At 56.0% G+C, this 57,671-nt stretch carries 41 protein-coding genes and 1 tRNA gene (1 of these 42 running past the window's edge); 20 read left to right on the top strand and 22 right to left on the bottom strand.

All coding sequences use genetic code 11. The features are described 5' to 3' along the window. On the top strand, positions 1-725 hold the 3' portion of the coding sequence (locus tag PSR63_RS00210; RefSeq protein ID WP_274329703.1) for a hydantoinase/oxoprolinase family protein. The gene continues 286 nt to the left of window position 1, outside the view; 725 of the gene's 1,011 nt are visible here — the last part of the coding sequence; its start codon lies beyond the left edge, outside the window; the stop codon is at positions 723-725. Between the two features lie 4 nt (positions 726-729). Further along, positions 730-1,332 (top strand): amino acid kinase family protein, encoded by a 603-nt coding sequence (locus PSR63_RS00205; RefSeq protein WP_274329701.1) that lies wholly within the window; start codon positions 730-732, stop codon positions 1,330-1,332. Between the two features lie 56 nt (positions 1,333-1,388). On the opposite strand, the gene PSR63_RS00200 is transcribed toward PSR63_RS00205, so the two are convergent. Further along, positions 1,389-2,747, bottom strand: a complete 1,359-nt coding sequence (locus PSR63_RS00200; protein WP_274329699.1) for a DUF1598 domain-containing protein — start codon at positions 2,745-2,747, stop codon at positions 1,389-1,391. Positions 2,748-3,250: 503 nt separating this feature from the next. Here PSR63_RS00200 and PSR63_RS00195 point away from each other — a divergent pair. Then, positions 3,251-5,275: a sigma 54-interacting transcriptional regulator gene (locus tag PSR63_RS00195; protein WP_274329697.1), complete on the top strand. Its 2,025-nt coding sequence runs from the start codon at positions 3,251-3,253 to the stop codon at positions 5,273-5,275. Between the two features lie 187 nt (positions 5,276-5,462). Next, positions 5,463-5,987: a chemotaxis protein CheX gene (locus tag PSR63_RS00190; RefSeq protein WP_274329695.1), complete on the top strand. Its 525-nt coding sequence runs from the start codon at positions 5,463-5,465 to the stop codon at positions 5,985-5,987. Positions 5,988-6,137: 150 nt separating this feature from the next. On the opposite strand, the gene PSR63_RS00185 is transcribed toward PSR63_RS00190, so the two are convergent. Beyond that, the gene (locus tag PSR63_RS00185; RefSeq protein WP_274329693.1) at positions 6,138-6,569 is read right to left on the bottom strand and encodes a thioredoxin family protein; all 432 of its coding nucleotides are present in this window, start codon (positions 6,567-6,569) and stop codon (positions 6,138-6,140) included. A gap of 472 nt (positions 6,570-7,041) precedes the next feature. Here PSR63_RS00185 and PSR63_RS00180 point away from each other — a divergent pair, with 472 nt between their 5' ends. Further along, entirely contained in the window at positions 7,042-8,040 is a 999-nt protein-coding gene (locus PSR63_RS00180) for a Gfo/Idh/MocA family protein (protein WP_274329691.1), read from the top strand. 24 nt (positions 8,041-8,064) lie between these two features. On the opposite strand, the gene PSR63_RS00175 is transcribed toward PSR63_RS00180, so the two are convergent. Together PSR63_RS00175 and PSR63_RS00170 are read right to left on the bottom strand one after the other, a co-directional pair. Next, entirely contained in the window at positions 8,065-9,192 is a 1,128-nt protein-coding gene (locus PSR63_RS00175; RefSeq protein ID WP_274329689.1) for a serine/threonine-protein kinase, read from the bottom strand. 186 nt (positions 9,193-9,378) lie between these two features. After that, entirely contained in the window at positions 9,379-10,347 is a 969-nt protein-coding gene (locus PSR63_RS00170) for a D-2-hydroxyacid dehydrogenase (protein WP_274329688.1), read from the bottom strand. A gap of 193 nt (positions 10,348-10,540) precedes the next feature. Here PSR63_RS00170 and PSR63_RS00165 point away from each other — a divergent pair, with 193 nt between their 5' ends. From PSR63_RS00165 to PSR63_RS00150, 4 genes are all read left to right on the top strand, one after another. Next, entirely contained in the window at positions 10,541-11,959 is a 1,419-nt protein-coding gene (locus PSR63_RS00165) for an MATE family efflux transporter (protein WP_274329686.1), read from the top strand. A gap of 263 nt (positions 11,960-12,222) precedes the next feature. Further along, positions 12,223-13,035 carry a DoxX family protein gene (locus tag PSR63_RS00160; protein WP_274329684.1) on the top strand — a complete coding sequence of 271 codons (813 nt, stop codon included), beginning with the start codon at positions 12,223-12,225 and terminating at the stop codon, positions 13,033-13,035. A gap of 3 nt (positions 13,036-13,038) precedes the next feature. Further along, positions 13,039-14,811: a Gfo/Idh/MocA family oxidoreductase gene (locus tag PSR63_RS00155; protein WP_274329682.1), complete on the top strand. Its 1,773-nt coding sequence runs from the start codon at positions 13,039-13,041 to the stop codon at positions 14,809-14,811. Between the two features lie 164 nt (positions 14,812-14,975). Then, entirely contained in the window at positions 14,976-15,821 is an 846-nt protein-coding gene (locus PSR63_RS00150; RefSeq protein WP_274329680.1) for a sugar phosphate isomerase/epimerase family protein, read from the top strand. Here the strand turns inward: PSR63_RS00150 and PSR63_RS00145 are convergent. The 13 genes from PSR63_RS00145 to PSR63_RS00085 form a co-directional block, all read right to left on the bottom strand. Then, the gene (locus PSR63_RS00145) at positions 15,790-16,134 is read right to left on the bottom strand and encodes a hypothetical protein (protein WP_274329678.1); all 345 of its coding nucleotides are present in this window, start codon (positions 16,132-16,134) and stop codon (positions 15,790-15,792) included. The genes PSR63_RS00150 and PSR63_RS00145 overlap by 32 nt on opposite strands. Positions 16,135-16,194: 60 nt before the next feature. Beyond that, positions 16,195-18,150, bottom strand: coding sequence for a PDZ domain-containing protein (locus tag PSR63_RS00140; RefSeq protein WP_274329676.1), 1,956 nt, complete (start codon positions 18,148-18,150; stop codon positions 16,195-16,197). Continuing rightward, on the bottom strand, positions 18,151-19,176 hold the full coding sequence (locus PSR63_RS00135) for a S1C family serine protease (RefSeq protein WP_274329674.1): 1,026 nt from the start codon (positions 19,174-19,176) through the stop codon (positions 18,151-18,153). Position 19,177: 1 nt separating this feature from the next. After that, the gene (locus PSR63_RS00130) at positions 19,178-20,968 is read right to left on the bottom strand and encodes a S1C family serine protease (protein WP_274329672.1); all 1,791 of its coding nucleotides are present in this window, start codon (positions 20,966-20,968) and stop codon (positions 19,178-19,180) included. Positions 20,969-20,985: 17 nt separating this feature from the next. Next, positions 20,986-22,212, bottom strand: a complete 1,227-nt coding sequence (locus PSR63_RS00125; protein ID WP_274329670.1) for an NPCBM/NEW2 domain-containing protein — start codon at positions 22,210-22,212, stop codon at positions 20,986-20,988. Positions 22,213-22,248: 36 nt separating this feature from the next. Then, positions 22,249-23,313, bottom strand: coding sequence for a hypothetical protein (locus PSR63_RS00120; protein WP_274329668.1), 1,065 nt, complete (start codon positions 23,311-23,313; stop codon positions 22,249-22,251). Beyond that, entirely contained in the window at positions 23,310-25,280 is a 1,971-nt protein-coding gene (locus PSR63_RS00115) for a hypothetical protein (RefSeq protein WP_274329666.1), read from the bottom strand. The genes PSR63_RS00120 and PSR63_RS00115 overlap by 4 nt, the downstream gene beginning before the upstream one ends. 60 nt (positions 25,281-25,340) lie before the next feature. Then, positions 25,341-27,665, bottom strand: coding sequence for a hypothetical protein (locus PSR63_RS00110; RefSeq protein ID WP_274329664.1), 2,325 nt, complete (start codon positions 27,663-27,665; stop codon positions 25,341-25,343). Then, complete coding sequence (locus PSR63_RS00105) at positions 27,662-30,424, bottom strand: hypothetical protein (protein WP_274329663.1); 2,763 nt, start codon at positions 30,422-30,424, stop codon at positions 27,662-27,664. The genes PSR63_RS00110 and PSR63_RS00105 overlap by 4 nt, the downstream gene beginning before the upstream one ends. Further along, positions 30,421-32,736: a vWA domain-containing protein gene (locus PSR63_RS00100; RefSeq protein ID WP_274329661.1), complete on the bottom strand. Its 2,316-nt coding sequence runs from the start codon at positions 32,734-32,736 to the stop codon at positions 30,421-30,423. Before PSR63_RS00100 ends, PSR63_RS00105 begins: the two co-directional genes overlap by 4 nt. Positions 32,737-32,752: 16 nt before the next feature. Then, the gene (locus PSR63_RS00095; protein ID WP_274329659.1) at positions 32,753-33,655 is read right to left on the bottom strand and encodes a DUF58 domain-containing protein; all 903 of its coding nucleotides are present in this window, start codon (positions 33,653-33,655) and stop codon (positions 32,753-32,755) included. Continuing rightward, on the bottom strand, positions 33,624-34,670 hold the full coding sequence (locus PSR63_RS00090; RefSeq protein ID WP_274329658.1) for an AAA family ATPase: 1,047 nt from the start codon (positions 34,668-34,670) through the stop codon (positions 33,624-33,626). The genes PSR63_RS00095 and PSR63_RS00090 overlap by 32 nt, the downstream gene beginning before the upstream one ends. A 160-nt stretch (positions 34,671-34,830) precedes the next feature. Then, on the bottom strand, positions 34,831-39,519 hold the full coding sequence (locus tag PSR63_RS00085; RefSeq protein ID WP_274329657.1) for an outer membrane protein assembly factor BamB family protein: 4,689 nt from the start codon (positions 39,517-39,519) through the stop codon (positions 34,831-34,833). A gap of 479 nt (positions 39,520-39,998) precedes the next feature. Here PSR63_RS00085 and PSR63_RS00080 point away from each other — a divergent pair, with 479 nt between their 5' ends. Next, positions 39,999-40,337: an HU family DNA-binding protein gene (locus PSR63_RS00080; RefSeq protein WP_105357292.1), complete on the top strand. Its 339-nt coding sequence runs from the start codon at positions 39,999-40,001 to the stop codon at positions 40,335-40,337. A 118-nt stretch (positions 40,338-40,455) separates the two neighbouring features. Here PSR63_RS00080 and PSR63_RS00075 read toward each other — a convergent pair. Continuing rightward, positions 40,456-40,528 (bottom strand) — tRNA-Phe (locus tag PSR63_RS00075). A 455-nt stretch (positions 40,529-40,983) separates the two neighbouring features. Here PSR63_RS00075 and PSR63_RS00070 point away from each other — a divergent pair. Genes PSR63_RS00070 through PSR63_RS00035 form a run of 8 tightly spaced genes read left to right on the top strand, consistent with a single transcriptional unit; the run spans position 40,984 to position 52,859 of the window. Next, complete coding sequence (locus PSR63_RS00070) at positions 40,984-42,609, top strand: prenyltransferase/squalene oxidase repeat-containing protein (protein ID WP_274329656.1); 1,626 nt, start codon at positions 40,984-40,986, stop codon at positions 42,607-42,609. A 47-nt stretch (positions 42,610-42,656) separates the two neighbouring features. Then, on the top strand, positions 42,657-43,547 hold the full coding sequence (locus tag PSR63_RS00065; protein WP_274329655.1) for a hypothetical protein: 891 nt from the start codon (positions 42,657-42,659) through the stop codon (positions 43,545-43,547). 27 nt (positions 43,548-43,574) lie between these two features. Then, entirely contained in the window at positions 43,575-44,258 is a 684-nt protein-coding gene (locus PSR63_RS00060; RefSeq protein ID WP_274329654.1) for a MotA/TolQ/ExbB proton channel family protein, read from the top strand. 16 nt (positions 44,259-44,274) lie between these two features. Next, on the top strand, positions 44,275-44,787 hold the full coding sequence (locus PSR63_RS00055; RefSeq protein ID WP_274329653.1) for an ExbD/TolR family protein: 513 nt from the start codon (positions 44,275-44,277) through the stop codon (positions 44,785-44,787). Beyond that, positions 44,784-45,488: an ExbD/TolR family protein gene (locus tag PSR63_RS00050; RefSeq protein ID WP_274329652.1), complete on the top strand. Its 705-nt coding sequence runs from the start codon at positions 44,784-44,786 to the stop codon at positions 45,486-45,488. The genes PSR63_RS00055 and PSR63_RS00050 overlap by 4 nt, the downstream gene beginning before the upstream one ends. Positions 45,489-45,548: 60 nt before the next feature. Further along, positions 45,549-48,962 carry an outer membrane protein assembly factor BamB family protein gene (locus PSR63_RS00045; RefSeq protein WP_274329651.1) on the top strand — a complete coding sequence of 1,138 codons (3,414 nt, stop codon included), beginning with the start codon at positions 45,549-45,551 and terminating at the stop codon, positions 48,960-48,962. Next, positions 48,959-51,304, top strand: coding sequence for an ABC transporter substrate-binding protein (locus PSR63_RS00040; protein WP_274329650.1), 2,346 nt, complete (start codon positions 48,959-48,961; stop codon positions 51,302-51,304). The genes PSR63_RS00045 and PSR63_RS00040 overlap by 4 nt, the downstream gene beginning before the upstream one ends. Positions 51,305-51,311: 7 nt before the next feature. After that, positions 51,312-52,859 (top strand): hypothetical protein, encoded by a 1,548-nt coding sequence (locus tag PSR63_RS00035; RefSeq protein WP_274329649.1) that lies wholly within the window; start codon positions 51,312-51,314, stop codon positions 52,857-52,859. Between the two features lie 12 nt (positions 52,860-52,871). On the opposite strand, the gene PSR63_RS00030 is transcribed toward PSR63_RS00035, so the two are convergent. Together PSR63_RS00030 and PSR63_RS00025 are read right to left on the bottom strand one after the other, a co-directional pair. Then, complete coding sequence (locus PSR63_RS00030) at positions 52,872-54,188, bottom strand: serine/threonine protein kinase (protein WP_274329648.1); 1,317 nt, start codon at positions 54,186-54,188, stop codon at positions 52,872-52,874. A gap of 226 nt (positions 54,189-54,414) precedes the next feature. After that, positions 54,415-55,131: an RluA family pseudouridine synthase gene (locus PSR63_RS00025; protein WP_274329647.1), complete on the bottom strand. Its 717-nt coding sequence runs from the start codon at positions 55,129-55,131 to the stop codon at positions 54,415-54,417. Here PSR63_RS00025 and PSR63_RS00020 point away from each other — a divergent pair. Both PSR63_RS00020 and PSR63_RS00015 read left to right on the top strand, forming a co-directional pair. Continuing rightward, on the top strand, positions 55,103-55,687 hold the full coding sequence (locus PSR63_RS00020) for a Maf family protein (protein WP_274329646.1): 585 nt from the start codon (positions 55,103-55,105) through the stop codon (positions 55,685-55,687). The two genes, PSR63_RS00025 and PSR63_RS00020, sit on opposite strands and share 29 nt — an antisense overlap. A 30-nt stretch (positions 55,688-55,717) precedes the next feature. Next, positions 55,718-55,975 (top strand): hypothetical protein, encoded by a 258-nt coding sequence (locus tag PSR63_RS00015; RefSeq protein WP_274329645.1) that lies wholly within the window; start codon positions 55,718-55,720, stop codon positions 55,973-55,975. Here PSR63_RS00015 and PSR63_RS00010 read toward each other — a convergent pair. Together PSR63_RS00010 and PSR63_RS00005 are read right to left on the bottom strand one after the other, a co-directional pair. Then, positions 55,972-56,919 (bottom strand): class I SAM-dependent methyltransferase, encoded by a 948-nt coding sequence (locus PSR63_RS00010; RefSeq protein WP_274329644.1) that lies wholly within the window; start codon positions 56,917-56,919, stop codon positions 55,972-55,974. The two genes, PSR63_RS00015 and PSR63_RS00010, sit on opposite strands and share 4 nt — an antisense overlap. Before the next feature lie 127 nt (positions 56,920-57,046). Beyond that, complete coding sequence (locus PSR63_RS00005; RefSeq protein ID WP_274329643.1) at positions 57,047-57,610, bottom strand: hypothetical protein; 564 nt, start codon at positions 57,608-57,610, stop codon at positions 57,047-57,049. Positions 57,611-57,671: the final 61 nt, after the last annotated feature.

Genomic DNA, 57,671 nt, shown 5'->3' with positions numbered 1-57,671 from the left:
AGATGGTTTCGCTGGAAGACGGCATCATGGATCCCCTTTCAGTCGCAGCTGCCAACTGGCATGCATTGGGTCGCTTTGGTGGCCAGTGGTTTCAAGGCAAGAGCGGGCTGGTCGTCGACGTCGGCTCGACAACTACCGACATCATTCCTCTGATCGACGGCCAGGTGGCCAGCAAATCGAAGTCCGACCTATGCCGACTCCTGGCCGGCGAGTTGGTCTACCTTGGCGTCGAACGCACGCCAATCTGCGGCATCACCGATTACGTCCACTTCCGTGGTAAACGCGTTCCAGTCGCGAATGAATGGTTTGCTACGTCGATCGATATCTTGCTGGCGCTAGGGCTGTTCGACGAAGAGCCAGAGAACCATGGCACCGCCGACGGACGCCCTGCCACGCGCGAGTTCGCCAAGACACGCCTGGCTCGGATGATTTGTGCCGACGGCGACGAGGTGACCTGGACCGAGATCAACGAGATGGCTCGCGAGCTGAACTCGATCATGGTCAAGAAGATTGCCACCGGCATTCGCCAGGTAGTGGAAGAGCTGAATATGAACGTCGAGCTGACCGTGATTAGCGGTCACGGTGACTTCCTGGCCGAAGCTGCTCTCGATTCGGCTGGCGTGGTGACTCACCGCGAATATCTGACCGACCTGATCGGTGCCAACGCCGCACGATGTGCCCCGGCGTATGCCTTGGCCATTCTGGCGGAAGAAGCCTGGGACTAGGGGGATGGGCTTCGCCGTTTGGAAGTTGGGCGGAAGTCTGTTTGATCTGCCTGACCTGGCCGAGCGAATTCGCCGTCTACATGACGCACTGTCCCCTGCTCTGCCGGTGGTGATCATTCCTGGCGGAGGAGCCTTCGCCGATGCCGTGCGGAAGATGGATCAAGTACATCGCCTCGATCCGCTCGACAGTCATCATCTTGCCCTCGATGCGATGCGACTATCGGCTTCGCTGGTGGCTGGTCTATTGAAGCAGAATGCGGTGACCGATCTAAAGACGCAGCGGGAGTCGATCGAGGCCTGGGCGCGTGCCCAGCGCGAGCCGGCGCTTCAGGTATGGGATGTCATCGACAGCTGGAATACGCTGCTGCCGGAAGTCGAAGAGGCCTATGGTCCGACCCCTGCCGACTGGCGACTCACCAGCGATTCAATTGCCGCGACGCTGGCTGCTCATTGGGGTGCGGAGGAACTGGTGTTGGTGAAATCGATCGATCGACCGATGGAGTCCTCCTGGGAGCTGCGGGCAAAGGTCGGGGCGGTGGATAAGGTCTTTCCCCAGATCGCTCCGCACGTCCAACGCATCGAGTGGGTGAACCTAAGGGCGCAATAAAAAACGGCCTCCACTTGGGAGGCCGTTTCTGTCTCATTCAAGCGAAAGTCGCGAGACTAGTTCCACCACCAGATATTGTTGGTGTTGGCAGCCAGCTGCTCGGTTCGCAGCGTGTCCATACCTTCGACGTTTTCGGTGTGGCTGGCAACTTCCCACGAGTTGATGTCGACGCCGCCGGAAGCAGTGATGACCCACTGGCGACCCTTCTTCATGGCACTGAAGAAGGTTGGCACGGTATCAGGCGTGGCGAACTTTTCCAACTGAACTGGGCTCGCTGGGCTCTTGATCATGTCCAGCTCGAGGTCCGCCTTGCCCAGGAGGTTTTCCTTTTCCAGCAGAGCCGCGATCACACACATGTCCATCACGTTTCGCAATTCCCCGAAGATCTTATCTTCTACGGAAAGCTCTTCGTAATTCTTGGTCATCGCATCGGCCCACTTCTGAGGAATGGCACTGACCTTACCGGTCTGAGCGACGGAACCGTCTTCGGCAATGATCTCGTCTTCGGTCATGGCCTTCACGCCAGGACCACGCAGCTGCCAGGCCAGGCCGTCTTCGCTTTGGGCCAGTGGCTGATAGTTACAAGCCAACCACCAACGCGGCATGGCGTTCTGCACGGCACGGGCCGAAGGAAGCATATCGAGGTAGCTAGGCAAACCGCGAACAGGGCTTGGGTCCAAGTGCATGGCGATACGCTTCATACGGAAGTCAGCGGCGACCAGCACGCGGGCAAAGTGGCTATCCTTAGGCACACCAGTGATGGTGATGACCTGGGCACCCATGGCTCGTTCGACGCCGGCTTTCACGCTGGCGTCCATGCGAGTCAGGCTGGCCAGGTAGTTGTCCAGGTTTTGACGACCTTCCGCGGTTGGGTCGATCGAGCAGGTGATTCCACCGCGGCGAGCTTCTTCGGTCGAACGCATGGCGACGATGAAGTCTTCCAGAAGCAGAACCGGACGACCGGTCGTGACACCGACCACGTTGCCCGACTCGTCAATCGTCCAACCTTCGGCGGGACCAGCGAGGATGACGTCGTTGTTGGCTTCGTCCACGAAGACGTATTCGATACGCTGCAGACCGGCCATGTACTTCACGGCGTCAGGCAGCTTACCGCCGTTGTTTTCTTGCGAGGCTTTGATCGCCGCGTTCAATCCGCGAAGCGAGACCTTACGCATCTTCACCGGTGTGGCCAGATCGCCGGGCACCTTTTCCAATGCGTTCATCATTTCCTGTCGAAGCTGACGCTTCACTTCCGGACGAGCGGAAGTCAGCTGCCCTTGGGCATCGATGGAAACACCACCGACAGCATTTTGTCTGAAGCCGACTTGCCCTGCGTAAACAGAAGCAGCAGCGAGACTCATGCCAAGTACCATAAGCAGAGCAAAGCGAACGCGCGGGAGCACAAAGGCTTTCATTCGAAAGATCTCCGGTTTTATCGCGATAGATCACATCGAGCGTCACCGGATGGGTGAAAACGTCGACCGATCTAAAAAGAGCCGTTATATAGCTCAGTCAGTGAAAGGATCCCGTGCAGGCCTTATTTGCCCACATCGGCTAGTCCGACAAGGTAAGAAAATCCGCGCAAGTTGGGATTTCCATTCAATCTACAATAGTTCGGCCCGAAATCGGTTGCAAGGATTCGGTCCAAATCCCATTTTCCGAATCTTCATGTTCAGGCTGTACGTTTTTTGGGGATTGGTGGCCCATATGGCACCTTCCTATTCTACCTAGTTAGCCCATAGGAAGGGAACACCAACCCGCTAGGGCATTTGCGGATAACTGGCGCAAAATTCACCACTAACGATTTTGCCTCGAACAATTTCGTGCCTATAAGTGTATTATTACGATACATATGTTGGGGAGCATATGGTTACTCGGGGTGGCAAGTTCTGGATAGTAAGGTCAGCAAAAAAACAGAATGATCGCGTATTTGATTATTCGTGAAGGTTCCAAATGGACGGATGTTTTTCGACTCGTCGAAGGGCAAAACGTCACGATCGGTCGCGCGCCGACCAATCAGATTGTCATCAAGGACGATCGCTGTAGCCGCTATCACGCCGAAATCTTCCTCTCCCAAGGTGTCTGGACCATACGCGATCTCGACTCGCGTAATGGCACGACCGTCGAAGATTCCCCTATTCGTGGGGACCAAGCCCTGACGCCTGGTAACATCATCCGCGTGGCCAATACCCAGTTGGCGTTCGTGAACGATCTGTCGACGGCGTTTCCCGATGGTTCGTCCAGCAGTAACCATCTGTTCGATTCCAATGCTGAAATCGACCAGACGATTGCCGGCTACGACAGCGAACACGTGCTCGACATCGCCGAGCCGACCAACATCACGCATCGACGGCAACAGACACGTTTCCTTAAGCCGGAGATACAAGACGCGAAAGAGAGCTCGGTCGTACCACGTGTCGGTCGGGCAGCAGCTCGGTTGTGTCAGTTGGCGTTTGAGTTGGCCCAACAGGCCGACATCATCGCGGTGGCAAACCTGGCCCTGGAAGGTTTGTTCGAGAGCACCCAAGTCGATTCCGGCGCAGTGCTGCTGATCCCTCGCACGTTTAAGGGACCAGCGACTGAGAAGGACCTGGAACTTATTAGTTCTCGGACCGATAAGTTGCCGGTCTATCATCGCATCTCGCGGTTCCTGGCCAACACGGTCCTGCGTGAAGGGGAAGCGGTCTTAGCCCGCAACGTGACCGACGACAGTCGCTTCGGAAGCCGCGATAGCAAAGGCGATATCCATGCAACCAGTGTGCTCGCTGCTCCGATCCGACAGAACGGAAAAGTGATCGGCCTGATTCATCTTTACTCGACCGATACGGGGCGAATTCCCGATCCGGAAGATCTCGAGTTCACGCTGGCCGTCGCCGAAAATGTCGCGCTTGCGCTGAAGAATCTCGAGCGGCAACAAGAACTGACCGAAACCATTTCGCAGTCGATGGTCGAAATCGACGAACTGCGTCAGCGGTTAGGAGCCGAAAGCAATATCGTCGGAAGCAGTCCGCTGATTCTCGACGTGCAAAAGCAAATCGCCCGAGTCGCCCCCAGTCGAGCGACCATCTTGATCACCGGTGAAAGTGGTGTCGGTAAGGAACTGGTTGCCCGTGCGGTTCACTTTGCCAGCACGCGCAAGAAAGGCCCGTTCGTTTGTTTGAACTGCGCCGCGCTGAGCGAGTCGCTGCTCGAAAGCGAACTGTTTGGTCACGAGAAAGGTGCGTTCACCGGTGCGACTGATCGCAAGGTCGGTAAGTTTGAAGCAGCCCATCGCGGTACGCTCATGCTCGATGAAATCGGTGAGATGAGCGAAGCGATTCAGGCGAAGTTTCTCCGCGTTCTTGAAGGGCATCCGTTCGAGCGTGTCGGTGGCAATGAAGCGGTTCAGGTCGACGTGCGGGTGATCGCGGCCACCAACCGCGACCTGGAGAAAGAAGTGGAACGCGGTCGTTTCCGACGCGACTTGTTCTTCCGCTTGCGTGTGGTGGAAGTCAACGTTCCCCCGCTTCGTAAGCGTCCTGAAGATATCCTCGAACTGGCGTCTTACTTCGTGCAGAAGTACAACGCCGAGACCGGTCGGAAGATCCTCGGCTTCTCGCAGTCGGCAATCGACGACCTGCAGAAATACCGCTGGCCTGGAAACGTCCGCGAATTAAAGAACGTCATTGAGCGGGCCGTCGTCTTGGCTCAATCGGAACGGATCAGCTCCGATGACCTCGCGTTGTCTAACCTGACCGCTAGTGGCGATACGGCCGAGCTGAATGCTACCAAGAGTGGCTATGAACCTCTCTCGCTCGCTGATCTCGAAAAGCGTCATATTGGCGCCACCTTGCGGGCGACCGGTTGGAATAAGAGCCGCACCGCAGGAATCTTGGGGATCGAACGGTCGACGCTCGATCGGAAGATCCGCCGTTATCAAATTCAGCCCCCTGCCGAAGCCTAAGCTTTTTGCCAGAGCGTTGGGATTGTGTAGCGGCTGTAGCGATCGTACGGCTTGGGGCTATTGAGGCTCCTGACCAAGGTTGACCATCTTGCCCCCCAGTCAGGATTCGTAACGAAAACTGACCAATACTTTCTTGGCTGTTCAACACCGAAGAGTCATTTACAGAATTCCCGTAGTGGGGGCAATTATGGCAACCGTGGCTGAAAATGTGACCGGTCTGGCAGGAACCAACAATGTTCTTGCTGAAGCAGTAGTTTCTTCCGTTGAGAACGCTCTGACGATGTGCGGTACGTCCGCACGCTGCGTGGGTGTGGCTCGCGTGCCACTTCGCGAGAATGGCCTGGTAACAGGCATCATCGGCGTTCACGGACGCGTTTCCGGTTTCATCACGGTAAACATGTCGGAAATGTTGGCCATCAACGTGGTGGAAGGCCTGCTACAAGAAGAGTTTGGCAAGCTTACCAGCCAGGTTGTAGACGGTGCCGGCGAAGTCACCAACATGATTTGTGGTGGCATCAAGTCGCAGTTGTCCAAGACAGCGTTCTCGTTCCAGGGAATCACCGTTCCGTCCGTGATTGTAGGCGAGGGCTACCAAATGGCATTCGCACGCGGACTCGAATTCGTGAGCGCGACCTTCGAGCACGATAATTCAGAAGCCATCATGTTGGACGACCGCTTGCTTTCGGTCAGCATGTGCTTCCTGAAGCTGTAAACAGAGAACTGTCTTGCGGCAGAGATAAATAATAGAGAAACGTTGGAACGAATTGTCCGTCCCAACGCATACCGGGCGGTCCTAATCGACCGCCCATTTTTTTTGGATATGGCGCGATGCTGCGGGACATCGTGCACTGGGCAGTAGAAACTACTGCGAGATCGGCAGGACTTCCAGCTTGTCGCTATCTGCTTCTTGAGCGGCGACAGCGCGGTCTACCAGGGTCTGGATGGTCGATTCGGATTGAACACCAATCAGAACCTGACGACGCCAGCCATCTTTCGTCTTGCGGTAGAGAGCCAGTTGCGGGTAGCCTCCGCCCGACATGATGCGGTGAGCGATTCGAGGTTGGGCATCAGCATCCACTTCTGTGTAGACGACACCGCTCAAACGGCCAGCGCGTTGCAGGCGTGGGATGATCGATTGCTTCATCGTCACGCATGCTGGGCACCAATCTGTTCCGACGAGGACGAGCATCGGCTTGCCGGTTTCCGAGGCGTCTTTGAATGCCGAGCTGTAATCGGCTGTCGTGTCGCCAACTGCGGAAACTTGCAACAGAATGGCCATGGTAATACCGAGCATAAAAATCGTTCCTTACTTAATTCTGCCCGTTAGCTTGAATTGGGCCTGCACCTTGGGTCACAGGTGAACAAACAGACCACGTAGTCCAGAAAACTTGGGTGGGGTGTGGTTGTCGTTTGGGATCCAGTCAGTCGTATTGCGTGAGAGCCGCAGCGGAGTGCGACTCGGGTGAACGAGATGGACTCGTTACTTTGACCACCCAACGCTGCACAATGGGTTTTGTGCGCTGACCGGTCCTGAGGTTTGGGCCAAGTTTAACGATTCAGAAGTCGGTGACAAGTGTCCAATATGAGAAGTTCCCAAAGACTTTTCGGGTAGTCGCATCAACTTGATTGCTGACCGCACGTTGGAGGAGCGAAAAAGAAATTCCATTTCCGACTAGAGTTGTGCTAGCAGAAATGCTTCAATAGCCAATAGTTACGGCAAGCCTGCTGGGGCAATTGCCTGCAAGATTTCAAGGACGTATGCCTGTATGGTGTTACACATTGGTGTGGTCGGATTAGGGTGCGATTGGGAATCGCGTCACCGCCCTGCCCTTCACTCTCTGCAAGATCGCTTTAAGGTCGAATTCATCTGCGATGAGGTCGCCCTACGGGCCAAAAGTGCCGCATCGCAGTTCAATGCGCTATCCCCGCATGGATTCCGCAAGCCAATTTCGTCCGAACATATCGATGCGATTTTTTTGCTCGATCAGCAGTGGTCTGGCCTATTGCCGCTTCAATCGGCGTGCTCCGCGGGGAAGGCTGTCTATCTGAATACGGCGCTCGAACTCGATTCAGAGGCCCAGGCCGAGGTTGTGCGGCTCGTTGAATCGACCAAAGTTCCTTTCATGATCGAGTTTCCGCGGCGATTTGCCCCGGCCACGATTCGACTGAAGGAATTGATCGCCACGCAACTTGGTCGACCCAAGCTGATTTTCTGTCACCACCGCATTACACCGGCTCAAGGAGCGAACAGTCCTCGCTGGCTCATCATTCAACGCTACCTGGCCGAAATCTTCGACTGGTGCCGCTACATTGTCGACGGAAAGCCAGAGTCGCTGATGAGTGTCAGTTACCCGCGTGCCGAAGATCCGACCGACATGGAATACCAGATGCTCAGCGTCGATTTCCAGTCGAAGGAAGATCCCGGTCAGCGCGTCGTCGCTCAGATTAGTGCCGGGACTTACCTGCGGAATGACTGGCCCGAAGCGGTCTCGTTTCGACCACCAGCTGCAATGCAGGTTTGCTGTGAGAATGGGATCGCGTTTATCGATCTGCCCAACACGCTGATCTGGTTCAACGGTGCTGGTCGTCACATGGAATCGCTGGAAGGGGAACGCCCTGTCGGAGAACGGCTCTTCTCGGCATTCCATCGCTTGCTAGAGAACGGCAACAATCATTTCGATTGCTTGACCGAATTCCGCGAATCGACCCGCGTAATCCAGGCGGCTCGGCAAAGCATTGCCGAAAACCGCCGCGTTACCTTTTAGCCCTTGGCCTACATGCCACAGGGCTTAAGCAAGGTCTTCTTCGGTCTGCTGAAGCTCTTCGATCCATAGACGGATCTCGTTGTCGTATTCGACGGCGAGATCCCCTTTGACCAGTTGGCGATGGAACGAAGCTGCCCCGCCGGATCGCAAGTCGGCATCTTCCGCGGAAGGAAAACGCCGCGATGGATCAGGCGCGATCAAGCGTCGGCAGAAGTTCATCAGCAGTTCGTTGCAGGTCACCTCTTCCGGGAGGATATCTAACAGACGCTGTGCCAGGAAACGCTTCGTTTCAAGCAGTTCACGGAAGTTCTTAATGTGGCCGAAGAGGGAACGTCCCGAGAGCATCTCGATTAAGACGTATCCCAAGCTGGCCAAATCGCTACGCGGCGTGGCCTCGGCTCCCTCCAGCACCTCTGGTGCTGCGTAGGCTGGCGTGCACGTTCGCGTATCCGGTGCATGGTCGATCTCGAAAGCCGAGCCGATATCAATCAGCTTCGCCGCACCGGTACGTTTGAGCATGATGTTCGACGGCTTCACGTCCGAGTGAACAACGCCATCTCGGTGAAGCGCCGCCAAAGCGGCCAAACAGTCCCGCGCGATCGCCACCGCCACGCCTGGTTTGAAGCGAGGCTGTTGCGGTCCCTTGGTGACCACGACTTGATTGATGTACTCCCAACGCTGGTCGGTGACCTGGGGGCGAATACGTTCGACCATCCCAGGCGTCGAAAGCTTCTGCAGGTCGTAGCCGTCTACCCATTCCATTACCATCACGCGGATTGTGCTGGAATCGAGAAAGTTATGGATCTCGAGTAGATTGTGCTGCTGAATCTGGGCAACCCGCGAAGCCACCCGAGCACTTCGCGCCATCGCGTCGTTGTAGTGCGTAGCACTCTCAAAGCGTTCAGGCGAGAAGATCTTGATGGCTAGAGGAAGCGTGAAGCCGTTGGCACCGCGGCGCTCGGTGAGAAACACCAAGCCTTGTCCGCCAGAGCCGAGCAATCGTCGGAGCGCGTAGTGCTCGGTCCAACTCGATCTTTTCGAGTGAATAAGCTGTTCGTAACGCTGCATCAGCTCGACGGGGCACTTCCGCTCGGGGGCATCGCCATCCAAGGAAAGGGTCGGCTGAAGGTTTTGTTGCGTTGTGGTGAGCATGAGTGGCGACTTCCTGTCGGCGTCATTGGGGTTCAAAACGCAAAATGTCCTTGTGCATGATGTGCATGATAGGAGGGAGTGAATCTGTGGGTAAAGATTCTTTCCCGCAAAATCGTGAATTTCTAGTGAATGGTGATATCTTCCATCTTAGGGGTGTGTAAAGGCTGATTGAGTTGGCTTGTGCCGCTACGGCGTGGGTTTCCGCACCGGAAAGCCGAGTTGCTTATCAACCAAATTGATGGGAGTTTCGCCATTCAAATACCGTCGCAGATTCGTGCAGAACAACTGCGTTGCATCCGCGTTGCGGGTCGCTCCTTGGGCCCCAACATGTGGGGAAATGATTACATTGTCCATTGTCCATAGGGGGCTATCCGCCGGCAGGGGTTCGATTTCGGCCACGTCGACCCCAGCTCCCAAGAGCTTTTTGTTCTGGAGAGCCTCGATCAACGCCGCCTCTTTGACGACCTGGCCACGTGCCACGTTGATGAACCAGGCATCCTGCTTCATCGCTGCAAAGCGGCCCTCGTCGATGATGTGGTAGGTGCTCGAATTCAGTGGCAAGGTCAGGATCACCACGTCCGATTCGGCCAGTAGGTCATCAAGGCGGTCAGCCGGCCACAACTGCTCAACATGAGGCGGGCAGTCATAGGGAAAGAGGTCCGTCGCCACGATCCGGGTTCGGAACGCCGACAGGATTTCTGCAATTCGGCGTCCATTTCCCCCCAGACCCACGATGCCAACCGTTTTGCCGTGCAGGTCATGGGTAGGTCGTCTAGTATAATCTTTTACAGCTTGTGCGCGAAAGAAAACCGGTAAACTGCGAATCAGGCCCAATAAGAGGGAAAAAGTTTGCTCTGCGACTTGATTGGCAAACAGCCCCGAGGCACTGGAGACGATAATATCGGAGGCAATGACCTCCGGGACCAGGCAGTGGTCCATGCCGGCCGCCGAGGACTGGATCCACTTCAGCTTCCCCTTTTGGACCACTTCGGCCCAAGGCATGGGGACTTTGGCGTGTCCACAGAAGATATCCGCGTCGAGGATGGCTTCGGCGATCCCCTCCTGGCCTGCGTCGATCACTTCGACATCGGGCGCAACTTGTTGGATGGCCTCAACAAACTCAGGCTGGGTCTGGTAGCAAAGCGCAATTTTCATGAGCCTGGTATCTCCACGGTATCGAATGCGAAATGAAAGCGATGCGCTATCGTAATTCAACCTACCGGTGTCGACTATTGGGTTAAGTTCGCCTGTCGGATTTCCGAACCTTGACTGTTTGCGATTGTCTGGATGGTGCCTTCACGAATAATGGAAGCTCGCTTCGTATCGCCCCAACTCTCCCTAAGGCCCCATGGCAGAACCATCACAGCACGTTGATTCGATTGCCGAACTCGGCGACGACGAGAACTGGTGGAGCCGCCCATGCGGGATTCGCGAACTGCTGCTAATTGCGCTGCCGCTGATTGCCTCAACGGCCTCGTGGTCGATGACGAATTTCGTCGATCGGATGTTTCTTTTCTGGTATTCGCCGGAAGCGATGGCCGCCGCATTGCCCGCTGGCATGCTGCATTTCACGCTGCTTTGTTTTCCGATCGGCCTGGCTTCGTACTTAAATACCTTCGTTGCCCAGTACGACGGAGCTGGGCGTCCCGAGCAGATCGGAGCGGTCATCCGCAAAGGCGTGAAGTTTGGCTCGTTGATGATCCCGGCCTACTTTCTAACCATTCCCCTGGCAGCGTGGGCGTTCTCGCTGGTGGGGCATTCGGCGGAAGTCCAACAGCTGGAAGTACGCTATTTTCAAATTCTTACCTTCGGTGCGGGAGCCTCGGTTGTTTCGGCCGCCATGTCGACCTTCTTCACCGGACGCGGCAAAACGACGATCGTGATGTTCGTTGAAATTGGCTCGTGCGTGCTGAACGTGGCGCTCGATGGCTTGTTCATCTTTGGCTACTGCGGCGAGTGGCTCGAAGGGATCACCGGGGCGGCAATCGCTACCTCGTTGAGCCAGTGGTTTAAGGTTGTGGCCTACCTGATTCTGCTGTGGCGCCCGGCGAAAAGTGGTCAGTTTGGCTTTCTCGACTGGTCCAACGACGAGCCGGGCCTTTTGCGTCGGATCTTTCAATATGGCTCGGCCAGCGGTTTTCAGGTGCTCTTGGAAGTCGGAACTTTCACCGGCTTTACCTTTTTGATGGGGCGAATGGGCATTACAGCGATGACCGCCTCGACGCTGGCCGTGGATATCAACGCCCTGACCTTTGTGCCGCTGATTGGCTTGGGGATCGCGATCAGTACGCTGGTTGGCCGCGAGATTGGCCATGCCGACCCCGCCCGAGCCGCTGTGGCAACCTGGTCAGGGCTGCTGATTGCCCTGATCTACGCCGGCGGGATGGGGCTGACTTACTTCCTCTTGCCCGACTTTTTTCTATCGGCCCATGCCATGGGGATGGAGCCGACCGAATTCGAAGAGATCCGCGTGCTCACAATTGTCCTGTTACGGTTTGTCGCGTTCTTTTGCGTGTTTGATGCGGTAAACCTGGTGTTTGTCAGTGCGCTGAAAGGGGCTGGCGATGTGCGGTTTATCCTGACCGTCGGTTTGATCTTTTCGTCGGTGCTGTTGCTTCTGGCGGCGACCTGCTTGTGGCTGGACCGAATTCACGTCCAGGGACTGTGGGTAGCGATGACCAGTTGGGTAATCTTGCTTTCGCTGACGCACTGGGCCCGTTTCTTCACGGGACATTGGCGGAACAAGAAGGTCATCGACCCCGCCTAAATTGGCGTATTGGGGCGTAGTTTCGGGGAATTACGACGCCACTTCTTGGCGAAATGTCCATTTCTGGCAATAATTAACATTGGATGCATATCCGTATACCCCCGGCACGTAGCTATTCTAAAGTGCCACCCCTCCAAGATCCGCACACCCCGAAATATATCTTTTGAGGAGCTAGTTCCCTGTCTACCTCGAAATACCAACTTGGCTGGATTGCCATTGTGATTTTAGTCCTCCTCCGGTGCGTCACCGGCTGGCATTTCTTTATGGAAGGTTCCAAGAAGGTACAGTCTGGCGATTTTTCGTCGGCCGGCTTCCTGCGAAACGCCAAAGGCCCGTTCGCCGAAAACTTCCGTGGAATGGTTTTTGACCTCTATGGAACGCAGCGGCTCGATAAGAACCTGATTAAAGGACGTGCCGATGGGTACCGTGGCTGGGCGCTGGATAAGTTCGGCGATGAGCCAGCGAACCAGTTCCAGAAGGCACTCAGCCGCTACAACAGCCGGATCGACTACTACTTCGACGAAAACGCTGAAGACATCGAGAAGTACTTCAACGAGCTTCAGGTCTACGAAGAGAAACGCCAGGACCAGCGTTATCGTGGTGTGGCCCACTACGAAGATCGCTTGGAAGAGAAAGATAAAGAGCTCTACGGTAACCTAAGTAAGTGGACCAACGATATTGCCAAATTCGAGGCGGACTATATTGACGACCTCAATACAATTGGACAGTCGGTAACGCAGTCGGATGCTCGGGTGAACCAGGTGAATCCTAACCAGGGACCTGTCGATTTGATCGTGACCTGGGTCCTTTTCATCTGCGGTATTTTGTTGATCTTGGGGCTGTTTACACGGTTAGCGGCCTTAGGTGTCGCCGGATTTTTGCTCCAAGTGATGCTGGCTCAGTGGCCATTTGCCCACGGAGCGGACCTTACCTACGTCTACTATCAGTCGGTCGAGTTTGTCTCGCTGTTGTTGATCGCCGCGATTGGCGCCGGCAGATTCGCTGGACTGGATTACATTCTTTGGAACTCATTTAGCAAGTGCTGCAGCCGCGGTGCATCCAATAAAGGGGAGTAAATCATGAATTTGAAACCAGAAGAGCTCGCCGTCGGCAAGGAAAACTTCAACGAAGCACTCGGTGTGAATCGTCGTGACTTCCTGAAGGGTGTTGTCGCTGCAGGTGCCGTTTCCGGTGCCGGTTTGGGTGCCATGTACTTTGGCTACTCGAAGGTTAAAGATCCGGTCCGCGTCGGTGTCATCGGTACTGGTGACGAAGGTAGCGTGCTGATCGGTGCCCTCAACCCGGAATACGTCGACGTCGTCGCTATCTCCGACATTCGCCCTTACAACGTGCATCGCGCGTTTCACGGCGACCATTCCAGCCCTGCCGCTTTGGACGCCCGCCAGGGTCTGATGTCGGTCTACGACTGGAAGACCGAAGACGAAGCTAAGAAGCACGTCAAGGTTTACACCGACTATAAAGAACTGCTGGCCGACCCCAATGTCGAAGCCGTCATCTGTGCGTTGCCGCTGTTTATCCATAAAGAAGTGGCCATGGAAGCCATGAAAGCGGGTAAGCACGTGCTGACCGAAAAGCTGATGGCCCACACGGTCATGCAGTGTAAGGAGATGGCTCGTATGGCCGAGGAGCAAAACCTCTACCTCGCTACGGGTCACCAACGGCACTACAGCGTGCTGTACGACAACGCCGTGAACCTGATCCAGTGGGGCGTGTTGGGCGAAATCCACCACATCCGTGCTCAGTGGCACCGCGGTAACTTGCCAGGTGGCGACAGTTGGCAGCAGCCAATCCCCGGTGGCGAGAAGTTGGCCGACGGTTCGATCGAAGACAAGATCAAGAGCGGCATGAACGCCTTCAAGAAGCGTGCCGACAGCGAAAGCGATCCGACGCGTCGGGCTCACTACAAGGCCATGTACGCTCAGTACGCCGCCTGGAACGAAGATCAAAACATCGACGCCACCAAGTATGGCTACAACGACTTCACTATCCGCAACCGTCAGGGTGGCGAACGTCCGATCTCGGCATTGGAAGAACTCTGCCGCTGGCGTCTGTGGGACCGCACCGGTGGCGGTCTGATGGCCGAACTGGGTAGCCACCAGTTGGACGCCGCTTCGATCTTTATCAGCGCCCTGCGTAAGGACGGCAAGAAGGCTCATCCTCTGGCCGTTCATGCAACCGGTGGACGTCACATCTTCGGTTACGACCGAGATGCCGACGATCACGTTTACTGCATGTTCGAGTTCCCAGGCAGCGGCTACGATCCGTCGTTCGACGTTGGCTACTACGACGACGTCACCAACTGGCCGCCAGAGAAGAAGGGTGTGCCTTCCTACCAGGAAGATCCTCATAAGAAGGTCGTCGTGACCTACTCGTCCATCAACGGCAACGGCTTTGGTGGTTACGGGGAAGTCGTGATGGGTACCAAGGGTTCGCTCGTTCTGCACAACGAGAAGGACGTCGCCCTGTACAAGAACGGTGTCTCGGCCGATACCAAGCTGAGCGTCAAGAAGGACTCGGATGGCCCGACGATGGATACCCAAGCCAGCGGCGGTCAGACGAAAGCGGCTTCGCTTGCCAACGCAGCCAGCCAAGGCCCTGTCAGCCGTGGTTATACCGAAGAGATCGAACACTGGGCCTACTGCATCCGCAACCCAGCACCAGAAAACAAGCCGAAGTGTCACCCAGAAGTCGCCATGGGCGATGCGGTGATCGCACTAACAGCTCGCCTGGCGATCCAACGCTCGAATCAAGGCAAAGGTGGTTACATTCCATTCAAAGAAGAATGGTTCGACGTCCACAGCGACGCCACCCCAGAGAACGACCTGGCGTAGGTTCTCACCTCGCTCAAGCGTAAAAATTGAGAAAAGGCCCAGTGATTCATTTACTGGGCCTTTTTTTTGGACGTATACCAATGCGCATGGTTGCGATCCCCGAAGAGGTCCTTTACATTCCGCTAAAGCGCTTCCTATTGAAACCTGCCTAGAAGGAGATGACTGTGGAAAAGTGGGCGATTGGTGTCTTCACCAGCATTGATGCCGGACTCGGCGTGGACTTAGATGTGGCCCAAGAGTTGGGTATCAAGACGATTCAAATTCACGCTCCCCATCAGTCCTCTCGCAACCAAGAGGGTGCCGACAAAATTTTGGCGAAGCTGAAAGAGTACGGCATCGAAGTGACCTGCGTCTTTGGCGGCTTCGAAGACGAAAGCTACGCCGACATCCCAACCACGCAGAAGACGGTTGGCTTGGTTCCGCCAGAAACGCGTGCTGCCCGAACGGCCGAAATGAAAGAGATCGCCGACTTCGCTAACCAGCTTGGCTGCAAGTGCATTGGCCTGCACATCGGCTTCATTCCTCACGATACTAGCGATCCGCAGTACTCGCAGGTTGTGGCCGTCGCCCAAGAGCTCTGTGATCACTGTGGTGCGATGGGGCAAGCCGTGCACCTGGAAACGGGACAAGAGACGGCTGATGGCCTGTTGCAGTTCATCGGAGACGTCGCTCGCGAGAACTTGAAGGTCAACTTCGACCCGGCGAACATGATCCTGTACGGGACCGGCGAACCGATCGAAGCCGTCAAGAAAGTGGGCAAGCATCTGGGCAGCGTCCATTGCAAAGATGCCAAGTGGGCAGCCAACCCAGGCCAGGAATGGGGCCAGGAAGTGCCGCTGGGCGAAGGGGATGTCAACATAGAAGCCTACCTGCGAACGCTACAGGAAGTTGGCTACGAAGGTCCGCTGACCATCGAACGCGAAATCCCGCAGGAACCAGAACGCCAGAAGGCCGAGGTGGGACACGCCGTGACGCTGCTTAGCGATTTGAAGACGAAGATTCTCGGTTAGTCGAGTTTTGCTTCTTCGACGGCCTGGGCCGTAACAACCAGATCAAGATTAAAAGCGGGATCACAATGATCGCCGCTTTTTTAAATAGCAGAACCGACAGGACGGAACCGATGCCGATCGTGGCCAACCAGACCGGCAGCTTCGAGATCTGCGGATACCCAATCCACACCGCTCCCAGGACCAGGCCAATTCGTAGCAAGACGGCCTGAACCGGTCCGTAGTACGCCTGATCATCGGCAAACAGCCAGATACCTCCAGCGACTGCTAATGTCGTCAGCGAGATCAGTCCGATTTGCGAGCGTTTCGAGAGCATCGTCCTCGCCGGGGGGAAATGGGGCAGGCAGCAAAGGAAGGCGGCATCAGGGCGAGACGATCAAATACGATCGAGCGAGTTGAGCCAGTTGGAAAGAGTTTCGATGTCGGCCTCCGAAAGCTCGCTTCCCCCGCCATTTCCCGTTGTTTCCGCAGGAATGACGGCGAACTTCATCTTTTCGAGTGCCTCGATCTGCGGGGCAACCGAAACGGCCGTATCGGAATCCTTAGGATTCAGGAACACGATTTCCAGACGCTCGAGTGGCTCGTTGTCGGGGATGTTGGTTCCGCGAGGAATACCTGCTTCAATCGTCACCGCACCGGTTTGAACGTCGCGGTTTTCAAAGCCGTGCAGTAGAGCCATTGCCCCGCCTGACTTGCCGCCCACGGCAGCCGTTCGGGTCGCGTCGATGTTGTAGTTGTCACGAACGCGGTCGATCATCTTCCGCACGACCGAGATCTCAGGGCGGGTCCAACGCGACTCGCTTGCCGGCTGAATCTCTAGGACGGCGTAGCCGAAGTCTTCGGCATGCTTCTTCCACGATTCCCACTGCGGCTCGATCTTGAATTCGGCGTCTCCCAAGAGCACAACCAAGCCGAGCGAAGGCAGTTTCTTCGCGGCCTCTGGGACAAACAGCTTAGCACTGTTCTTCTCTTCGGCCAGTTGGAAATCACTTTCGCCGGTGACGATGCCTTCGCGGTCCTCAGCGCCTTCTGGGGCGGCTGGCTTGGCCGTGGCGGCGAGAAACTGGTTGGGCATGCTTTCTGGGGTAACGTCCAGCGTTTGTTCCACGTCGCCGCGCAGGACGACCAGCTTATGGGCGACGTCTGGTTCGGCTGTGGCGACGGCCTCACGAAGCGTTTGCGGAGCATCGATCTCGGTGTCGTCGTACTTCACGATCTTGTCGCCCGGCTGAACGCCAGACGTCTTGGCGGCGGTGTCGTCGAACACGTGCGTTACGACCGCCGCGTCGAGCGTATTTCGATCCAGCTGAATCCCCAGGAAGGGACGCTCATAAGGAATCAGCTCGGCCGCTAAGGTAACACTAAACGTCAGCTCTTCGTCGCCCCGCTTTACCTTGAACTCAAGCGTGTCGCCGGCGTAGGCTTCGCCCAGGATGTGTTTCAGTTGTGCTTGTCGCTCGATCGGCCGGCCATTGGCGCCGATCAGGATGTCCTTCTCTTGAATACCGGCAACCTGGGCGGGACTGTTGTAGCGAACGGCGGCGATTTCAGCCGGGTCGGCGACGATGTCCTTCCCTTTGAGGTTGATGCCCAGCAGGCCTGGCTTGAGATCTTCGCCTTCCTTCAGCGTATCGAGCCGCTGCTGGATTTCTGTCAAAGGAACGGCAAACCCGATGCCGGAGTCGTACCACTCAAACCCGCCGGTGGCACCAGGGTCTTGAGGAGACAACGGCGTAAGGATACCGATCACGCGTCCCTGAATGTCGATCAGTGGACCGCCATAGTTATTGGGCGAGATCTTCGCATCGGTTTGTACGGCCTTGCCCCACACCCGGTGCGTTGCGCTGACGATACCCACGGAGACCGACGGTACGTCCTTGGCAAACGTCTTGCCCAAGGCGATCGCCCATTGGCCTGGCTGAAGTTGCTCACGGGCAACGCCTTCGGGCACAGCCAGTTCGGTGTCGGTTTCGACTTTCAGCAGAATCAGGTTCCGCTGGGTGTCTTTGGCAATAATCTTGCCGGCGACGCGTTTGCCGCTGGGCATAGTGACCAAGATCCCCGAGGGCTCTTGGATGAAGCCATAGAGAGTCGAAAGAATGAAACCGTCGGGCGAAACGATGGTTCCAGTAGTGCGACTGGCTCCTTCGATGGGACCGCCTCCTTCGATCAAACCACCAACCGTTTCAATTTGCACGACGCTGGCGGCGACACGATCGACGGCCGCTTGAATGGCTTCTTGTTCAGCGACATTCAATTGCTGAGCTTGCCCAGGTGAAGCGAGCAGCAACAGACCCAGCAAGCAAGACAGGATGGATAACGGTTTCGACATTTATTTCAGTTCGTTCAGAGTGAGTTCGACCAGTTGTCCGTCGCGCAGCACCGTTAACGAGACGATATCGTCTCGATCCTTGTAGCTAAACGTTTCGATCAGCGCCTTTTGCGAAGAGATCAGCGTTCCATCCGCGTACAGAATCAAATCATCCGGTTGCAGCTTTGCCGCCGCAGCCAAGGAATCGCGTTCAACGCGTTCCACGTAGGGTGGTGTTTTATCCAGCACGTTCGGCACCAGCACCAGGCCCAGGTGAGTCAAGGTAAGTGGCGAGAGTGGTTTCTCTTTCTCCGGATCGATCGCAGGTCGCGAACGGCCGGCTAGAAGGTCCTCGATCGGTTCTCGTAACTGGGCGATCGGGATCGCGTAGTTCAGCCAGATGTCATTCCGCGAGCTACGCAGTTCTTTGCCCAGCAGGCCGGCGAAGTTGCCGTCCTGGTCGGTCAGCACGCCACCAGCGGCACCGGGATTGTTCACGATCGCGTCAACGATCAGAACAGGGCCTTGGTAGGCAGACGGGAACGTGCTGCGTCGAGCTTCCAAAGGCGTGATGGCGGAAACGTAGCCGCTTAGCACGCTGGCGGGCTCGTCCCCTGCGGCAATGCCGAACAAGTTGCTGAACGACAAGATGCGATCGCCCACTTTGGGGGAGACGCCTTTGTCTAAGCTGAAGTGCGGTGTGTTTTCGGCGTCGATCTTAAGCAGTGCGATCCCGAAGCGAGGGTCGGCTGCGGCAAGCTCTGCCACGAAATGACGGCCATCGTCCAGTACGACGGTGATCACGCTCGAGTCAAGGACGTAGCTCCACGCCGTCAGGACATGTCCCTTATCGGAAATGAGACTGCCGGACTGGTACGACTCGAGACCACGCAGGCCCCCTGCCCCGTAGATCTTCACGACTTTACGTTGAACGTCGCGGGTCACTTCACGAAGGGTGGCTTCGGCGTTGGCCGTTTGACCAGGCAGTAGCACGCATAGGGCAACTGCAGCGGCCAGCAGCGTCTGAGTAATGTGCTTACGACTCATTTTACGCTCCTTCGCCGGCTGGTTTCACCGACCACTTTTTCACCGTGATGATATCGAACGGATCGTCGCCGTAGCGAACGACCATCCGATGCGGAAGCGTATAGCCATCGGTCTCGCGGTATTCGCTGAATTCAATTTCGCACGGATCAGAATCGGTCTCCGGGAACATTTCCAGGACCATCAACTGCCCGGTCTTTTGATCGAAGTAGGCTCGGATTTCCAGGGCATCGTACAGGCCGACAAGTACGTCGTACTGTACTTCGAAATCGCGTCGAGGTGCGGTGCCCAGGTAATAGACTTCACCAAAGGTGTCGAATTTCTCGCGGAGCAGACGCTTCCAGCTGTAAAGCGCCAGGAACAGACCGCCGCTGCCTGAGGGCTCTAGCTTTTCGGTCAGGTCGCCGGCGATTTCAATATTGTGATTGACACCGGCCATCTTACCTTCGACGGTCATCGGCCCGATGTGAATCGTGCCGTTATCGTTATCGACTAGCGAGTACTGCAGCTCCCAGTTGTCCGAGGTCTGCGACCAGTCTCCCATCGCGTCGAGGGCCTGGCGGAGGCGGTTCTGATGCTCTTGGTTGAACTGATAGTTGGCGTAGCCTGTCTTTTCCTGGTAAAGGTGCTTCCACTCTTCCGGCGGCTTGGCCTCTTCCTTCGGTGGGTGTCCGGGGACAGGGATTGGCTTCTTCGGCTTTTCTTCGCCCTCTTCCTTGGGAGATTCCTCGCCATCTTCCGGCTGCGGGGCTTCTTCGGGACTTGGTGGAATAGGAGCGTTCCCGGTTTTCTCGAGCAGCTCTCGACGCGAGTGGACACCGGCCAGGCGAACGACCGTATCGTAGCGTTTCCCTTCACGGCGATATGAAAGCGGGATGCTCCAGCCGCGCGGGTAAATGCCGAGGATGTTCTTGAAGCCGTTGACGGTCGTGATCTCGCGATTGCCGAAGCTGACGATCTCGTCGCCATAACGCAGGCCACGTCGGTAGGCGTCGGAGGAACTCAGAATGTTGGTCACGACGACGCGTCCTTCGGTGTCGGTAGTGACCGTGGCACCCAAGGTAGCGTGGTCGATGATGCGACCACTTTTCAGGTAACCCAGGAAGTTCATGACCTGGTTGATGGAAATCGCGTAGCCGACGCCGACGTTGACGCGGCCACGCTTCTCGAACGAGCCGCGACCGTTGATACCGATGAGTTGACCCTTGTCGTTGAACAAAGGACCGCCTGAGTTGCCCGGGTTAATGGCTGCATTGGTCTGCAGGCAGTCGGTGTATTCCAACAGCGTTCCGGCTGGGTACTGATAGCGATGTACGCCGGAGACGATGCCCCAGGTAACGGTCGGTTGCAAGTCGGTTGCCAAGAGAAACGGGTTGCCCACGGCAAAGCACCAGTCGCCAGCCTGAACCGAGTTGCTATCGACGATTTCGGCCGCCGGGAAGTCATCTCGTCCGAGCATCTTAATGACCGCGACGTCCCCCACTGGGTCGACGCCAACGATGACCGCATCGTAAACCTTGCCACCGTCCTCAGGCATGCTGCACTTCATGAAGTTGCCAGCAGGATCGGCCACGTGGAAGTTGGTGACGGCGTAGCCATCGGGGCTGATGATGACCCCGCTACCACCTCCGGCTGCGCCGGCGAAGACCGAGATCGTCGATGCCGAAGCCTTGGCGACGGCTGCGATCCGTTCCTGTTCTGCTTTGAGAACCAGATCCATCTCCACTGCATTTGCCTGGTAGGCAAACAGGAGGGAAAGTGCGATCAGTGGGGCAATGTGAACAGTGCGAAACATGCGGGTTTCTTCTCGAATTACTTGAGCAAGCGTGCCTGGCAGAGGTGCAGCACGTCGCCGAAATCTTCGCCGTCATTTGCGTCGACTACAATTTTGAGTCGGCTGACGCCTGAGATGTTCAAGGCGATATCTTCGGGCGGGGTTTCGTCGTTAAATTCTTTTTCAAACAAGATCTTCTGATCGCCAATAATCTGCAGTTTCGCCGTGCAGGTACCCAAGCTTTCTGGGGCGATCCCGACACGCATCTGCAGTTGGCGGAAGCCTGATGGTAGTTGGTAAAGCAGTTCCGAGGTCGCATGGACCGCGATGCCGCGGGAGTAAACCTGGGGCTGCTGATCTTCTTCGAGTTGAATCGCATCTCCCTGGAACGATTGGTTCATGCGTGGGGCATACACCAAGGATAGGTCATCCACCGCGATGGCCGACTTAAGAACCGGTGTCCAGGTAATGCGAGCCGGTTTCAGCTCGTCTAAAAACTGGATGTTTCCGGCGGCGAAGTCGAGCTTTGTGATGCGGTCGAATGGAATCGGTATTTCGGTGCCCGTCAGGACGGTCACCCGCGTTTGGCCATTGTTCATCTTGATCGAGCGCGCGACGAGTGTCGAATTGTCATTCAAGTGCACGACACAGAGGGGCGCAGGAAACTCTCTTGCGGCACGCTGATAGAAGAGAAGCCCGTATAGCTTCGATGGATTGACGGTTGTTGTGATGTCGTCGAGCTGGATCTTCACGCCATCGGCAGTCACTCCATGAATGACAACCTCTTGTACGGTCAGCATGCCTTCGCGGTTGAGAACAATGGCATCGCCGCCGGTGTGCTCTTTGGCAAGTTCATCCCACTTTTCTTTCAGCGGGTCGTCGTCCGATTGTGGATCGGTCGGAAGCAGTCGCACCCCTTTGAGGGCACTTCTGCCAATTTCGACGCGGGCTCCCCTGGGAAGCATCAACTCGGCATTGCGTGACGAGACGAGCATGTCTGCCGTTAGCAATCGCGAACCATCGGCAAAGAACAGCTCTTTGGTGACCGGTTGCTTTTCAGCGATGTCCGAAGGTTGGACCGGGCGGACGCTGATGATGTCTTTGGCAGGAAAGACGGAAGACTTGCCATCGGCAAGCTGAATTTCCAGGGAGTCGGCCGACAACTCGATCAGGTCGCCGCTAGTTTTGGATCCGTCCAATTGCTGCACCTCGACCGCTGGACCAGCGGCGAGGAGCGAAAGCATGATGAGGGAAAGCGTCTTCATGAGGCGTCATGTCTCAGAGCGACAAAAGTCGTGTGGTTAGTTGTTGGCTGAGGATGGGTCGCGGGCAATCTTGCGGAAGTACTCTTCAATCGCCCGGCGATAATGCGAAGGGTATTCGTTTGAGATTTGCTGCAACGCTTCCTGGCGTTCTTTTGGAGGTAGGTTGCCCCACTCTCCCTTGCTCTTGATTTCTTTCGTGTCGACATTGCCAGGACCGCTTTCGCTGCCAGGCATACTGTCTTGCTGCGGCTGCGATCCCTGGCCGCTACCCTGTTGGGATTGCTGTTGCTGCTGCTGTTGTTGACGTTGCTTCTCGAGTTCTTCGATCATCTTGTCGAGCTTGGCGACGACATCTTCTTCGGTCTTGCGGACCTTCTTGCCGGCACGGCCCATATCGAGGCGACGCTCGATGTCCCGCATCAGGCGGGCAACTTCGTCCAAGGAATCGGTCTCGAGTGGTTCAATGTCTTTAAGCATCATCTGCGACAACGCGAGGTACCGGGCCGGAAGTCCTTCCGAACGGGCCAGCAGCTGTTTGAGCGTGCCCACACACTCTTCCTTCTGCAGAAGATAGTGTTGGCAAGCCGCTTCAAAGAACAACAGAGCGGCTGGGTCGACAACCTGATCCGGCGTCGGTTCGCTCAGTTCTTTGAGGGCTTCATCGTAGAACCCTTTTTCCGCAAGCCATTTGCCATAGACGAATTTGGCATGGTTCACCAGGAAACCTGGCGGCCAGGCGTCAGGGTTGCTTGGGTCGAGTTCGATCGGACCTTGGTAGATGCTGGTGTCTTGGAAGGCTTGAAGCTGTTGCCAAATATCGACCGAGCTGATTTCAAGCGATTGGTCGAGCAGATCTCGCAGGCTGAGCGTCGTCTCGCTATCTTCACCCCAGAGGGTCAGCAGCTTTTGCTTGGTGTCAGACGGAGCATTGGTGATCTGGCTCCAGGCGGTGAGTTCTTCCGCCAGTTGTTCACGTGTGGGAGGGGCCCAATGGTCGGCAACGGCGAGACCCGATTCCGCGTGAGCAAATCCTGCGGAAACATGTAGTCCCCCGAGAGCGACGATACTGCAAACGCAGCAGGCAATTCGGCGAAAACTCATTGGTTCTTCCCCTGAACATTGTCCCGAGTGATGTCGTAAATGCGGCTTTGACGCTCGGCCAAGTCCCGCAACAGATTCTTCAAATCTTCGCTGGTCGCTTGACCGACATCGTCGTCGGCGTCGTCCAGCATTTGAGCGTATCGATTGGTTCGTTGATTCACGCGAACTTGCATCGACTTGATCAGCCGGAGCTCGGCAATCTTGTCGACCAGCGGTTCTTCACCCTGTTGCTGCTGCTGTTGTTGCTGTTGCTGCTGTTGTTGTTTGCGTTCTTCCTGATCCTTCTGAGCTTGCTTGAGGGCTTCGAGCAGTTCCTCGAGCCCCATGACGATGTCTTCTTCAATGGTGATGGTCAAACTGTCGAGCTTGGCTTGTCCCAGCCGATTGGCAACTTCGGCCATGTCTTCGCGAACCATCATCATCGATTCGGGAAACGCGATCGAAGAGCCTTCCTCTTTGAGCAATTCCAGGCACTTGTCGGCTTCGACAATGATTTGCTTTTCGGCGAAGCTGAGCTTGCCCGCTTCGGCGTCTTCAGCCGATCCGCGCTGGTCGAGCGGAATCTGCGAGAGTCGTTCGGTATCGTCATTCACGCGAAGCTGCATTTCGAGCATCTTCGTGAAACGTGCTTCCAGGCGAGCCAAAACTCGCTCGATTTCTTCTTCGCGAAGCTGACGCAGGATTTCTTCCAACTCGGCAATGGCCTGGGCCAACTCATCGCGAGCCGCTTGTTGCTCTTGAACAGCACCATCCTTGTCGGCTTCGTCGAGCTTCTTCTGGGCCTCTTCCATTCGCCGCTGAGCTTCTTCAATTCGCTTGCGGGGCGAGAATTCTTGTTGTTGCTGTTGTTGTTGCTGCTGATTTTGCTCGCCTTGTTCGCCCTGCTGACCTTGTTGCCCCTGTTGGCCTTGCTGCTGGTTTTGCTGACCTTGTTGGCTCTGCTGGCTTTGTTCGCCGGACTCGCCCTCTTGGCTTTCCTGCGATTGGCCATCCATGGGGGACTCACCCATTTGGCCTTCTTGCTTCTGGGAATCCCCTTCCTTTTTCTCGGAGTCACCCTCTTTGGGTTCGCCTTCCTTCATTTCCTGGTCGGATGATTCCCCTTCTTTGGGTTCCCCTTCGGAATCGGAAGACTGTCCTTCTTTGGACTCACCTTCTTTCGACTGTCCCTCCTTCGATTGCCCTTCTTTGCTTTGGCCCTCTTGGGATTCGCCAGATTGGTTCATGTCGCCAGACTTGTTCTCGCCTGACTCCCCTTCCTGGTTGTCGCCTTCTTTGGAATCGTCGGATTGTCCCTTTTTGTCATCCGAATCACCAGACTTGCCATCCTTCGACTTGGCATCGCCATCTTTGGAAGCGTCTTCAGGGCGGCCCCCTTCTTCCTGCTCGGCGATTTCATCGGAAAGGGATTTGGCGTCATCCGCCAAGCGAGCTTGTTCGTCGGAAAGCGGCTGCGTCTTAGCACCCCCTTCGGTTCGACCTTGGATACTTCGCTGACGATTTAGTAGCTTTTGGGCCGACTTGATATAGGACTTGATGCGGGCTTCTTCGTCTTTGATCTGCTCGTCGCGGTTTTCACTTTGTAGAAGCTTGAGGAGCGTCCGAAGATCGTTCTCAATCATGGTTTGCTGATCGGTTGCCCGCTTAAGTTGTCCCTCCGTGAGCGAGCCGGTCGTCTCTTCCATTCGCGACAAGACACGCAGGTTGCGACTGTTGCGAACGGCTTCGCGGAGCAAGTTGGCTCGCTGGGGATTATTGGCCTCGTCGATATCAGCCATCTTGAGCATCAGCTTTTCGAGCACGTCGAAATTGGCACTGAGCTGTTGTTGACGTTCGGCCAGGTTGTCCTTCGAGGAGACTTCAGGAGCCTGGGCCTGAGCAAGGCCCGCGGTGACCGCGATGCAAGTAAGGAGAATCAGCCCTCGCAGTCCAAACAGCGCACTTCGAATCGAAGGACTAGTAGGCATCGTGTTCTCCCTAGGATGAGAAAAGGGGTGGGTGATCACATTGTAACCACCTGAGGACATTTACTTTAACAGATCTAGGATCTGCTTCTTCCGCAAATCTTCCGTTTCTTCGCGAAGATCAGTCTGTGCGTCGATCAGTTGACGCATCTTTTCCATAAGTTCGTTGAAGTTCTCCAAATCAAACATCTTCTCTAGGATACGTTCCATTTCGAGAATGATTGCGTCCGTTTGCTCCAGGGCAACCTCTACAACCGGCATAAATGGCTCGGGCTGATCGTAGAGTGCCTCCAATTCTTGCGTTGTGCTCTGTAATTGGGCATGCATTGGGTCCGAAAGCTTGGCAATCGGCTCGATAATCATTTTCTCGAGTCGTTCCTTTCGAGCGGTCGTATCCATCCGGTTAGACGTGAGTTCTACCCGAATTTCTTCGAAACCGACCCGAATTCCCACGAGTTCTCCGTCGGCCTTCTTACTAGCCTGCTGAGCTCGTTGGATTCGTAATCTCTGCAGATCGAGTGCCTTACGGAACAATTCTTGTGGATCTTGCGGTTCCCCGCCCTCCTGGAGGGTGGTTTCCGAGGCAGCAAACTTCTCGGCACCGAGGGCAAACCGCTTTGCGTCGATCTGGATGCGGGCGTATTCCTCGCGCAGCCGCATGGTCTCGTCGCGGATCTGCTCGAAGCGGCGACGCAGGTCAAGTTCACGTCCTTCCAGCAGGGATAGCAGCTTGTCCGCCGTGACGACATCTAATTGAAGCCGGTCAGCCGTACCGATATTCCCTTCCCCATCCAGATCGCATTTGTCCTGGGCGAAGACAGCAATGGTCAGTTTGTCGTCCGGGATGACACGGAGAACACCGTCGGGCGTCTGCTGATTCTTCAGGTCGATGGTCGTGGTGAACGCTCCATCGGCGTCGGTCGTGATAGGAAGCTCCATCTTAGCTCCGCCGATGACCTGGATTTCGACCCACGAGCGAGCGACTCCGAAGTCATCCTGGATGCGGCCTTCCAGCCGAATCTGAGCGTTCTGGGTGATCGCCGTGCCGATGCCCACCGGCCGCATTTCGACCGCCGGCGGCGAGTCAGGTACGGCAGCGATCTTCAATCGGTAAGGTATCTCGTTGGTAACGCCGTCGATATCGTGCAGCGAAACCTCTAACGGCAAGTCCCGCGAGATGCTGGTGTATTCCTGGCGAATGGTGGTAACCGGTGGATCGAAGGTCAGCTCTTGCGACTCTTGGGTCGAAAGATCGAACAGCGTTGCCGAGACGACCGGCTTGCTGGTCGTCATGCTCAACGTGACTTGTGAGCCAACCGGCAACTGGGTAGCGCCGGAGACGACTTCCTTACGTGGCAAGAGCCCGGTGTACTCAGGTAGCACAGCGTCGACTTCGCTGCTGGTGATGAATGGTCGATCGACGACCTCGATCCGATAGTCGGCCATCTTGTGGTCGTAGCCAATGACATCAAACGTAAGCGAGGTAGTCATCCCGGTCAGGGGCTTACGATCGAAGACGAATGGCATCTTGCCATCTTCACTGGTCGCACCTACGCGCTGCATGCGGACCGAGTCCGAGATGCCATCGCTGGTGCGATAAACGAACGTGCAGTAACGCGGCGTGTACGAGGCATTGGTGTCGGCGGCGACCAACAATCGAACGGAACTGCCTCGGGCGATTTTCACCGTCTTGTCGGTGAATGGAATGACGACCGTCGTTGATCCTTCCTGACCGCCGGTTTCGTTGCGCTGAAGAATCTCGAGGCCGACGACTTCAATCCGGGCCAACCTCGGCCAGGTTTCTTCGCTGAGGGCCAGACGGCTGACCCAGGTCTGAAACGCAGGAAACGCGATCAGGGCGAACACGCCTATACTGAGCACGGCGGCGACGGCCGCGGTCCCCTTGCGCCACAGGGGCGTAGGATCGAAGAGGTCGGTAAGTTTCGCTTCCGGCAAAGCGGCCAACGCATCGTGCCGTGTCTTGGAGAGCATCTCCTGCTCGTACTCGTCGGCGACTGCCTGCGATTCGGCAGCTTCGACCGTGGTCAGCAAGCTTTCGCCAAACTGCGGGAAACGACGTTCGATCAACAGGGCCAAACTGCGGTTGGGCATGCTGACGGCGAGTCGACGGAAGATGAATTGAATGGCTATCCAAAGGGTGCCAATGCCGGCAATCGCCAAAAGCACGGTGCGTGCTTCGACCGGCATTTCGCTGGCACCGAACGTTACCGGCAGGTAATCGATGCCCAGGCCGACCCAGAAGACGATACCCAGCCACACGACAATGGCGGCGATGCCTTCGAGGATGACATAGCGGCGGATGCGGCTGCGAAGCGTGGAAAGCAGCTGAATAATCGAATCAGGAAGTGGCTCGCGCGGAGTGCTCATGCCAGTTTTGCAAACCTCCGTTGAATCCATTCCACGCTCAAAGCCAGAACAATGAATGCCATCAGCCAGCCTCTCAGGCTTTCCTGGAAGCTGCGGTCGGTCAAATCAGGAAGTGCCGTGTACATGTCGCGCGGCGGAAGAACTTCCGGGCCGATGTAAGACGGCAGGTTATCACTTTTCATCAGGTCATTAATTCCAACAATCGACTTGCCGCCGGTTTCACTGGTGAGGGCCGTCAGCACGGCGTCATCACGGCGTGGGTTAGCGATTTCGCGATCGGGGATTCGAGCTCTTACTTCACGCGTCAGCAAGCTGTCGTCGCCCCCGCCGGGAAGCATGACTTCAATGCGGTACTCTCCGTCTTGCAGCGGTGTGAATTGTCCGGCGTACTGCCCCTGTTCAAACTCCGGCAGTTGGCGGAGGATCAGTGGCTGTTCGGAACCATCCGGCAAGATCAGACTGGCTTCGATTTGCGGATCGGAAAGTGGATTGTGTTGCGAGTCGGTGAGGAACGCACGAACGTCGACCGTTTCGCCCAGCGAGACACGTTCGGCACTGACTAGCAGTAGCCCTCGGCTGGAGTCGCGAGCCAGTCGCCCTTGCGAGGCATAACGGATCAGCTTGGTGTAGAACGCTTCAAAGTAGCCGACGTCCATCGAACGGATACGCCACATTTCGCCACTTCCCAGGAAGATCACGCGGCCGGCACCGTAGAAGTGCGAGGCCATGTAAACAGGCGACTTATTGTCTCCGAGCCCGCCTTGGGCGTCGACTTCGGCCCAGACCGAGGCCCCAGGCTTGACCCCGCTGACGGTGAAGTAACCGTACACGCCGGGGAACTGTTGCCAAATGCGGCTGCTGACGTCGGCCGAGCTATCGACTCGCAGGGCTTCCGCCTTCTGGCCTTCTGGTGTCATGACAATCTTGCGGGCAGTCTCTGACCCGAAGCGTCCGAGCCCAATCGAAGTACCGCGGCTGAAGAACGTGACCGGGTGGAGGTCCTTGATGATATCGATCGCGTCGTTACCACGTCGCAAGCTGGCCCATTCGGGCGTGTAGATCGGACCGGCCACGACAATCAGGCCGCCGGCCTTTTCACCGACCCAGCGTTCGAGCAGTTGGATCTGATCGAGCGACAGTTTCGACCAGTCCGGATCGAAGGCAATTATGCAGTCGTAGTTTTCAAAAAGTTCGGTTGGATCGTCGGGGAAGTCAAACAAGAGTTCATCCGATTCCTGCGAGATCCCCTGCTCTCCCGTTTGCAAAAGGACGTGCAGTTCGACGTCTTTGTCACGGTACAGTTGGTTGCGAAGGAAGCGGTATTCACGCGTCGGCCCGCCAGCGAGTAGCAGCACGCGATTCCGCTGCTGCACGATCTGGACCTTAACCATCTTTTGGTTGTCGGACTGATCGATGTCAGTTTCCGAGGTGGAAACGATCCGCAGCTGATAGGCCTGCGTGCCGATGTTTTCTGGCGTGATCTGGAAGTCGACAGGAATCACTTCGCCATCTTTGCCCAACTGGATCGGCTCAGAGGCCATGTCGATCGCTTCTTCTTTGAAGTTGCCTTCTTCGTCGACGACGCCGGAGGCAACTTGCAGCGTGACAAACTTGTTGGGCATGCCGAAGCCTTGGATGTAGCCACGGAGCTGGAACTGATCGCCGGGATAGGCTTTGGCCGGGGCTTCCAGGTCGACAATTCGAACGCTTTGCGGCTGCTGATCGGAACCGAGTCCGACCGTCATGATCCGGGCTCCAATTTCCCTGGCCATGCGAGCCGCTTCGATCGGTGGCGTTCCTTCGTTGTTGGCCCCATCAGTCACCATCAAGATGCCGGCGAATGGGCCACCCCGTTCCTGATTGACCAGTTGAATCACGGCATCGCCGATGCGGGTTTCCAGGCCGGTGGGCTGCAGCGACTTGGCCCAGTCGACGTCGGCGATTTGCATGGTATCGTCCTGGCTAGGATCGACCGGTGCGGTTTCGTCCGTTTCTTCTGCTTCGGCCTGCGGTTCACCCAGGACGATATCCCAGGGGCGAACTTCATCGTTCTTTAGATCGCCGAATGCAACCAGTACCACGGCAGAGAGTAAGCAGATTGCGCTAATAAAGTTGAGCGGAGCCGCACCCTTGGACGCCGCGGCAAGTCCGCCGGTCACCAGGGTAATGAGCCCAACAAGTACCAGCCCGATCCCAGTCCAGGTGATCCACGTCATTTGCGACCACTGTTGATCGAACGTGGCCGAGTGTTGTTGTTCCAGCTCGACTTCATCTTGGCCGGTGCGTGGGAAGAACGCGACACTTCTCGGAGGGGACGAGTCGTCGAAGGTCAACACGCTGACATCGTGGGAGTCGCGAAGCTTGTCAAGTAATTCGCTCTGCGAGAGGAGCGTAATCGCTTGATCGGCGCGGGATGTTGTGTCGGACCCAGCACCTGGTGTTGCGTCGGAAAGCCCCATGCTTTGACTGGTATCGACCATCACGGCCACACGTGAGTTCTCGCGGACTTCACGCTGTGTTTTCTTTTCCAGGTTGAAGAAGAAAAACAACAGTCCGAGTAACGCGGCCGTGCGCAAGCCGAACAGAACCAGTCGGCTGAGCGATGGCAAGGCATGCGAATCACGACGAGACCACCACCACACGAAAGTGACAATGGCGGCTACGACAGCGACCAGCGTTGCCCACTGCGACCAGTATGGCAGTTCCGAAAGTCGACTGAACTGATAAGCGGTGACGGTATTGGTGGCGGCCTGATTCACGCGGCAGATGCTCCTGGAGCCACGGGGTGGTAGCTCGCGTAAAAGGCCAGAACTTGTTCCAGTAGTAGCGCCCCGATTACCAGGACCAGCAAGATGGTCTGCCAATTGGTGCCCTGCTGGGCAGCGTTATCGTATTGCCATGCATCGGCGGCGACGTAGTTGAAAGTCACCGAAGGATACAACTGGCGAAGATTGGTCTCGTTCATGCTCAGCAGATCGCTCTCGGTTATCTCAGGAGCTAACGAATAGCGTCGTACTTCGTTGGAACCGTCGAGCTTGGTCAGCCAGGCTTCATACACGCCTGCCTGGCCGGTCAGAAAGCGTCCGGTGACCGAATCGACTCCGCCTAGTTCTGCGCTGCCATCCAAAGTGCCGGCGACCGGCTCCATCTCCAAGCGTTCGCTACGATCGGTTGGAAGCCGTGTCGCTCCCGGGCTGTAAAACTGAACGTCCGAGCGATAGTCAGACGTCGGAACCGTTACTGAGATGGGTGAGCCAACCGGGAAAGTCGACTCGCTATTCTTCGCGTTGCTGGCGTAGTTGCGTAGCTCGAGGATCGCGACGATAAAGCTTGGGTTCGTGGCCCAGCTGTTCCACTGCGGACCAAGCGAGGTGAGGAAGGTGACGACCTTGCCTCTGCCCAATCCATGTTCCAGCACGAGCGGGTCACCGTTTCTCAGGCTACCCAGCACGCGGACGTTCTCAGGCTTCTCGGTATTGAACTCAGGGACAACTGGGAAGTAGTTGCCGACGACCAATCGCCGCAAGAATGGGTTCTTTTCGCCAGCGAAGACTTTGAACACCGGGTTGTCGCCAGGATCAAAATCAGGCGGTCCATCCGGTGTATTCTGCGAAAGCTCGGCCGGACCTTGAAGCGTGGTGGGCAAGAGGTTCGCTTTGGAGAGTTCGGCAAGTCCGAGTTCGTTGCTGCCAGGACCACAGTACCAAACGATCCCTCCACCAGCTTCCACATACTGTTTGAGCGTTGTGATAATCCGTTCATCCAGCATCGGGGGATCGATGATGAAAACGGTTTCAAACTTCGCCAGGTCCTTCAGCTCAGCGGTCGTTAGGAAACTGCTGCTGGTGGTGGTAGGGCTAATCCCTGTCGAGACATTCGGGCCGGGATTGAAGACCGACTGCAGGTAAAATGCGTTGGTCAACTTGGGGTCGCCATCGACGATCAGTACAGGGATCGTCGACTCGACTCTTGTGGTGGCGAAGCGGAGGTTATCCAGCGGAAGCGGATCTTCCGGCAGGCGGAACGATAGAACGCTTGAGCCTTCGGCCGGGAAAATGATCTGCGTTTGCCGCGTAACCTGGTCCCCCGGCGGGATCTCGTCGAAGGTGATCGGCAATTGATCGTACAAACGCTGAAGAGCGTTGCCGGCTTGCGAGATGTCGGCGACGCCAGAGCTCGATCCAAAGAGCTCGATGTTGACCGGGACGTCGATGGCCGTTTGCTGTCCGAAATTACGGACGGAAACCTTCACGATGGTTGGAATGCCGGCGACGACCGTGCCGTTGCCAATCGAAACGTCGGTGATGGCCAGGTTGTCTTGAGGCAGCCGTGCGCAGTTGATCCAATTGAGTTCGATCGCCCGCTGTTCGATGCGGGAAATCGGATCACGCAGGGTCGCTTCCGAGCCCCAGTCCTTCTCGCGGAAGTCGGAGACGATGTAAACCTGGGCGACCTCCGATTGGTCGAACTCGGTCACGATTTCGCCTGCTCGTTGGAGGACCTCGGCCAGCGGAATCGTTTGCTCGGTGGGTGATGTGTTGGCGAGAATCTCTTGAAGCTTGGTGATGCTGGTCGAATCCATGTCGACTCGCATGCGGGCTTCCAGATTCGGCGCTTTCGCATCGGCATCACCACGCAGGATGTCCGAATAAAACACGACGGAAATCCGCTGAGGGCGGTCTTGATTGGCCAGGTTCTCGATGATGCGATTGGCGGTCTTCGTGGCCGACTCGAAAGCCGTGTTGCCACCCAGGCGTTCTCGCATCGAGAAGGTGTCATCCAGAAGGATCAGGTGATGCGTCACCCGGTCGCCGATCATGCTCGACCAGCTTTGGGTGGTGATCAGGCCGGCCAGCATGGCGACAATCAAGGCAATGGCGGCCATACGCGTGAGCAGCAGCAGAAGCTGGCGGAGCATGACCCAGTGCTTCATCCGCCGATGGCTTTGAAGCAGGAAGTCCATTGCCGCCCATTTGACGCGCCGATGCCGCATCATGTTGATCAGGTGGATCAACACGGGAAGCGATACAAGGGCAAACGCCCAAGCCAGGGCTGGATAGACGAAAAGCATTACGCCTCAAACTTACTTAATTGCGGTGGTGCATTCCCAGTCGATTGGAAAGGTACGTGGTCAGGACAGTCGCCAGGGAATCCCGCGTACGAACCAGTGCATAGTCGATGGTGTTCTTGGTGCATTCTCGACGCATGGAAGCAGTGAACTCGTTGACCGCTTCCAGGTACCCTTCGCGAAGTGCTCGCGGGTTACAGGTCAAATGTTCGGGTAGCTCCAGACCCTCGAAACGGGTTGAGCCACTAAAGGGGAAGTCTAGCTCGTCGTCATCCATCACGTGGAAGACCATCACGTCATGGCCACGTTGACGCAAGATGCGGAGCCCCTTGGCCGTGGCGGCGACATCGCCGAACAAGTCGGAAATGACGATCACCAGACCGCGGCTGGTGTACCCTTCGGCAAACTGTTTGCAGATGGTCTGCATGTCGGTTTTGTCGCGCGGCGATTGGTTGGCCAGTGCCTCGACAACCGTATTGAGATGCGTCCTTTTGCTGAGCACCGGCACGCGATACCGAATGGCATCGTCATATACGGCACAGCCAACGGCATCTTGCTGTTTCAGAATCAAGTACGCCAGCGACGCGGCAATCGTGCAGGCATAGTCGTACTTGGTCATCGGGCCATCGCCGTAGCTCATGCTCGCCGAGGCGTCGACCATCAGCATGCAGCGAAGATTGGTGTATTCTTCGTACTGCTTGATGAAGTACTTGTCGTGCTTGCCGAGAACTTTCCAGTCGATATGGCGCAGATCGTCCCCGGTCGCATACTCGCGATGCTGGAGAAACTCGATCGACTGCCCGAAATAGGGGCTGCGATGAGTACCGGAGAGAAATCCTTCCACGACGTGCCGGGCTCTGAGTTCCAGTTTGGAAATCCGCCCGAGCGTCTCAGGATGCAAATATTTTTTGGAATCGGGCATCGCTGGTCAGCTGATCCTCTTTGGCGGGCGTTTCCTGCAGAATCCGATCGATCACGTCGTCGGCCGATACTCCTTCGCTTTCCGCACCGTAATTCAGCACAATGCGGTGCCGCAAAACAGGTTTGGCCAAAGCTTGGATGTCCTCGGTCGTGACGTGCGTGCGGCCATGCAGCAGAGCCCGAGCCTTACCGCCGAGAATAAGAAACTGAACACTACGCGGGCCAGCACCCCAAGAGAGCATCTCGCTCACAAATTCGGGAATGCCCGGCTCACCGACGCGAGTCTGGCGAACCAACGTGATCGCATAGCGAATGACATGATCGGAAGCGGGAACGTCGCGAACCAGACTTTGCAGTTCGATCAGTTCCTCCGCGGTGAGCACTGGCTCAAGCTTGACGGACTGCTTAGCCGTGGTGCGGCGAGCAATTTCAAATTCGTCGTCGAAGCTGGGGTACTTCACAAACACCTTGAACATGAAGCGGTCCTGCTGCGCTTCCGGCAGCGGGTAAGTACCTTCCTGTTCAATCGGGTTTTGCGTGGCCAGCACAAAGAATGGATCGGCAAGTTCGTGACGCACGCGGCCGACGGTCACGGTGCGTTCCTGCATCGCTTCCAGCAGTGCGGCTTGGGTTTTGGGCGGGGTTCGGTTGATTTCGTCCGCCAGAATCACGTGCGAAAAGAGCGGGCCTTGCAAGAAGCGGAATTCGCGAGCACCGGTCGACTTGTTCTCTTCGATGATTTCCGTACCGGTGATATCCGCCGGCATGAGGTCAGGCGTGAACTGGATGCGGCTAAAGCTCAGTTCCAGCACTTTCGACAGCGTGCTGATCATGAGGGTTTTGGCCAGACCCGGCGCCCCTTCGAGGAGACAGTGGCCTCGACTCATCAGACAGATGAGAAGCTCTTCGATAACGTCGGATTGCCCGACGATGACTTGGCCTAATTGATCAAGGATTCGCGCTCGCGCGACAGATATTTTCTCGATCGCCGATTCGGCGAACTCTGATTCAGACATCCAGGATCTTTCTGTTTGCTAAGAAAATCAGGGAGGAGCAAGTAAAGTTTCGACAGCCAAAATGGTTAACCGATCCGTTAAACCTTACCTCGCTTATCGTAACTTGTTATGCGCGATTTCACAACATAAATCGCGGCAGTCCGAAGTTGTACGGCAAGACTTAGGGAGCTGCCTTTGCTGACGATGGGGGGTAAGAAAAGTCGATTTCTGTCGCTGCCGGTGGGGCCGGAACTGGGGGGTGGTCGGGATCAAACTTCAGTTTTACTTCTAAGGCGGCCAGTTGAAGCTGAATGGTCTTGTCGCTCGGATCGCCTGACAAGGAAAAAGTCACACTCAATTCACTGAATTCTTGGCGGAAGAGGACACGTCCGTCTCGCTTATCCAGCAGCAAGACTTCCAAGGCCGAGTTCATTTGTGGCGTACGGGCATCCGGACGATGCAGTCGGGCCACCAAGGCAACCACGGGTAGCCCACTCGATTGGAAGTCTTCTAGAAGGTAGTTATCGTGCACCAGGGCTGGACTTTCCCAAGCCATTTCGCCCGTTTCGAAGTTGATCGCATAGATTTCCCCGCGAAGAAGCGTTTCGCTGTTGTCGTACGGAATACTCCGGAAGTGTGGGCGTGGGTTGATGTCACGGTAGACAGCCAACAGGAACTGGTCATCGGACTCAACGACTTTCAACTGAATCGCTTCTCCATCGCGAGGAAGCGTCTTCTGATGAACCACATTGCCATCGGGGATGTTAATGATCTGTAGTTGGCCGAACTTGTCGAGGGTTGCCAGCCATGGCTTGCGGCTGATCAACACACCCTTGGTAACACTCGTGGCTTCATAGTCATGCGTCCAGAGTCGTTCTCCGGTGACCGCATCGTAACCCGAGAGGCTAGGTGCTTGATCCATCTCCTTGGTATGCCAGGCAACGACCACCCCATCGCGGACGGTCCAGATTCGATCGGAACTGGGAAGCTCGACCGTATCGAGCAGTTCGCCATTATCGGCGGATAAAACCATGGCGTTGACCGTCGTACCGAGCTCGCCCCGTTCATGGTCTTCGTCTTCTGGAATGGCGACGACGTGCTTGCCGGTCACAACCAATTCGCAGCCCAGCTCGGCGCCGTCTCGCTCCCAGTAGATGCCACCGGAAATCGGATCGCGGCAAATGATTCGCGAGCCAATCTGGTAGCAGATAAGTTCGTGATTTCCAGAGAACTGGCCGATTGGTTTGTGCGTGGTGACATCGCGTGCCGTACGCTCCATTTCGGCGAAGGGATTCGACTTCTTCGTGTACACGTCGAACTCACGTGTCCGGCGGTTCGAGCCGGCCACGCCGTTTTGCAAATCGGTACTCCAGATCAGCCGCGATGAATCTTCGCTCGGCAGATTGGGCATCATGTTGAATGCTTGAAGTTCGCTGCCGAGCGAGAGCATCAGCAGGTGACCGAACTGTTGTGCGTGCAGAGCACCGATTTGAGGTTGGTACAGTTTTCGGCCACTTTGCGTGGTAAACGGAATCCGCACGATCGGGCTGCCGAACGAATCGCGGACGATGACCAGGTTGGCGTCGCTATCCAAAAGCAGTGAATAGTCGGTCGGAGCGACCTCGTTGGCCTCTTTCAGGCGGATCGGATAGTCGACACGACTGAAGCCTTGGCTGGGACGCTGCTCGATCTCAGCGGTTGCCTCGGTGTAGGGCCAGATGCTTTTCTCACGCACGATCGCTGCCGCAACGGGATCCCATTGCTCAAGAGCCGCTACCTGACGACCGGTTCGTTTTCCGTCGACGGCCACGTTGCTGTAGTTGCTCGAAATTTCCTTGAACCACTGGGCGGATTCATTGGCCAAGCCTGACTTCTTCAGCCCTGTGGCGAGTTGAAAGACCAGCGGTCCCATTTGCTCGGCCGGGACGTCTTCGGTCATCAAACTGCGGAGGACGCTCTCGCCCTGCAGGATGAGTCCTTTGTCCAGCAGGATGGTGGCAAGTTCGACGCGTGCCTGCTGAGCGGCCGGAAAGCGTGGGAAACGGTTCACGAAGCGAGCGAGCTCCTTGCTGTCCGTATTCTCGGCAGCAAGGATCATGTCGAGTCGTTCCTGAACGGCCTTGTCGGCTTGTTCTCGTTCGTCAGCCGTCATCGCATCATGCAATTGGCTGATCTTGCCACGCGCCCAGCGGTCGGCACTGACCTCGACATCGGGATCGAAGTCGTGAATCAACATTTCACTGGGAACGACCTGCGACGACAGGTATTCGTCGGATAGATCGAGGAAGGCGAAGTAACGCTGTAGCGCCTCGTCGTGTTTACCTTCGGCATGCAGTCCCCTGGCGGTCAGACGTGCCAAGGCCATCTTCTCTTCGAGTGAGTCGGCCAAACGCTCCATCTCCTCGACAACATCGCGGAACTTGGAGAAGTCTTGTCCCAGTGCGGCGAGGCCTGTGGCTACCAGTTGCGTCCGCGTTTCCTCGCTGGATTCGATATCCATCGAACGCTGCAGCGAGGCAAGTGCTCCGGCCAGGTCCCCGTCGTGTTTCTGCAATTTGCCAAGCATGCGAAGCGCTTCGGCATCGTTGGCATCTTTCGCAAGACGAGCAGTGACCTCACGGCGAAGGGCATCGATTTGCTTGTACGCGGTCACGAATTCCGGGCTGACCGAGATGACGTAATCTTTGTAGCAGACCAGGTTGCCCAGTTCGCCGACGGCATCAATCGGAGTATCGAGTTTGCCGTCGGCCAGATGAATCGGGATGATCTCGTTCTTGGTCGTCGGCAGATAGTACTTACCGTTCAGGCGGAAACCATAGCCGCTAGGTAGTGACTGTTCGGGAAGTTCCCTGGATTCCGGTTTCCAGGCAGGCTCGCCGTTTTCGATATTCACGCCTGTCACGGAAGACTTGCCGATGACGAGGGCCAGATCTCCTTCGACACTCGCCAGCGCGACGTTATCGCGGCGGGGTCGTTCCCATAGCTTTTCGCCAGTCAGAAGATCGAGGCAGTAGAGGAAATCGGAATCGGTCGGAGTGACGAGAACTTTTCCCTGATGCAGTAGCGGTGTGCCATCGTTCCAACGATCGGCCAGGGCCATGAAGTCCCCTCCTTGATCGCGGCTGGAAATGCGTCGGCCAGGGCGGTTGCGGTCAGGCTCTTTGTACTGAAACCCCCAGAGCAGTGCCTGGTTGGAAAGGTCGACCGCGACGATCGAGCCGGAATTGGTCGGACAAACCAGGATGCCCCCTTTGTGCGAAGGGGTGGCGGATTGAAGGTACGACTCGAGTAACTCGGTTGGGCTGGCACTTGTTTGGCGGGCCAGTTGCTGCGACCAATTGATGCGGCCGGTTTCGGCATCGATACAAAGCAGGCGAATCTCGTCAATGATACCCGCCATTACGAACAGGTCTTTGCCGATTGGCAGTGGCGGACCCAGGAAACGGGCCTCGGAAAGCTGGTTCTTCGCTTGATCTTCGTCGGACGACGCGCCCCCTAACTGCCAGAGGATGGCACCTTCGCGAGCGATATCGAAGCAATAAAGGTGATTCTCCTGTCCGGAGAAAAGCCCACCAGTGCTACGCAGGCCACCACTGGCCAAGAGGGACCCCAGGTCGTCGCCTGGCGGTCGATCGTCGTGGACGTAGTACAAGCGTTTTCCATCGGAGGACAAATGACCCGAGCGTGCATCTGCCCAAATGGCTCGTTCAAATTCTCGCCCCAGTGCTGGGAAGATATTGCTCATCAGATCGGATTCTTGTTCCGACAAATCGAGATCGAGGTTATCCCACGGAAACTTCCATAAGACTTTGCCGCTCTTGATGTCGGTCGCCAGCAAACCGGCCGGCGTTCGGAAGATCACCTGGTTCGAGACGATCACGGGATGAATCGCGGGAAACACGGGGATGCGATTATCTTGGAATCGCTGCATCGATCCGCGAATGTCATCTTGCTGTTGGCGACTTTGAGCCATGCGAGCATTCCACTGTACCTCCTGCAGCGGTTCACTACCGCGCGAGGGAGCCGTGCGAGTCTCCGACCCCTGGAACATCTTCCAGGCGTAGGGTGGGTGCTCGTTGTTCGTCTCGGCTTGGGCAAGCTGGGCGAGGATCTTTTCCGGCGGAGTGCTGCCGACAATTTTCATGCTGGGAAGCAAACGCTCGAGGGCCTTGTCGTCCTTCAGCCGGGCAATGATTGTCTTGGCTTCGGAATCCTGGCCGACTTCCACCAGGCAGATCGCACGCATCAGGTCAGTTTCGTCCTGGTATTTGCGAGACTGCTGCGGTTTGTAGTCGAGTCGCCGCAAGTCCAGGAGTGCCCCTTCCCATTGGCGCGCATCCATCGATTTGCGGGCCAGGATGATGGCGGCCTTCTCGCCGGCGTTGGTAAACAGAAATCGCCGAGCAACTTCCGACAGTTTCCGCTGGTCGTTCTCGGCCAGGGCTTCCTGAAGCAGTGCTTCTGGTTCGGTACCGACCAGCAATTGATACGCTTCCAAAACGCTCGGTGGAAGTTTTTGAACGAGTTGCAGCGTGGTCGACTTCACGCTGTCGGAGGTGGTCTCTTTGCCATCATCAAGTGGAACGAGGAAGTCCTCTGCGTTCTCTCCGGCCAGTAGTGCAATCAGGTCTTGAGCGGCATCGGTCCAACGTTCGTCGTTGGAGGCCTCTTCGATGCGATCGAGGCGTAGTCTTGCTTCGCGTGGAATGGGCAGGAAGAACGACGATTCCAGGTCGGACTGTTCATCTTGAGCGATCGCGACACAGGGAATCAGGCAGCCAGCGATCAAGAGGGCGATTGCTGTGCAACGAAAGAAGACTCGGGAGCGGCTTGCACCACCAGGGAGGAGAGAAATTGAGTTCCGAATCATGAACGTGCCCTGCATTTCCGTTGAAGGGGTGATATCACCAAGTGGCGGCCATCCAGCCGAGCCATCTTTAGCTCTGCCCAATAGTACTCTATTCCAGTTTCACTCAGGAAAACAAGTTTTGGCGATCTTGGACAGAGAAATTGCCGCCAGGGAAGCCAGATTTTCATCGTTGCCGCACCCCTGTGACAACCATGGTGACGACGCACGAGCATCCAACGTTTCCGAAAACCCCGAAGAAACCGGATCGAATCGCCTGTCGCAGAGCCCAAACGAGGGGAAAAAAAGGGCTGAAATTGGCCCAAAACCGGGGTCAGCGGGCTTTTTTCCGGCAAATTTCCTACTATTTCCCGGGAAAAAGGGGGTTTTAGCGTTTGGCTGTCTTGAAAAACCGTGGCAAACTTCTTTAATCGACGCGTTCCGGAAATCGGACTTTTGTGACCCATTTTTACATTGGATAGCCTTTCTAGTAGGGAAACCCCATGGCAAAGAAAGCTGCAGCTGCAACCGTCAAGAAACCCCTCACCAAGACCCAACTGCTGACCAACATCGCAGAATCGACGGGCATTGCGAAGAAGGACGTCAGTGCGGTCATGGACGCGCTGTCCTCGGAAATCGGCAAGGCCCTGGGTCGTAGCGGCGCTGGTGCGATCGCCATTCCAGGCATCGTTAAGATCGAAAAGAAGAAGGTCCCGGCTCGTCCCGCCAAGAAGGGCGTGCCAAATCCTTTCAAGCCAGGTGAGCTGATGGACGTTCCGGCCAAGCCGGCCTCGACCAAGGTCAAGGTTCGTCCTCTCAAGAACCTCAAGGAAATGGTCTAAGCCATTACCCTGTAGGGTCTTGCGGTTTACGCAAGAAACGCAAAAGGCTCTCGGAATCGATGATTCCGAGAGCCTTTTTTTTGTACTCAAAAGCAATCGATGAAGCATTGCTCGAAAGTGGTCAGAGCCGGGATCGAACCGGCGACACATGGATTTTCAGTCCATTGCTCTACCAACTGAGCTATCTGACCTCGTTGGGAAGGAGCTAAGTCTAGATATCAGGCCAAGTGTTGTCAACTGGGGGCCGCGCCGACGCAAGTCAGAGGCACCTGAACGCGGCTGGGTTCGTTTGCGTTAAGAATTAATTCTCAAGCGCGAAGATATTTAATACTCCGTTCATGGGGCGTCGCGAGTACCTGTAATTCGGTACCAAAACAGCTTGGCCGAGTGTCTCAATTTGCCCATTTGTTGTGAATATTGTCCACTTGCTTGACAAGTCGAATCAACATTTCTAGCCTTAACAACCATGCTGATTAAGAGTTACGTACAATTTGCGACGACTCTTGAGAGGGGGTATTAGATCCCCTGTGTAGCCTCTCGTCTCGGCTTTTCGATTGGTAACCGACGTCGCGGACACGGTTCAATATGCCAATGGTTCCGGGCAGAATCTACGCGCAACTCTTCTCAGGAACAGAACAACAATCAGATGTCCCAGCGAACGAAACCAACGCGGTCGGTATTCGTGTGCTGCTTCGTAGCTTTAGGGCTCGGTGTGGGTGCGGTTCAGCCTGTTTATGCGCTGACACCGGAATCGCCAGAGGTCCAAAAGGTGGTGAAGGCAGCCAATGCGTACCTTGCTGCTTCGGGCACTCACAATCGCATTGGCGGAAAGTCTGTCATCGCCCTGGCCCTCATGAAGTCAGGCACGCCAAAAGATCATCCCAAGATCACCGAAGCGATTAACGCGTGTAAGAAGTTTGCCGAGAACGTACCGGAGTTCAAGCACGACGTAGTCTACGATGCCGGTCTGGCACTGATCTTCCTCTGTGAACTGGATCCGGATGCCTACAACCGCGAGATCCAGAATCTTGTTACGTTCTTCCTCAAAGCCCAACGTCCTCATGGTGGATTTGGATATTCGGAGCGACCGTCCGGCGATAACTCCATGACCCAGTACGCGGCGCTTGGCTTGTGGCTGGCCCACGAGAATCGCTTTGAAGTGCCGCTGGAAAACATCGCCGGCCTGACCAACTTCATCATGTCGGTGCAGGATCCTTCCGGTGGTTTTGGTTACCAGGGGAATATCTCGCCACGAGGAAAGCCCCGCGTGCAACAGAGTGAGATACGTCCGAGTTTGACGACGGCCGGGCTTTGTACCTTATACGTTTCTGCCGACGCGCTCGATTTGAGTAATCGTCGAAGACAAGCAGCGGAAGACCTGCCGACGGAGTTTATCGAAGTCACGCAAGACCCACGCCGTGCGTCGGCGAGGAAAGCCCAAGGGCTGGTTGATAAAGACGCGTTACGGTCGGTTAAACAACTTGGCGATCAATGGATGGACAAGAACGCCAAGGTCGAGGGGACGCGTTGGCCCTTCTACTTCCTTTACGCCTTGGAAAGATTCAAAGCCTTTCAGGAATTGGACCAGGGACGCCCCGATCCCAACCCCAAATGGTACGCCGCCGGATACGACTACATTAAGAAGAAGCAGGGCAACGATGGCAGTGTCGAAGCCAACGATGAAGGAAAGCCGGTTGGTACCGCGTTCGCCGTTTTGTTCCTCGTGCGGGGAACGCAGGAAACAATTAAGAAGACCGTCAAGACATTCGACAATGGGTTGTTGGCCGGCGGACGTGGACTGCCGGACGATTTGGCTGAGGCCGAACTTCGAGACGGCAAGGTTATTAACGTGAAGGAAGTTCCCGAAACGGATCGGTTTCTCGAACTTCTCAAGTCCGACGATGGCTCACTGGATGAGCTGGTCGATTCGGACGCCACTTTCGATATGAACTTAACAGGTTCGGAACGCGAAATCGCGCTGCAAGCCGTTCGGGGAAAGCTTCGCCGTGGTAGTTACGCGGCGCGCCACATGGCTATTCGCGCGATTCGCGATACCAAGGATTTTGACAGTGTGCCGTATCTGATCTTCGCCCTGTCCGACCCCGATCCTCGCATCGTCGTCGAGGCCCGCGATACGTTGCGATTCATCAGTCGTAAAATCGATGGCTTCCAGATGCCCTCCAATCCAACCCCACCCGAGCGAGAATTGGCCGTCAAGAAATGGAAAGAGTGGTTTCGCTCGCTCCGCCCTGATGCCCGGTTTGTGGATTAAACGGAATTCCCCGAGAGCTGAACCCCTGAAGAAGTAATTGCCGGCCCATGGCGTCGATCGCACCTCACAACAAGAGCAAGCAGAAACCGGTTCATGCCAACCTGGCTAAGGTTTCCGCGTACGATCAGGTTGCGGGTTTGTTAGTTGCTGTGTTGATCATCGTCGGCGCTGGTGTCGGCGTTTTGTTTGTCATCTATTTGACGACCCAAAACTGGGAAACCAATGTTTCGATTCCGGTGATCATCGAGCCATCGCCTGGCCGCGGCGATCACGCGATGGGGGTCGCCCAGGATCTGGAAGCTCCCGGTTTGGAGGAACTCGAAGAAGTCCTCGAGCCCCAGATCGAAGCCAACTACGAGGCCGTCACCGATGCCGTGACGTCGCAACAAGCGGCCCTAGAGAATGTCGATGGAGCGGCTCAAACGACCGATGGTGGAACTGGCCAAGGAGACAGTCGTCCGCTGGGCCCCGAAGGAAACGGCCCCGATATCATCCCACGCTGGGAACGTTGGCAGATCGAGTTCGCCGGTTCCGATTTGCAGACCTACGCCAAGCAGCTTGATCATTTCGGTATTGAACTGGGAACCGCTGGCGGTGGCGTGCAGACGATTGACTACGCATCGAACTTTTCTGGTGGGACCCCCAAACGGCGAACGGCCTCCGGCAAGGAGGAAGATCGACTCTACTTCACCTGGAAGACAGGCTCGCTGCGCGAAGCCGACATGGACCTGCTAAAGCGAGCCGGGGTTAACACCCGGGGACGCATTCCGATGCAGTTCTACCCACCTGATACAGAAAACCTGCTGGCATTCGTCGAGCAGCAATATATGGGGGAACGCCCTCTGCATACGATTCGAAAGACGGTTTTTGGTATTCGTCCGACTTCGGATGGATACGAGTTTTTTGTCATGCGTCAGTTGCAACGCAGTACCAGATAGCCCAAAGCGAAATTAGCGAATTTGAACATGGACATTACTGGACTTACCCAAATCTTTGCGACGTCGATGTACGGCGCTCTGGCCCTAATTGCTTTGTGGGGCATGTACTGCGTTGCAACGATTTGGGCCCGCGTCGCCCAGAAACGATTCCGCAACGAAGACCAGCAAGACGCGTTTCTAGATGCGGTCGAAGAACCACTCGAACGGGGCGACTTCAAGGAAGCAAGCGAGATCTGCGAATCGGATCCGCGTGCCTTGCCCCAGCTTGCGTACCTTGCGATCGAGAACCGCGAGATCGGCTACTCGCAGGTAAAACAACTCATCGTCGAGCGTTTTCAGCGTGACGTATTGGCAGACCTCGACCACCGTATCAGCTGGGTCAACACGGTGATCAAGGGAGCCCCGATGGTCGGTCTGCTCGGTACCGTGACCGGTATGATGGGGGCCTTTGCCAAGCTGGCCGCCGCTGAGAAGGTCGATGCCGGCGCCATGGCCAGCGATATCAGCTTGGCCCTGATCACCACGGCTTTGGGACTGGTCATTGCGATTCCGCTGACCTTCTGTTTGAACAGCATCAATATCCGTATTCGCAAGATGGAAGATTTAGTCGCTGTCGGACTGACACGCTTCATGGGCAGCCTGCGAGAAGCAATCGCGACTGAAGCGATGCACGATCTGGAAGAGATTCAACCGGTAAGTTCCTCGAAGTAACCAGCGAAAGACGACCATGTCTGACGAATTGATTGAAATCGAGGAAGGCGAGATCATGCCGGCCCGCAAAAGGCCGCAGGAAGGGGATCTCGATATCACGCCGATGATCGATATCACCTTCTTGTTATTGATCTTCTTTATCGTGACTTCCAACTTGCAGCAGCAAACCGCGGCCGAGATGCCGCAAGCAAAACACGGTACGACCGTTTCTTCCCTCGATTCGGCGGTCATTACGATGACGGCCAGCGAAGCAGAAGGACGAGCGGTCGTTTACCTGGCGGATGGAATCACGGAAGAAGCCAGGGCGGAAGATAACGATCTGAATCGCCAAGAGGAAGAAATTACCGAGTACGTCGAACGCAGTTTCGCCGGCACAATCGAAAGTGGTGTCCCCAAACGGCATCTGCTGATCAAAGCCGACGGCAAGGTTCCTTATGGTGAAGTCGAGCGAGTCGCCCTTGCCGCGACCCGAAGTGGTGTGGTCGATTCGGTCGAACGTCTCTACTTGGGGGTACAGGAAAAACAGTGAGTACTGGCGTTTTCCGATTTCGATGCCCCGCATGTAGCGACCTTCTGTCGGCTAGTGTCGACATGATTGGCGGGACGACCTATTGCTCCAACTGCGATACCCGTCTGGAAGTTCCCAAGCCGGCGCGTTTGAGCGACTCGCACGACGAAGAACTGATGGAGCTGACCGCTGAAGACGTGGTCGAGCCGCAGCCCAGTCCACGTGAATCAGAAAACGTGGTCGCCCAGGAGCAGCCGGTCAAGTTCGCATCCAACCGCGAACGCGAGGACGGTGAACTCGATCTTACGCCAATGGTCGACGTGACCTTCCTGCTGTTGATCTTCTTCATGGTGACGGCCTCGTTTCAGATTCAAAAGTCGATGGAGGTGCCTGCTCCGAAGGACAACGCCCCCAGTGCGGTTGCGCAGCAGGAAGAGGATCCCCAGGACGACCCGGACAACATCTTGGTCCGGATTGATTCATTCAACACGTACTACGTTGGGTGTGCGGCGTGGGATCAGGAACGCGAAGCACCCAGCGAGCAAGAACTGTATCGCCAGATCCGCGAAGCCCGTGCGTCGAATCCTTCCCAGCCACCTCGCACACTCTTGGTGATCGCCCATGTCGAAGCCTTGCACGAGAAAGTCGTGACCGCGCTGGATGCCGGTGCGGATGCCGGGGTGGATTCGATTCGGTTGATGTCGACCGAGGAAGATTTATGACAACTCGGTAGCCAAACCGAACCCAACTGATTCGTTCACTAGCAGAGAAAATAAGCCACGATGAAGATTTCGGATTTCATCGACCTAATCGAAGCCCACGACTACATGGCCGATAATCAGATCGCCGCCATCCGTCGTCAGATGAATAGTGGGCAACTCGATGTCACCGTTGAAGAGTTGGTGAGGTTCTTACTCGATCGGCAAAGACTGACAAAATACCAGGCGAAAAAGCTCCTTGCTGAAGCACGCTCTGGCGTCACGGCCGAATCGATCCCGGTCAGTGAAGGCCGACGTCGAGCCCAGCAGAAGTGGATGGATGCTGCCCCCGTAAGTGAAGAAATTGTCGAGACCGAAGCCGACGACCTAGTTGCGTTGGATGATATGTCCAGCGAACAGGATGCGACCACCGCCGATCCGCTCGGGCTGGGAGGCATCGACGGCTTTTCCAGTGAACCTGACGAAGTCGATCCCTTTCAGGAAAGTGGTGACGATAAGGGCAAGTCGTCCGCACATAAAAAGAAAACGAGCCGAGCCAATCCGTGGGACTCTCCCCTGCTCTTGTTTGGCGGTGGTGGTCTTGTCTTGTTGTTGCTGGTCGGTGGCCTGCTCTACTTTTGGCTTGCATTTGATAGCGGTGACGACATGTTTCAGGCCGCCGAAAAAAGCTATCGCAGCGGCTCATATGTTCAGGCAGGTGCCGAGTACAACAAGTTCATTCGTCGCTTCCCAGATCACCCGAGCGCCCCGGTCGCAGAGGTTCGTCTGGGGATGGCTACTCTGTGGAACATGGTCGAAGGTGGTAGCGACTGGGAACTGGCCCTGAAGACGACGCAGGAGGTTCTACCCGAGATCGACGAGTCGCCAGCGTTTGATGAGGCGCGTCCCGAACTGGCAACTATCCTTCCGGAAATCGCGTCAGGCTTGACCGAACGTGCTCAACAGTCCGAGAGTGTCGACGAGAAGCTGCGGCAGTCCGATTTGGCGAGTGCGGCAATGGAACTGGTCAACGATCCAACCTACCTGCCAACGTCATTGCGGGAAGCTCAGCAGTCGCGGATCGAAACGATCGAGATGAACCTAGTTAGGGTCCGCCGCGAGATCGATCGTGATCAAGCAAAGAATGAAGCCCTCGCTAAAATCGAGGAAAAGACGGCCGAAGGAAAGTTTCAGGAAGTGTACCAGCTTCGGCGATCACTGGTCGATTCTTATCCGGGTCTCCGCACGGACGAAAGCTTGATCGATGCCGTATCCGGGGCGGCGAAGAAGCTTGTAGATCAAGTGATTCCGCTCGATAATTTCCCCGCCCCGATCACTGAAGACGACAACGGGATGAGCTTGTTGTCGGAGGTGACGCTGGTTCAACGTGAGCCTGTCTTGCCGGCCTCGACCAGCAGCGAGACGGCCGTCTTTCGCCTGGATGGAACGGCTTACGCGATCGAAGTTGACTCAGGCAAGCTGTTGTGGCGGCGTTACGTTGGAATGGACGACAACGCCCAGGCCGTCTCTTGGACTGCCGATGGCGACAAGACCGTCGCTGCTCTGATCGATACGCGAGAGAATCAACTCCTGGCGGTCGATCAGCGAACCGGAGAAGTTCTCTGGAAGCAGAAGTTCGAGAGCCAATTGTTCCGCCCCAAGGTTTTCGAGAACTCGGTGCTCGTGGCGGAACGCAGCGGCAAGGTATGGAAGATTGCCCGCGAGTCAGGCGAAGTGATCGCCGCCGTTCAAGTGCCGCAAGAGATCTCAGCGCCACTGGGCATGCTGGATGAAGTGGCCGGTGTTTATGCCGTGGCCGAGCACTCCAATGTGTATGTCCTGTCTCCCGACAACCTCATCTGTGGCGAGGTCATTCCGGTTGGGCACGAAGTTGGGACGATCACTGTCGAACCCACCGGTACGCTGCGACAAATGTTCCTCTTCGAGAATGCGGGGCTCGAGTACAGCTTTCTGCATCTCTATAGTGTCGATGCCGGCGGTGGCGGTGCGAAGCTTACACAAGACGTCGTGCGACAAGCCGGTCAGGTACTGGTGACACCGATTGTCGCCGACGCTCGCCTGGTGGCCACCAACGACCGCGGCGAGGTATTAGTTTATGAAGTCAACACCGCGGCCAAGGATGTGCCGGTGCGTCTGGTCGCGGCAACCAAGGCCGACAGTTCTGAGCCGATCCTCGGGTATGCGGCGGTGAGTCGCGGAGACCTGTGGGTGTGTGATCGCCGCATGACCCGATACGTGATGCAGCTTTCACGTGGTTCGGTGGTCCGCAAGATGGTTGATCACGATGGCGATACGTTTGTGGCCCGGCCACTGGTTCGTGGAGACAAGATCATTCACGCCCGGCGAAGTTCCGGTGCCGACGGTTATGTGATCGAAGCCCAACGCATCCAGGCCAACAAGCTGGATGACATCTGGCAAACGACCATCGGAACCCCGACAGCCGGCAAAGCATTTACGCTGAAAGGAGCCGATTCGCCCCTGGTCGTCACCACCCGTGGTGCCGTGTATCCGCTGCCGAAACTTGGGATGGGGAATACTCAGATTATCGAGCAGCCGGAGTCGAAGCTGGATGTTACGACCAAGCCGTATCAATTCAGTAGCGGACAAAAGCTCGATGATACGAATGAAGTATTCTTTCCTCCTAGCGGCGAGAATCGTTCCATGATGGTCAGCACGCGTGGTGACGAGGTGATCGCCCGGGTTGTGCCCTGGGAGATTCCTGCCACCGACAGGGTGACCCTGCCGGTCGTTTGGGACGACTATGTTTTGATCCCCACCAAGATTGGTCAAATCCTGGTAGTCGATGCCAAGTCCGGAGCCGCCGATGTCCAGCCTTATCAGCCAGAGCTGGCGTTTGGCGAGACGATCGATTGGTCAAATCCAGCGGTTGTGGGCGGCTCGACGCCATCGGTGATCGTAAGTGATCGACGCTCGCGCCTATTTCGACTGGCCATCGAGACTAGTCCCGAACCTCACCTGACCGCTTTAGATCAAGTGAAGCTGACCGAAGAATTGTCCGGAGACTTGGCCGTCGCCGGGCTGATGCTTGTCGGGGTCGGCAGCAAAGCAGAAAAAGACGTGCTGCGACTCTTCCAACTCCCAGAAATGGCCGAGCAAGACCCGATCGAAATTTCCGGGGATGTCGTCATGTCGCCTGAGGCTGTCGACGGTCGAGTTTACTGTGCAACTGCGGGGGATGGGCTGATTGCAATTCGAGACGATTTCTCCGTGGCCTGGAAGTGCCCACTCAATGCGATGACGATTGCCAGTGGTCCTGTGTCGGTCAACGACATGTTGGCTGTCTCCTTTACGCAGGGGCAGGTATGGCTCATCAATGAAGCTACCGGCGAATTGGTTACCGAGTTCAACGTGGGCGAGCCATTGGCCGACGGACTGTCTTACTTCGATGGTCAACTTTGGGTCCACGGCTACGACGGTACGCTGCATGGCATCGCCTTGGAGGGACTCACCCAATGATGCGTTCTGCCGAGCCAAGAAGTCTCGCTTGGGCAATCTTGCTATTGCTGACCATCGCTGCGCCTTTGAGTGCGCAAGATGGCAAGCCGACGGACGAAAAGCCTATTCCGGTCGAGATGACCAAGCCACTGATCGAACGCGAGCCGTACGACTTGATGACGGTTGCATCGTCCAAGGATGGTAAGCCTCTGCGCATCAATCCGATTAATGCTGCGGCCTATCGAGCCGGATCAAGTGATCGAAATGGTCAGGTCACAGTAGAACTCGCCGACATGCCGGGGCGTAAATTCCAGATTGCCTGGCGAAGTGTCACACTCTATCAGCCGTTTCCACAGCTATTGGTTGAAGAAGCCAGAAAGAATCTGGCAGCGAAGGACTTCGATCTCACGTTTCGGTACCTGCAGCGTTTGAATGCGGAGTACCCCAAATACCCTGGCGTCGAGCGACTGCTGGAAGATCTCCTCGTTCAGAATGCCCTAGAGCGATTTCAGGCCGGTGCACTCGACGAGGCATTAGGCATGCTGGAAGAAGCGAAACGTAAGTTTCCGCAGAAGTCAGGCATCGATAAATCAATTGAAAGTGTTGGCCTGCGATTGGTGCAGAAAGAGATCGATGATCAGCAATGGCAATCGGCCCGGAAGTTGATTGAGCGATTTGAGAAAGTGTACGGCGACACATTCTCCGACAGTATCAGCGAGTGGCGAGCCGACCTGGCCCGTCGATCGCAACAGGAACTCAATCGTGCCAAACAGCAAATCGCGAAGGAGGATTACCGCGCTGCATTGGAAGCAATCAATCTGGCGTTGGCGATCGATCCGGCGATACCCTCAGGCAAAGAGCAACTGGCCGAACTGGTGCGACGCTACCCACAGGTTCGCATCGCGACACTTGCTGCTGGAGACGCCATGCCACCGCATGAGACTCTAACCTGGAGTGGCCGGCGAAATAAACGGCTCATGTATCGCGATCTCACCGAGATTGTCGGTTACGGTCCTGAAGGGGGCGAATATGCCTCACCTTTTGGATCGGTCATTCGTCCAGTCGATCGTTTCGAGCTGTCGATTGTCTTGCGTGATCGACTGACACCTGTCACCGGTTTTGACTTGTCACGACAATTTCAGGATCCGGCCTCGCAGAAGGACGAAATCTTGGCCGGCCTGACTCCCTTGATCGAAAAGATGACGGTTCGTGAAATCCGGCAACTCGACCTTCGCTTGCGATTGCCACACGTCAGACCGGAAGCATTGCTTGGCTTTGTGCCGCGAAAAGGAGACGTCTCGCAGTTCCCGATTCCGCCCAATGGCCCCTATCGTGAGTTGAAGGTCAAGGAAGACGGGCAGAGCTTTGTCCCGGACAAGAACTCGAGCCTTGCTGCGAATCGATCCCCAAGTGAAATTCAGCTACTACCCTTCGAAACAACAACCGATGCGATGCTTGCCCTGGCGGCTGGCGAGGTGCATATGGTGGATCGACTCGATCCTGCGACGGCTGCTCGTCTGTCGGTAGAGACTCCGGAAGACTTGGTCGTTGATCATTATCGTGCCCCGACGTTGCATGTCTTGGTACCGAATTTGAACAACCCTTACCTCAAGAACCGCGACTTTCGCCGTGGCTTGTTGTACGGAATCAATCGCCAGGAAATTCTGCACTCGCGGCTGTTGGGCGGGAAGGAATTGGACGGGTGTCGCCTGGTGAGTGCGCCGATTCCCAGTGGAGTCAGTCCCGACGATCCCGTTTCGTATGGATATGATCTGTCGATCGCTCCGCGAAATTACGAACCACAGATGAGTATTGCCCTGCAGAAGTTGGCCGAAATTAAACTGCGGGAAGAGGCCGAGGCAAAGAATGAGGCCTTGCTTCCAGTGGCAAAGCTGGTGATTGGTCATCCCAATTCCGAAGTCTCGCGACAAACGTGCCTGGCAATCGTGCAGTATTTCAAGCGTTTGGGACTTGATTGTGAGTTGAAAACCGTAAGTGCCGAGGCGACTGATCCAGCGGCCGTTGGAGTCGATCTGCTTTACGTCGAGGTTCAAGTCGCGGAACCACTGGTTGATGTGCCACGGATGTTTGACCGATACATTCCCAATGTTCATCAGACGCAATACTTTCAACTTGCTCTGCGGCAGTTGGGACTATCGCGAAACTGGCAGGATGTTCGCGAACGGTTTTGGTCACTGCATCGGTTGGCTCACGACGATTTGCTGATCATTCCACTTTTTCAACTCCAAGATCATTTTGTCTACCGGCGCTCGCTCGGCGGTGTTGGGTATCAACCGATGACCTTGTTTCAACAGGTCGAACGTTGGGACCTCGCTCCGGCTTGGGATGTCGCTCAGAATTGATTTTTATATGACGTTACGGCAGAAAACAGTTCGATGGCTTTGCGGGGCATGCTTGGTGCTGCTCTTGGGGCCGGCGTGTGCCCAGGCAGCAGAGCACCTGCCGTGGGAGATCGCTCCGTATCGTACCTTGGTCTGGGTCGAGACCAGTCCGACTTGTCATGTGGACGATGCGTTCTTCACGCGTTTTACCGAGGCACTCAACGATAAACGCTACGCGACCAGTGGAGCGGTGCTGGCGACCGACGTGCAGCGGGCACCACTGCCGCTTGCCCGGTGGTTTGCTAGTGGCGTTGATTCTTCTTCGCTGGTCACTCGCCTGGAAGGTTTTGAACTGCGGCCTGACGACTACGACCGCATTCAATTGATTTCCCTTGACCGTGATGGCGACTGGACGGTCACTTTTCGAGAATTCGACACCCTCACGCGAGCTTGGGGAAGCGTTCATCGAACGTCGGTACGTCAACGATCGCTGCTGCCAACCGCTATCCTGCGGATCACTTACGATAAGTTCGCAGCGTTGGCAAAGATTACCGACGTCGACAAGCCCGATGTGGCCCTAGCTTTAAAGGCAACCACACTGGTCGAAGAAGAGAACCAGACGCGACAGCTTCGTCTGAATGAAGCCGTTGCTTTCTCGGCTCCGGAAGAAGACATCGACTGGAAGAAGCCGCCGGCACTTGGACCTTCGGATGTGCCCTACCCTGGCCCGCTGCCTGGCAATGTGGTCGTGGGCGAAGCGATGCAACCAATCTTGCGACGCAACGACCGCCAAGGCAATCTCGTGCCGAACAATGGTATCGTGGTTATGCCATGGACCTACGTTCGCTGCGACGCGAATGATGGTTTGCAGCTCAAGGGAACCATGATCTCGGGTTACAATCAGCCGCTTCCAGGCCGAAGGAACGTGCGTACCCAGCGTCTGGCACTGGCCGTTCGTCCTGCTTATGAAGCGACCGAGCTAAAGCTTGTCGATAAGTCGACCGATGCGACACCACTATCCGGGTACGAAATCTATTCCAAAGATCCGGAGGGCCCCACGCTGATCGGCGCGTCGGATGCCCGAGGAAATGTACAGATCACGAAAGACCCGCTATCTGCGGTCCGCTCACTCTATGTGCGAAGTGGTGGCAACCTGCTGGCTCGGCTGCCGGTTGTTCCTGGCCACGAGCAAGAGATTACCGCACGAATACCCGACGATAGTCCTCGCTTGTTAGCCGAAGGCTTCGTTGAGGGTTGGCGGGATCAGCTAGTCGATACGATGGCTCGCCGTCAGATTCTCGCGCAGCGTATCCAGCGGAAGATTGAACTCGGGGAACTCGAGGACGCCGAGAAATGGTTAGCCGAGCTGCGATCAGGACGGACCGTTAATGAGTTGGCGTTCGAACTTCGATCGGCAAAAGGGCAATTCTTAAAGGACAATCAGCTCGACCCGACGATCAAACGTCGAATCGACGACTTGTTCGAGAAAGGTCAACGGCTGGTAACGCAAGACAAGAGCTTGCTCATGGAAGGCCAACTGGCCAAGAAACTGGAAGAAGCCAAGAACGCCCAATGATCGCGGGCACTTCTATTGGCTGATTACCGTGGCGACATAAGCCACAATCGCCCCGAATACCGCTGAGGCTGGTAGACCGAAGACCAGTGCCATGATCAACTGCTTCTCACGGCGTGTGTACCGCGTGACAACCGGAATGGGTGGGGGAATCACAGCCGATTTGCGAGAGTCGCGAATCGTTTTCGTGTCCTGATCGCCCATCAGAGCTTGAACGGTCGACTGCGAATACTGGCTTCCTTGTTCGGCGCTCGAGCCTGATCCACTCTCGGAGAGCTCGTAAATATTCGAGCCGGCTTCCGTATCGTTCAATCGCGCCGATTCCGCCCCGGTGTAAACCGGCGGGGGTGGCTGCCAGGCAGACTTAATTGGTTGGCCGGTGAAATCGGAGGCACGATGATCCGATGCCCATGGTTCGAGTCGGGCAACCACTTCGCTGGCCGATGCGATCCGGCGAAGCGGATCCTTTTCCATCATTTCGGCGATGATCTCGACCAACTCGCGATCGATGCTTGGATTGAAACGATGCGGATGCAGCGGTGGTTCTTCGCAGTGCCGTCGCGCCTTGTCTTTCACATTGCCGCCCGGGAAGGGAACTTTCCCCGTCAGCGCGTAGTAGAAAGTACATCCCAGCGAGTAGATATCCCACTTGGCCGAGACGTCGTGCGGATCGCGAATTTGTTCGGGAGCGAGGTAATCGATGGTGCCGACAATTTTTCCGAGTTTGGATTCTTCCGAATTGTCATTCATAAAGTCGGCCAAACCGAGGTCGGAAACCTTCGACGTGCCGTCGCGTGTGACCAGGATGTTACCTGGTTTGACGTCACGATGAATCAGCTTCTTTTCGTGCGCGTAGGCCAAACCGCGCGCGGCCTGCGAGATGATGCTCGCCCCTTGATGCTGATTGAGATGTCCCTTCGCGCGAACCAACCGGCGAAGGTCGGTACCTGGAACATACTCTGTCACCAGAAAGTGCACGTTTCCATCCTGTCCGGCATCGTAAGCGCGAACCAGGTTGGCATGATCCAATTGAGCCTGCATCCGGATTTCGCGAAGAAATCGGCCGATCGATTCGGGAGTCGAACGCTGCTGAGGCAAAACTTTGATGGCGACTTCACGTCCCATGAAGTTATGCTCGGCCTTAAAGACCTGACCCATGCCACCCTGCCCGATCCAGTCGGTGATGACATAGGGACCGAGGGTTAGCTTGGTAAGCCCTTTGGACAGCTGATCGGCCTGATACTGCGTGAGCATTTTGCAGTTGATCAGGTACTCGGAAAGCTCCTCATCCGAGAACTCGTGCTTCAGCGAGCCTTCGCGCAGCGTCTTCATGGCGTCCTCGAGCTGTTTGGCAGTCACGAGGCCGCTGGCAAGCGCGGAATCTCGAAATTTCTTAGTCTGAGAGCTGGGCACCGTATGGATCAATTGAAGAGGCTTGAGGCTCTATTAGTTTAACTTTGGCCGCCCGTTTTTGGGGAGGCTTTACGCTCGATTATTACCCAAAAAACAGAACATTGTTCATGTCAATTTACCTTTGCGATTGCCGTAAGGTTTTAATTTAAAGGAAGTTGTGCCAAATTGCTGGAATTGGTGCGGTTATGGTCAGCTTATCCTTGGTCACGGGGTGCCCAATAACCAATTGGGCAGCATGCAGGGCGATGCCTGCCGGGAATGGGGCCGAACTTCCGTACTTTCGATCCCCCAAAATCGGCACGCGGCGGCTCGCCAGTTGAACGCGAATTTGATGCTTGCGGCCGGTTAATAACTTGAGGGTGAGGTGGTAGCCAGATTTGACTTCTTCGACCGACTCGACCAGCAGCTCTGCTTTCTGACCTCCCGCAGTCTGGTGCCGGGAAGCGATCATGCGGTGGTTTTTTTCGTCTTTACGGATCCAATCGGTCAGTTTCCCCGCTTCAACGATTCCACTTCCTGAAGCAATCGCTTGGTAGGTTTTTTCGGTAGTTCGTTCACGAAACTGTTCGTTTAACCGTTTAGCTGCTTTGGAAGTCCTGGCAAAAAGCAGAACACCCGTCACCATACTGTCGAGACGGCTCACCACGCCCAGGTAGACGTTACCTGGTTTGTCGTACTTCTGTTTGAGATACGCTTTTACCTGGGTGACCGCGCTTTGCTCGCCTTCACGAACTCCCATCGTCGGAAGGCCTGGCGGTTTCATGATGGCGATCAGGTGGTTATCTTCGTACAGAACTTCCAAGGGAGCCAACGTAGCACTTTCCGGTAAATCAATGATGGCGAAATTCGCTGAATCTCTCATTTTGGCCAGCCAGTCTCCTCGACGGCAACTCCTGTTAAGGGAGGCGGGCTACGATGTTACGGTAATCACACCTAGCCCTGCGGCGGAAACCCCTCCTCGTCTAGACGAAACGCCGCGGGAATCGGTTCTGCGGATCGCGCGAGAAAAAGCCGAAGACGTCGCAAGTCGAGTTGAAAAAGGAATTATTCTCGCCGGGGACACGCTCGCTGAACTGAACGGTCAGCCGCTGGGAAAACCTGCCGATCGTGACCATGCTCGTGAGATTCTACAAGCTCTGCGTGGGCAGGATCACTTCGTCTGGTCAGCCATTTGTCTATGGCGTCGGCCGCTGGATGAAATATTAGTCGACGTCGATCGAACGACCGTAAAGATGGCTCATCTTTCCGATGAGGAAATCGAAGAATATCTCGACTCAGGCCTCTGGGAAGGAAAAGCGGGTGCGTTTGGCATTCAGGACCGCACCGGCTGGGTCGAAATCGACAAGGGAAGTCTTACCAATGTGGTGGGACTTCCGATGGAACTGCTTTCACGAATGCTAAGTCAAATGAACCAATAAGTAAGTTCGACGACAAATCGCAGACTGCCAATGAATGAAGCCCACCAGCACACTGGTTCCTGGCAAAAGTGGACGGTTCTCGTCTTGGCTTTGCCGCTGCTATACGTGCTGAGCAGCGGGCCAGTGATCGGCTTGGCGTTCTGGCTAAGGGAGTCGACTGGCTGGGATGGATTCTACCTGGTCATGTGGCTTTACTACCCGATTATCATCCTCGGGCACGACCATCCCCTGATGTACTACATCGAATGGTGGGTCGTCGACGTGTTTCACACCGTTGGGCCTGGTTAGAAGCCGCCTTGGTAGTCAGACAGCAGTTCTCGATCGGACAAAATGCTGGGGCTCTTGCGTCCCAGGAAAAAGAACGCCGAGGCTGCGTCCATCGCTTGTTTCTTTTTGGCGAGATAGTAGTCGAAGTATTTCAGCCAGAAGAAAGAAATTCGCGAGGCAAAGCTAACCGCTCCCCGCATTCGTTGCGAAGAGAAGAAGCTAAGCAGGAAGTATCGTAGCGACCAGGCCAGCGCCACACCGGGCCCGCAACTGATACCGCTATCGATTTCCTCGAAGTGACGGAATAGCCGGCGGTGTCCCAGTCGGGTAAAGCGAGTGAAGTCGTACTGCCGGCCGTGTACCTGCTGGATGAATGGCGTATCGGCATAAACGACGCCATCATCTTTCAACACGCGATGGATCTCGTCGACGCAACGCGTCGGATCGACAACATGCTCCAAGACGGCCTGCACGATGACCGCATCGAAGACACCATCGCGAAACGGCAAGTCGTGGGCATCGCAAATGACTTTGGTTTGTGGTCCCCAGGAGACATCCGTTTCGACCCACTCGATATCGAGATCATTCAGCGCGTCGCCCAGGCCAGCTCCGACAACTCCACCGCCCACCACCAAAACACGGGTACGACCTGAGCGGCTTTTGAGCAGCTCAAGAAGCTTTTGTGCATTTCGATCCGCATTGATGTTCAGCGAGACGTCGGGGATACGGTGACTAATCCACTCACGCCATTTGGGGATCGAACGGAAGAACGTATCTTCCTTTTTCAGGAAGGACTGGGTGTCGAAGATGCTGTTGTCTTCGCGGACCAGGATTGGAACGCCTTCGGTGGTCGGGAATTCCGAGTAACACTCGGAGTTCATGCAGACGACGGTGTCACCGCGCAACTCCAGCCCATGATGACATTTAGGGCATGAGGCAATCTGCCAATCGAGAAACGTTGCCATGCGCGGCGAATCCTTGAAGCGAGGACGAAATCAGTCCAGAAATCGTTTCAAGGATAGGTTGTAATTCATGGTCGCGGCGATGTAATTCGTCGCCGAAAAGCTGAAGACGACGTGACCTCCGGACTTGTTACGAGGAGCTGCCCTCGTCGGCGGCCCCTTCAGGGGCTGGTTCTTCCGTATCTAACGATGATGAGGATTCCATGTCTTCGAACTCTGGTGATTCACTCATGGGGACGTACGAGTCTGGCGTTGGCCCAAGGTCGAACTCGCCATTGGACGTGCGAAGAAGCCGCTGCGAGAAGTCTGAGTCATTGGTCAGACCTTGCGCCTCGACAATGATGGTGCCGCTTCCTTTAGTTCCTTCGACGTCGAAAGACCAGAAGTCTTCCGAGCCAAATTCATCGTCGGCATCTACTGAATCCATGATATTTGCGCTGACCGACTCGATCTCGCCGATCTCACGTTTGACATCGGGATGGTCTTTTAGCTGTCGTTCAACCTCGACTTCCATCTCCCGCATGAAGACCACTCCGGAACCGTCCGAGAATGCGCCCAGACCGAGAACACCGAGGAAGCAGCCGCCGCAGCCGAGACAGGCGATCACGGTTATTGCGCCAATGATGCCCAAAATAATGAGTACAGGATTGTTACTCGAACCGGTACGAGAAGAGCGATGCAAGGAGGACGTCATCGTAGTAGTTCCTTCTGGATTTCCCTGCCGTGGGAAATGAGCTGCGACTTGTAATGCAGCA

Origin of the sequence: Bremerella sp. P1 (assembly GCF_028748185.1) — a bacterium.
GTDB lineage: Bacteria > Planctomycetota > Planctomycetia > Pirellulales > Pirellulaceae > Bremerella.
Note: the sequence above shows the minus strand (reverse complement) of the source record. Positions and strands in the feature narration are given on the sequence as shown.

What these genes read in the sequence shown, in the direction of transcription:
- PSR63_RS00205 (WP_274329701.1), top strand. Translation starts at nt 730, where the DNA reads ATGGGCTTCGCCGTTTGGAAGTTGGGCGGAAGTCTGTTTGATCTGCCT.
- PSR63_RS00200 (WP_274329699.1), bottom strand. Translation starts at nt 2,747, where the DNA reads ATGAAAGCCTTTGTGCTCCCGCGCGTTCGCTTTGCTCTGCTTATGGTA.
- PSR63_RS00195 (WP_274329697.1), top strand. Translation starts at nt 3,251, where the DNA reads ATGATCGCGTATTTGATTATTCGTGAAGGTTCCAAATGGACGGATGTT.
- PSR63_RS00190 (WP_274329695.1), top strand. Translation starts at nt 5,463, where the DNA reads ATGGCAACCGTGGCTGAAAATGTGACCGGTCTGGCAGGAACCAACAAT.
- PSR63_RS00185 (WP_274329693.1), bottom strand. Translation starts at nt 6,569, where the DNA reads ATGCTCGGTATTACCATGGCCATTCTGTTGCAAGTTTCCGCAGTTGGC.
- PSR63_RS00180 (WP_274329691.1), top strand. Translation starts at nt 7,042, where the DNA reads ATGGTGTTACACATTGGTGTGGTCGGATTAGGGTGCGATTGGGAATCG.
- PSR63_RS00175 (WP_274329689.1), bottom strand. Translation starts at nt 9,192, where the DNA reads ATGCTCACCACAACGCAACAAAACCTTCAGCCGACCCTTTCCTTGGAT.
- PSR63_RS00170 (WP_274329688.1), bottom strand. Translation starts at nt 10,347, where the DNA reads ATGAAAATTGCGCTTTGCTACCAGACCCAGCCTGAGTTTGTTGAGGCC.
- PSR63_RS00165 (WP_274329686.1), top strand. Translation starts at nt 10,541, where the DNA reads ATGGCAGAACCATCACAGCACGTTGATTCGATTGCCGAACTCGGCGAC.
- PSR63_RS00160 (WP_274329684.1), top strand. Translation starts at nt 12,223, where the DNA reads ATGGAAGGTTCCAAGAAGGTACAGTCTGGCGATTTTTCGTCGGCCGGC.
- PSR63_RS00155 (WP_274329682.1), top strand. Translation starts at nt 13,039, where the DNA reads ATGAATTTGAAACCAGAAGAGCTCGCCGTCGGCAAGGAAAACTTCAAC.
- PSR63_RS00145 (WP_274329678.1), bottom strand. Translation starts at nt 16,134, where the DNA reads ATGCTCTCGAAACGCTCGCAAATCGGACTGATCTCGCTGACGACATTA.
- PSR63_RS00140 (WP_274329676.1), bottom strand. Translation starts at nt 18,150, where the DNA reads ATGTCGAAACCGTTATCCATCCTGTCTTGCTTGCTGGGTCTGTTGCTG.
- PSR63_RS00135 (WP_274329674.1), bottom strand. Translation starts at nt 19,176, where the DNA reads ATGAGTCGTAAGCACATTACTCAGACGCTGCTGGCCGCTGCAGTTGCC.
- PSR63_RS00130 (WP_274329672.1), bottom strand. Translation starts at nt 20,968, where the DNA reads ATGTTTCGCACTGTTCACATTGCCCCACTGATCGCACTTTCCCTCCTG.
- PSR63_RS00125 (WP_274329670.1), bottom strand. Translation starts at nt 22,212, where the DNA reads ATGAAGACGCTTTCCCTCATCATGCTTTCGCTCCTCGCCGCTGGTCCA.
- PSR63_RS00120 (WP_274329668.1), bottom strand. Translation starts at nt 23,313, where the DNA reads ATGAGTTTTCGCCGAATTGCCTGCTGCGTTTGCAGTATCGTCGCTCTC.
- PSR63_RS00115 (WP_274329666.1), bottom strand. Translation starts at nt 25,280, where the DNA reads ATGCCTACTAGTCCTTCGATTCGAAGTGCGCTGTTTGGACTGCGAGGG.
- PSR63_RS00110 (WP_274329664.1), bottom strand. Translation starts at nt 27,665, where the DNA reads ATGAGCACTCCGCGCGAGCCACTTCCTGATTCGATTATTCAGCTGCTT.
- PSR63_RS00100 (WP_274329661.1), bottom strand. Translation starts at nt 32,736, where the DNA reads ATGCTTTTCGTCTATCCAGCCCTGGCTTGGGCGTTTGCCCTTGTATCG.
- PSR63_RS00095 (WP_274329659.1), bottom strand. Translation starts at nt 33,655, where the DNA reads ATGCCCGATTCCAAAAAATATTTGCATCCTGAGACGCTCGGGCGGATT.
- PSR63_RS00090 (WP_274329658.1), bottom strand. Translation starts at nt 34,670, where the DNA reads ATGTCTGAATCAGAGTTCGCCGAATCGGCGATCGAGAAAATATCTGTC.
- PSR63_RS00085 (WP_274329657.1), bottom strand. Translation starts at nt 39,519, where the DNA reads ATGATTCGGAACTCAATTTCTCTCCTCCCTGGTGGTGCAAGCCGCTCC.
- PSR63_RS00080 (WP_105357292.1), top strand. Translation starts at nt 39,999, where the DNA reads ATGGCAAAGAAAGCTGCAGCTGCAACCGTCAAGAAACCCCTCACCAAG.
- PSR63_RS00070 (WP_274329656.1), top strand. Translation starts at nt 40,984, where the DNA reads ATGTCCCAGCGAACGAAACCAACGCGGTCGGTATTCGTGTGCTGCTTC.
- PSR63_RS00065 (WP_274329655.1), top strand. Translation starts at nt 42,657, where the DNA reads ATGGCGTCGATCGCACCTCACAACAAGAGCAAGCAGAAACCGGTTCAT.
- PSR63_RS00060 (WP_274329654.1), top strand. Translation starts at nt 43,575, where the DNA reads ATGGACATTACTGGACTTACCCAAATCTTTGCGACGTCGATGTACGGC.
- PSR63_RS00055 (WP_274329653.1), top strand. Translation starts at nt 44,275, where the DNA reads ATGTCTGACGAATTGATTGAAATCGAGGAAGGCGAGATCATGCCGGCC.
- PSR63_RS00045 (WP_274329651.1), top strand. Translation starts at nt 45,549, where the DNA reads ATGAAGATTTCGGATTTCATCGACCTAATCGAAGCCCACGACTACATG.
- PSR63_RS00040 (WP_274329650.1), top strand. Translation starts at nt 48,959, where the DNA reads ATGATGCGTTCTGCCGAGCCAAGAAGTCTCGCTTGGGCAATCTTGCTA.
- PSR63_RS00035 (WP_274329649.1), top strand. Translation starts at nt 51,312, where the DNA reads ATGACGTTACGGCAGAAAACAGTTCGATGGCTTTGCGGGGCATGCTTG.
- PSR63_RS00030 (WP_274329648.1), bottom strand. Translation starts at nt 54,188, where the DNA reads ATGAAGACGCTGCGCGAAGGCTCGCTGAAGCACGAGTTCTCGGATGAG.
- PSR63_RS00020 (WP_274329646.1), top strand. Translation starts at nt 55,103, where the DNA reads ATGATGGCGAAATTCGCTGAATCTCTCATTTTGGCCAGCCAGTCTCCT.
- PSR63_RS00025 (WP_274329647.1), bottom strand. Translation starts at nt 55,131, where the DNA reads ATGAGAGATTCAGCGAATTTCGCCATCATTGATTTACCGGAAAGTGCT.
- PSR63_RS00015 (WP_274329645.1), top strand. Translation starts at nt 55,718, where the DNA reads ATGAATGAAGCCCACCAGCACACTGGTTCCTGGCAAAAGTGGACGGTT.
- PSR63_RS00010 (WP_274329644.1), bottom strand. Translation starts at nt 56,919, where the DNA reads ATGGCAACGTTTCTCGATTGGCAGATTGCCTCATGCCCTAAATGTCAT.
- PSR63_RS00005 (WP_274329643.1), bottom strand. Translation starts at nt 57,610, where the DNA reads ATGACGTCCTCCTTGCATCGCTCTTCTCGTACCGGTTCGAGTAACAAT.